Annotated in this window: 56 protein-coding genes and 1 tRNA gene (2 of these 57 running past the window's edge); 43 read left to right on the forward strand and 14 right to left on the reverse strand. The window is 67.4% G+C overall.

Translation table 11 applies throughout. The features are described from left to right. Together ACK8OU_RS02435 and ACK8OU_RS02440 are read right to left on the reverse strand one after the other, a co-directional pair. Window positions 1-946, reverse strand: the 5' portion of a protein-coding gene (locus ACK8OU_RS02435) for a TRAP transporter substrate-binding protein (protein ID WP_410301758.1). Its footprint begins 74 nt before the window's first position; 946 of the gene's 1,020 nt are visible here — the first part of the coding sequence; its start codon is at window positions 944-946; its stop codon lies beyond the left edge, outside the window. Between the two features lie 296 nt (window positions 947-1,242). Then, on the reverse strand, window positions 1,243-1,818 hold the full coding sequence (locus ACK8OU_RS02440; protein WP_410301759.1) for a cupin domain-containing protein: 576 nt from the start codon (window positions 1,816-1,818) through the stop codon (window positions 1,243-1,245). A 123-nt stretch (window positions 1,819-1,941) separates the two neighbouring features. On the opposite strand from ACK8OU_RS02440, the gene gabT reads away from it, so the two are divergent. From gabT to ACK8OU_RS02465, 5 genes are all read left to right on the forward strand, one after another. Further along, window positions 1,942-3,237: a 4-aminobutyrate--2-oxoglutarate transaminase gene (gabT, locus tag ACK8OU_RS02445; protein WP_410301760.1), complete on the forward strand. Its 1,296-nt coding sequence runs from the start codon at window positions 1,942-1,944 to the stop codon at window positions 3,235-3,237. Window positions 3,238-3,310: 73 nt separating this feature from the next. After that, window positions 3,311-4,750: an aldehyde dehydrogenase family protein gene (locus ACK8OU_RS02450; RefSeq protein WP_410301761.1), complete on the forward strand. Its 1,440-nt coding sequence runs from the start codon at window positions 3,311-3,313 to the stop codon at window positions 4,748-4,750. Between the two features lie 3 nt (window positions 4,751-4,753). Beyond that, window positions 4,754-5,857 carry a butyrate kinase gene (buk, locus tag ACK8OU_RS02455; RefSeq protein WP_410301762.1) on the forward strand — a complete coding sequence of 368 codons (1,104 nt, stop codon included), beginning with the start codon at window positions 4,754-4,756 and terminating at the stop codon, window positions 5,855-5,857. Continuing rightward, the gene (locus tag ACK8OU_RS02460) at window positions 5,851-6,771 is read left to right on the forward strand and encodes a phosphate acyltransferase (protein ID WP_410301763.1); all 921 of its coding nucleotides are present in this window, start codon (window positions 5,851-5,853) and stop codon (window positions 6,769-6,771) included. Before buk ends, ACK8OU_RS02460 begins: the two co-directional genes overlap by 7 nt. Before the next feature lie 78 nt (window positions 6,772-6,849). Continuing rightward, window positions 6,850-8,271 carry a Glu/Leu/Phe/Val family dehydrogenase gene (locus ACK8OU_RS02465; protein WP_410301764.1) on the forward strand — a complete coding sequence of 474 codons (1,422 nt, stop codon included), beginning with the start codon at window positions 6,850-6,852 and terminating at the stop codon, window positions 8,269-8,271. 24 nt (window positions 8,272-8,295) lie between these two features. Here the strand turns inward: ACK8OU_RS02465 and ACK8OU_RS02470 are convergent, their stop codons facing one another. After that, window positions 8,296-8,811 (reverse strand): MarR family winged helix-turn-helix transcriptional regulator, encoded by a 516-nt coding sequence (locus ACK8OU_RS02470; RefSeq protein ID WP_410301765.1) that lies wholly within the window; start codon window positions 8,809-8,811, stop codon window positions 8,296-8,298. 206 nt (window positions 8,812-9,017) lie between these two features. On the opposite strand from ACK8OU_RS02470, the gene ACK8OU_RS02475 reads away from it, so the two are divergent. The 6 genes from ACK8OU_RS02475 to ACK8OU_RS02500 all read left to right on the forward strand — a co-directional run bounded on the left by ACK8OU_RS02475 (window position 9,018) and on the right by ACK8OU_RS02500 (window position 13,183). Beyond that, window positions 9,018-9,716, forward strand: a complete 699-nt coding sequence (locus ACK8OU_RS02475) for a fumarylacetoacetate hydrolase family protein (RefSeq protein WP_410301766.1) — start codon at window positions 9,018-9,020, stop codon at window positions 9,714-9,716. A 120-nt stretch (window positions 9,717-9,836) separates the two neighbouring features. Next, on the forward strand, window positions 9,837-10,466 hold the full coding sequence (locus ACK8OU_RS02480) for an ATP-dependent Clp protease proteolytic subunit (RefSeq protein WP_410301767.1): 630 nt from the start codon (window positions 9,837-9,839) through the stop codon (window positions 10,464-10,466). A gap of 120 nt (window positions 10,467-10,586) precedes the next feature. Further along, window positions 10,587-11,852, forward strand: coding sequence for an ATP-dependent Clp protease ATP-binding subunit ClpX (clpX, locus tag ACK8OU_RS02485; RefSeq protein WP_410301768.1), 1,266 nt, complete (start codon window positions 10,587-10,589; stop codon window positions 11,850-11,852). A gap of 101 nt (window positions 11,853-11,953) precedes the next feature. Beyond that, on the forward strand, window positions 11,954-12,328 hold the full coding sequence (locus ACK8OU_RS02490; protein ID WP_410301769.1) for an NADH:ubiquinone oxidoreductase subunit NDUFA12: 375 nt from the start codon (window positions 11,954-11,956) through the stop codon (window positions 12,326-12,328). Between the two features lie 16 nt (window positions 12,329-12,344). Next, window positions 12,345-12,824 (forward strand): outer membrane lipid asymmetry maintenance protein MlaD, encoded by a 480-nt coding sequence (mlaD, locus tag ACK8OU_RS02495; protein ID WP_410301770.1) that lies wholly within the window; start codon window positions 12,345-12,347, stop codon window positions 12,822-12,824. Continuing rightward, entirely contained in the window at window positions 12,821-13,183 is a 363-nt protein-coding gene (locus ACK8OU_RS02500; protein ID WP_410301771.1) for a DUF2155 domain-containing protein, read from the forward strand. The genes mlaD and ACK8OU_RS02500 overlap by 4 nt, the downstream gene beginning before the upstream one ends. Here ACK8OU_RS02500 and aat read toward each other — a convergent pair. Beyond that, window positions 13,147-13,788, reverse strand: coding sequence for a leucyl/phenylalanyl-tRNA--protein transferase (aat, locus tag ACK8OU_RS02505; protein ID WP_410302006.1), 642 nt, complete (start codon window positions 13,786-13,788; stop codon window positions 13,147-13,149). The genes ACK8OU_RS02500 and aat overlap by 37 nt on opposite strands. Window positions 13,789-13,858: 70 nt before the next feature. On the opposite strand from aat, the gene ACK8OU_RS02510 reads away from it, so the two are divergent. Further along, window positions 13,859-14,563 carry a class I SAM-dependent methyltransferase gene (locus ACK8OU_RS02510; protein WP_410301772.1) on the forward strand — a complete coding sequence of 235 codons (705 nt, stop codon included), beginning with the start codon at window positions 13,859-13,861 and terminating at the stop codon, window positions 14,561-14,563. Window positions 14,564-14,596: 33 nt separating this feature from the next. Here the strand turns inward: ACK8OU_RS02510 and accC are convergent, their stop codons facing one another. Then, on the reverse strand, window positions 14,597-15,943 hold the full coding sequence (gene accC, locus ACK8OU_RS02515) for an acetyl-CoA carboxylase biotin carboxylase subunit (protein WP_410301773.1): 1,347 nt from the start codon (window positions 15,941-15,943) through the stop codon (window positions 14,597-14,599). A gap of 10 nt (window positions 15,944-15,953) precedes the next feature. Further along, window positions 15,954-16,445 carry an acetyl-CoA carboxylase biotin carboxyl carrier protein gene (gene accB / locus ACK8OU_RS02520; RefSeq protein WP_410301774.1) on the reverse strand — a complete coding sequence of 164 codons (492 nt, stop codon included), beginning with the start codon at window positions 16,443-16,445 and terminating at the stop codon, window positions 15,954-15,956. 220 nt (window positions 16,446-16,665) lie between these two features. On the opposite strand from accB, the gene ACK8OU_RS02525 reads away from it, so the two are divergent. Next, window positions 16,666-18,009: an NAD(P)-dependent oxidoreductase gene (locus ACK8OU_RS02525; protein ID WP_410301775.1), complete on the forward strand. Its 1,344-nt coding sequence runs from the start codon at window positions 16,666-16,668 to the stop codon at window positions 18,007-18,009. Window position 18,010: 1 nt separating this feature from the next. After that, window positions 18,011-19,312 (forward strand): NAD-dependent dihydropyrimidine dehydrogenase subunit PreA, encoded by a 1,302-nt coding sequence (preA, locus tag ACK8OU_RS02530; protein ID WP_410301776.1) that lies wholly within the window; start codon window positions 18,011-18,013, stop codon window positions 19,310-19,312. Between the two features lie 16 nt (window positions 19,313-19,328). On the opposite strand, the gene ACK8OU_RS02535 is transcribed toward preA, so the two are convergent. Both ACK8OU_RS02535 and ACK8OU_RS02540 read right to left on the reverse strand, forming a co-directional pair. Continuing rightward, window positions 19,329-19,898, reverse strand: coding sequence for a hypothetical protein (locus ACK8OU_RS02535; protein WP_410301778.1), 570 nt, complete (start codon window positions 19,896-19,898; stop codon window positions 19,329-19,331). A gap of 103 nt (window positions 19,899-20,001) precedes the next feature. Further along, window positions 20,002-20,643: a TetR family transcriptional regulator C-terminal domain-containing protein gene (locus ACK8OU_RS02540; protein ID WP_410301779.1), complete on the reverse strand. Its 642-nt coding sequence runs from the start codon at window positions 20,641-20,643 to the stop codon at window positions 20,002-20,004. Window positions 20,644-20,785: 142 nt separating this feature from the next. Between ACK8OU_RS02540 and ACK8OU_RS02545 the strand changes: the two genes are divergently transcribed. The 14 genes from ACK8OU_RS02545 to ACK8OU_RS02610 all read left to right on the forward strand — a co-directional run bounded on the left by ACK8OU_RS02545 (window position 20,786) and on the right by ACK8OU_RS02610 (window position 35,891). Beyond that, on the forward strand, window positions 20,786-22,111 hold the full coding sequence (locus ACK8OU_RS02545; protein WP_410301780.1) for an omega-aminotransferase AptA: 1,326 nt from the start codon (window positions 20,786-20,788) through the stop codon (window positions 22,109-22,111). 252 nt (window positions 22,112-22,363) lie between these two features. Then, the gene (locus ACK8OU_RS02550; RefSeq protein WP_410301781.1) at window positions 22,364-23,614 is read left to right on the forward strand and encodes a Zn-dependent hydrolase; all 1,251 of its coding nucleotides are present in this window, start codon (window positions 22,364-22,366) and stop codon (window positions 23,612-23,614) included. 69 nt (window positions 23,615-23,683) lie between these two features. Beyond that, window positions 23,684-25,135 (forward strand): dihydropyrimidinase, encoded by a 1,452-nt coding sequence (gene hydA / locus ACK8OU_RS02555; protein ID WP_410301782.1) that lies wholly within the window; start codon window positions 23,684-23,686, stop codon window positions 25,133-25,135. Next, window positions 25,135-25,932 carry an ABC transporter ATP-binding protein gene (locus ACK8OU_RS02560; RefSeq protein ID WP_410301784.1) on the forward strand — a complete coding sequence of 266 codons (798 nt, stop codon included), beginning with the start codon at window positions 25,135-25,137 and terminating at the stop codon, window positions 25,930-25,932. The genes hydA and ACK8OU_RS02560 overlap by 1 nt, the downstream gene beginning before the upstream one ends. A gap of 90 nt (window positions 25,933-26,022) precedes the next feature. Further along, window positions 26,023-26,886, forward strand: a complete 864-nt coding sequence (locus tag ACK8OU_RS02565; RefSeq protein WP_410301785.1) for an ABC transporter permease — start codon at window positions 26,023-26,025, stop codon at window positions 26,884-26,886. Then, window positions 26,883-27,731 carry an ABC transporter permease gene (locus ACK8OU_RS02570; RefSeq protein WP_410301786.1) on the forward strand — a complete coding sequence of 283 codons (849 nt, stop codon included), beginning with the start codon at window positions 26,883-26,885 and terminating at the stop codon, window positions 27,729-27,731. Before ACK8OU_RS02565 ends, ACK8OU_RS02570 begins: the two co-directional genes overlap by 4 nt. Before the next feature lie 55 nt (window positions 27,732-27,786). Continuing rightward, a complete protein-coding gene (locus tag ACK8OU_RS02575; protein ID WP_410301787.1) occupies window positions 27,787-28,770 on the forward strand; it encodes an ABC transporter substrate-binding protein in 984 nt (327 codons plus the stop codon). 80 nt (window positions 28,771-28,850) lie between these two features. Further along, a complete protein-coding gene (locus ACK8OU_RS02580) occupies window positions 28,851-29,363 on the forward strand; it encodes a hypothetical protein (protein WP_410301788.1) in 513 nt (170 codons plus the stop codon). Window positions 29,364-29,506: 143 nt separating this feature from the next. Further along, on the forward strand, window positions 29,507-29,680 hold the full coding sequence (locus ACK8OU_RS02585; protein WP_410301789.1) for a hypothetical protein: 174 nt from the start codon (window positions 29,507-29,509) through the stop codon (window positions 29,678-29,680). 95 nt (window positions 29,681-29,775) lie between these two features. Next, the gene (locus tag ACK8OU_RS02590; protein WP_410301790.1) at window positions 29,776-31,113 is read left to right on the forward strand and encodes a short-chain fatty acyl-CoA regulator family protein; all 1,338 of its coding nucleotides are present in this window, start codon (window positions 29,776-29,778) and stop codon (window positions 31,111-31,113) included. 54 nt (window positions 31,114-31,167) lie between these two features. Continuing rightward, complete coding sequence (locus ACK8OU_RS02595) at window positions 31,168-31,548, forward strand: response regulator transcription factor (RefSeq protein ID WP_410301791.1); 381 nt, start codon at window positions 31,168-31,170, stop codon at window positions 31,546-31,548. Window position 31,549: 1 nt separating this feature from the next. Continuing rightward, complete coding sequence (locus ACK8OU_RS02600; RefSeq protein ID WP_410301792.1) at window positions 31,550-31,834, forward strand: hypothetical protein; 285 nt, start codon at window positions 31,550-31,552, stop codon at window positions 31,832-31,834. A gap of 3 nt (window positions 31,835-31,837) precedes the next feature. Next, a complete protein-coding gene (locus ACK8OU_RS02605; RefSeq protein ID WP_410301793.1) occupies window positions 31,838-34,546 on the forward strand; it encodes an ATP-binding protein in 2,709 nt (902 codons plus the stop codon). A gap of 109 nt (window positions 34,547-34,655) precedes the next feature. After that, window positions 34,656-35,891, forward strand: a complete 1,236-nt coding sequence (locus ACK8OU_RS02610) for a FliM/FliN family flagellar motor switch protein (RefSeq protein ID WP_410301794.1) — start codon at window positions 34,656-34,658, stop codon at window positions 35,889-35,891. 86 nt (window positions 35,892-35,977) lie between these two features. Here ACK8OU_RS02610 and ACK8OU_RS02615 read toward each other — a convergent pair whose 3' ends face one another. Together ACK8OU_RS02615 and ACK8OU_RS02620 are read right to left on the reverse strand one after the other, a co-directional pair. After that, complete coding sequence (locus ACK8OU_RS02615; RefSeq protein ID WP_410301795.1) at window positions 35,978-36,427, reverse strand: DUF6691 family protein; 450 nt, start codon at window positions 36,425-36,427, stop codon at window positions 35,978-35,980. Next, window positions 36,427-36,852, reverse strand: coding sequence for a YeeE/YedE family protein (locus ACK8OU_RS02620; protein WP_410301796.1), 426 nt, complete (start codon window positions 36,850-36,852; stop codon window positions 36,427-36,429). The genes ACK8OU_RS02615 and ACK8OU_RS02620 overlap by 1 nt, the downstream gene beginning before the upstream one ends. Before the next feature lie 164 nt (window positions 36,853-37,016). On the opposite strand from ACK8OU_RS02620, the gene ACK8OU_RS02625 reads away from it, so the two are divergent. Then, window positions 37,017-37,340, forward strand: a complete 324-nt coding sequence (locus ACK8OU_RS02625; RefSeq protein WP_410301797.1) for a TraR/DksA family transcriptional regulator — start codon at window positions 37,017-37,019, stop codon at window positions 37,338-37,340. Between the two features lie 203 nt (window positions 37,341-37,543). After that, window positions 37,544-39,556 (forward strand): enoyl-CoA hydratase/isomerase family protein, encoded by a 2,013-nt coding sequence (locus ACK8OU_RS02630; protein ID WP_410301799.1) that lies wholly within the window; start codon window positions 37,544-37,546, stop codon window positions 39,554-39,556. Window positions 39,557-39,627: 71 nt separating this feature from the next. Here ACK8OU_RS02630 and ACK8OU_RS02635 read toward each other — a convergent pair whose 3' ends face one another. Beyond that, window positions 39,628-39,843, reverse strand: coding sequence for a hypothetical protein (locus ACK8OU_RS02635; RefSeq protein WP_410301800.1), 216 nt, complete (start codon window positions 39,841-39,843; stop codon window positions 39,628-39,630). A 139-nt stretch (window positions 39,844-39,982) separates the two neighbouring features. Here ACK8OU_RS02635 and ACK8OU_RS02640 point away from each other — a divergent pair, with 139 nt between their 5' ends. Further along, window positions 39,983-40,234: a DUF2312 domain-containing protein gene (locus ACK8OU_RS02640; protein ID WP_410301801.1), complete on the forward strand. Its 252-nt coding sequence runs from the start codon at window positions 39,983-39,985 to the stop codon at window positions 40,232-40,234. Between the two features lie 50 nt (window positions 40,235-40,284). Here the strand turns inward: ACK8OU_RS02640 and ACK8OU_RS02645 are convergent, their stop codons facing one another. Beyond that, on the reverse strand, window positions 40,285-41,160 hold the full coding sequence (locus ACK8OU_RS02645; RefSeq protein WP_410301802.1) for a hypothetical protein: 876 nt from the start codon (window positions 41,158-41,160) through the stop codon (window positions 40,285-40,287). Between the two features lie 81 nt (window positions 41,161-41,241). Here ACK8OU_RS02645 and ACK8OU_RS02650 point away from each other — a divergent pair, with 81 nt between their 5' ends. The 3 genes from ACK8OU_RS02650 to ACK8OU_RS02660 all read left to right on the forward strand — a co-directional run bounded on the left by ACK8OU_RS02650 (window position 41,242) and on the right by ACK8OU_RS02660 (window position 43,943). Next, the gene (locus ACK8OU_RS02650; RefSeq protein ID WP_410301803.1) at window positions 41,242-42,942 is read left to right on the forward strand and encodes an ABC transporter permease; all 1,701 of its coding nucleotides are present in this window, start codon (window positions 41,242-41,244) and stop codon (window positions 42,940-42,942) included. Window positions 42,943-43,129: 187 nt separating this feature from the next. Continuing rightward, window positions 43,130-43,205: transfer RNA gene (locus ACK8OU_RS02655), tRNA-Thr, on the forward strand. Between the two features lie 354 nt (window positions 43,206-43,559). Continuing rightward, window positions 43,560-43,943 carry a hypothetical protein gene (locus ACK8OU_RS02660; RefSeq protein WP_410301805.1) on the forward strand — a complete coding sequence of 128 codons (384 nt, stop codon included), beginning with the start codon at window positions 43,560-43,562 and terminating at the stop codon, window positions 43,941-43,943. A gap of 143 nt (window positions 43,944-44,086) precedes the next feature. Here the strand turns inward: ACK8OU_RS02660 and ACK8OU_RS02665 are convergent, their stop codons facing one another. Together ACK8OU_RS02665 and ACK8OU_RS02670 are read right to left on the reverse strand one after the other, a co-directional pair. Continuing rightward, window positions 44,087-45,403, reverse strand: a complete 1,317-nt coding sequence (locus tag ACK8OU_RS02665; protein WP_410301806.1) for an acetamidase/formamidase family protein — start codon at window positions 45,401-45,403, stop codon at window positions 44,087-44,089. Between the two features lie 131 nt (window positions 45,404-45,534). Next, window positions 45,535-46,818, reverse strand: a complete 1,284-nt coding sequence (locus ACK8OU_RS02670; protein WP_410301807.1) for an NAD(P)/FAD-dependent oxidoreductase — start codon at window positions 46,816-46,818, stop codon at window positions 45,535-45,537. A gap of 126 nt (window positions 46,819-46,944) precedes the next feature. Here ACK8OU_RS02670 and ACK8OU_RS02675 point away from each other — a divergent pair, with 126 nt between their 5' ends. The 9 genes from ACK8OU_RS02675 to ACK8OU_RS02715 form a co-directional block, all read left to right on the forward strand. Beyond that, the gene (locus tag ACK8OU_RS02675) at window positions 46,945-47,895 is read left to right on the forward strand and encodes a LysR family transcriptional regulator (protein WP_410301808.1); all 951 of its coding nucleotides are present in this window, start codon (window positions 46,945-46,947) and stop codon (window positions 47,893-47,895) included. A 123-nt stretch (window positions 47,896-48,018) separates the two neighbouring features. Further along, complete coding sequence (locus ACK8OU_RS02680) at window positions 48,019-48,840, forward strand: substrate-binding periplasmic protein (protein WP_410301809.1); 822 nt, start codon at window positions 48,019-48,021, stop codon at window positions 48,838-48,840. A gap of 67 nt (window positions 48,841-48,907) precedes the next feature. After that, entirely contained in the window at window positions 48,908-49,678 is a 771-nt protein-coding gene (locus tag ACK8OU_RS02685; protein ID WP_410301811.1) for an amino acid ABC transporter ATP-binding protein, read from the forward strand. A gap of 5 nt (window positions 49,679-49,683) precedes the next feature. Beyond that, window positions 49,684-50,352, forward strand: a complete 669-nt coding sequence (locus tag ACK8OU_RS02690; RefSeq protein WP_410301812.1) for an amino acid ABC transporter permease — start codon at window positions 49,684-49,686, stop codon at window positions 50,350-50,352. Window positions 50,353-50,359: 7 nt separating this feature from the next. After that, a complete protein-coding gene (locus ACK8OU_RS02695; protein ID WP_410301813.1) occupies window positions 50,360-51,025 on the forward strand; it encodes an amino acid ABC transporter permease in 666 nt (221 codons plus the stop codon). Between the two features lie 9 nt (window positions 51,026-51,034). Next, window positions 51,035-51,766, forward strand: a complete 732-nt coding sequence (locus tag ACK8OU_RS02700; RefSeq protein ID WP_410301814.1) for an aspartate/glutamate racemase family protein — start codon at window positions 51,035-51,037, stop codon at window positions 51,764-51,766. 73 nt (window positions 51,767-51,839) lie between these two features. Next, window positions 51,840-53,363 (forward strand): L-piperidine-6-carboxylate dehydrogenase, encoded by a 1,524-nt coding sequence (gene amaB, locus ACK8OU_RS02705; protein ID WP_410301815.1) that lies wholly within the window; start codon window positions 51,840-51,842, stop codon window positions 53,361-53,363. A gap of 9 nt (window positions 53,364-53,372) precedes the next feature. Next, window positions 53,373-53,531: a hypothetical protein gene (locus tag ACK8OU_RS02710; protein WP_410301816.1), complete on the forward strand. Its 159-nt coding sequence runs from the start codon at window positions 53,373-53,375 to the stop codon at window positions 53,529-53,531. A gap of 17 nt (window positions 53,532-53,548) precedes the next feature. Beyond that, window positions 53,549-54,556, forward strand: the 5' portion of a protein-coding gene (locus tag ACK8OU_RS02715; RefSeq protein ID WP_410301817.1) for a thiamine pyrophosphate-dependent enzyme. It continues 660 nt past the right edge of the window; only the first 1,008 of its 1,668 coding nucleotides appear in the window; it begins with the start codon at window positions 53,549-53,551; its stop codon lies beyond the right edge, outside the window.

The raw sequence follows: 54,556 nt of genomic DNA on the forward strand, positions 1-54,556 counted from the left end.
CGGCCTCTTCCTGCCAGACGCCCTGGGCGGCCTCGGTCAGGCGGGCGGAATCTTCGGCGGGCAGGGTGGCGAAGGTGAAGATGCCGCCGTCACCGGCCTCGATGATCTTGTCGTTGCCCTCTTCCAGCCAGGCGTGGATGTCGGCGGCGTATTGATCGATCGCCTCTTTCAGGATCGCGCGGTGGTCGTCTGACAGGCCATCCCAGACGGCGGGGTTGGCGATGATCGTATCGGTCCAGCCGGGGTTGAGCATGTTGAGGAAGGTGTAGTTCTTCGCCACTTCATGCAGCTTGAGCTGTTCGTATTCCACCGGGCCGCCATAGATCGCGCCGTCGATCACGCCGGTCGACAGGCCGATATACAGTTCCTGCGCGGGCAGGTAGACGGTGGGAATGTCAAAGGCCTGCAGCACCTTGGCGACCTGGCCGGTGGCGCGGATCTTCATCGATTTCAGATCGTCCAGGCTGGTCACAGGGGCCTTGGTCAGCAGGTCATAATCCGAGCCATAGCCGCGGCCGATGAATTTGGCGCCCTTTTCGGCATAGGCCTCGTCCAGCATCGCCAGGAAGGTGTCGCTTTCCAGGATCGCGGCGGCTTCGTCCCTGGAGGTCCAGAAGCCCGGCAGGCCCGCCTCGATATTGCCGATGTCGATCATGCCCGGCCAATAGCTGCCCACGCCATAGGCCACATCGATCGACCCCTTGGCGATGGCGTCGACGAACTGGTCCGAGGCGACAAGCTCACCCCCGCGGAAATACTGGATCTTCAGCGCGCCGCCGGATTTCTCCTCGACGGTGTCGCGGAATTTCTTCGCGATATCATCGATTTCGGTGCCGTAGAAGGTGTGGAACCGGATGCGCGTGGTGTCGGCCAGCGCGGCGCTGCCCAAAAGCAGGGCGGCGGCAAGGCCGGTCGCGATGCGGCCGAAGGTCTTGGTGGGGGTCATGGTCTTCCTCTCCCGTCAGGGCATGGCAGGACCGGCGCCCGGCACAGCCGCCGGGCTTGTCTTCCGTGCCATGCGATTATGCAGCCCCCCGGCAGGCCGGTGCAGGCCGCGCAAGATTTCAGGCATCCCCTGGCCGGTCTTCTTGCCGGTGGCAGGGGGCCGAAAATCCCTCAACTCCTCAGAGCCGATTCCTAGGGCTGCGCAGAATTTTGCGCAAGATATTTTCCAGTTTGTGCGTAATATTTTGCGCAAACGCCTGTCAGATCGTCAGAATTTCGTGCCATCTTCGGTCAGAATCACAGGTATGGCGGCGAGCAGGCCGAAACGACGACGCATTCGCGGTCGGAAATGTTGCGGAATCGGTGCGGCTGGGTCGAGTTGAACAGATAGCTGTCGCCCGCCTTCAGAATCGCCGTCTGCTCGCCCACAGAGATTTCCAGCTCACCCGCGATGACGATGCCGCCTTCGCTGGCGACATGTTCCAGCATGGTCTCGCCGGTATCCGCGCCCGGTTCATAGCGTTCATACAGGATCTGCAGGTTGTGCGCCCGCGCGTCGCCCACCTGTTGCAGGGTGATGCGGCCCTGCGCCTCAAAGGTGCTGTACAGCCGCGAGGTCAGGTCGCGCAGCTCGCCCGGCTTGAAGAAGACCGCGCTGCTGGACCCGCTGTCGGGTTCGAAGAATTCCGACATGGTGACGCCCAGCCCGCCAAGGATCTTGCGCAGCGAGGCGACCGAGGGGCTGGATCGGTTGGTTTCGATCATCGAAATCTGCCCATGCGGTACATCCGACAATTCCGCCAGCCGGCGCTGCGACATGCCTGCCGTCACCCGCATTTCCTTTAGTCGCGCGCCTACGTCGAAATCCTGCATGGGGCCTCCTGTCTGTTGTGGCGAAGATAGGGCTGCGCAATCGCTTGTGCAATTGGCAGGAATCCCTTGCTCAAAATCCTGCGCGAATGTAGGGTTGATTCGAAGCATAGCAGGGAGTGTGCCATGACCACGAATGCCGAACTGTCCGCCCGCAAATCCGCCGCTGTCGCGCGCGGTGTTTCCACCCGTGGCATCTATGCCACCCGCGCCGAAAATGCCGAACTGTGGGATGCCGATGGGCGCCGGTTCATCGATTTCGCCGCCGGAATCGCGGTGAACAACACCGGGCACCGCCACCCGCGCCTGATGGCGGCGGTGGCCGAACAGGCCCAGGCCTTCACCCATACCTGTTTCCACGTCGCGCCCTATGAAAGCTATGTCCGGCTGGCCGAACGGCTGAACGCGGCCACGCCCGGCGATTTCGAGAAAAAGACGATGCTGGTCACCACCGGCGCCGAGGCGGTGGAAAACGCCGTCAAGATGGCGCGGGCCTTTACCGGGCGGTCGGGGGTGATCGCATTCTCGGGCGCCTTCCACGGCCGCACGCTGCTGGGCATGGCGCTGACCGGCAAGGTCGCGCCCTACAAGAAAGGTTTTGGCGCGATGCCGCCCGAGGTGGCCCATGCCCCCTTCCCGAACGCGCTGCATGGCGTCAGCGAAGATGAGGCGCTGCGCCATCTGGACCGTCTGTTCGCCTCATCGGTCGATCCTGAACGCGTGGCCGCGATGATCGTCGAGCCGGTGCAGGGCGAGGGCGGTTTCACCATCGCGCCCTTTGGTTTCCTGCGCCGCCTGCGCGAAATCTGTGACCAGCATGGCATCGTGCTGATCCTGGATGAGGTGCAGGCCGGCATGGCGCGCACCGGGCGGATGTTCGGTTGCGAACATGCGGGCGTGGTGCCCGATCTGGTGACCATGGCCAAGGGGCTGGCGGGGGGCTTCCCGCTGTCGGCGGTGACCGGGCGGGCCGAGATCGTCGATGCGCCGAACCCCGGCGGGGTGGGCGGCACCTATGCGGGCAACCCGCTGGCGGTGGCCGCGGCCCATGCCGTTCTGGATGTGATCGACGAGGAAAAGCTGTGCGAGCGCGCCGATCAGATCGGTGAAAAGATCCGCGCCCGGCTGACCCAGATCGCATCGCGTCAGGGTATGGACTGCATCGGCGAGGTGCGGGGTCTGGGCGCGATGAATGCGTTTGAACTGGTGACCGACCGCGCCAGCAACGCCCCCGACGCGGCGCTGACCAGCGCGATCGTGGCCGAGGCCGAGGCGCGCGGCCTGATCCTTCTGTCCTGCGGCACGCGCTATAACGTGATCCGCCTGCTGCCGCCGCTGACCATTCCGATGGATCAGCTGGATGAGGCGCTGGACATCATCGAGGCCTCGATCGAGGCGGCGATGATGAAACAGGCCGCCTGAACCACCCGACCCGAACCCTGTAAAGGCCCGTGCCGGAGCGATCCGGCGCGTGCCCCTGTCGCCCGGAGGCCCCATGACCCAGCCGCATCTGAACCTTATTGCCGGGGCCTGGTGCCCGGGTGAAACCGCCACGATGAACCGCAACCCCTCGGATCTGTCCGATGAAATCGGGCTTTACGCCGCGGGCAATGCCGAGGATGTGGCCCGCGCCGCCGAGGCCGCGGCCCAGGCGCAGGCTGCCTGGTTTGACGCGGGCCCCCAGCCGCGCGCCGACCTGCTGGATCGCATCGCCACCCTGATCGAGGCGCGTGCCACCGAAATCGGCACGATGCTGGCGCGCGAAGAGGGCAAGATCCTGCCCGAGGCGGTGGCCGAAACCCGCCGCGCGGCGCAGATCTTCCGGTTTTTCGCGGGCGAGGCGCTGCGCATCCCCGGCCAGGCGCTGGCCTCGGTCCGGGCGGGCGTGGATGTCGAGATCACGCGCGAACCGCTGGGCGTTGTCGGGCTGATCACGCCCTGGAACTTTCCCATCGCGATCCCGGCCTGGAAAATCGCGCCGGCGCTGGCTTATGGCAATGCGGTGGTGCTGAAGCCCGCCGATCTGACGCCGGGGACCGCGCATCTGCTGGCGCGGATCATCCATGAGGCGGGTTGCCCCGCGGGCGTGTTCAATCTGGTCATGGGGCCGGGCAGCACGGTCGGTGCGGCGATGCTGGATCATCCGCTGATCGGCGGGATTTCGTTCACCGGATCGGTGCCCACCGGGCGCATGATCGCGCGCCGCGCGGCCGAGCAGATGAAGAAGGTGCAGCTGGAAATGGGCGGCAAGAACCCGATGGTGGTTCTGGACGATGCCGATCTGGCCACCGCCGTGTCCGTCTGCCTGAACGGCGCGTTCTTTTCCACCGGCCAGCGTTGCACCGCCTCGTCGCGGCTGATCGTGCAGGCGGGCATCCATGACGCCTTTGTCGCGGAACTGGCCCGTCAGGCCGCCGCGCTGCGCGTGGGCCCCGCGCTGGACAGTGCCAGCCAGATCGGCCCCGTCGCCAGCCTGTCGCAGCTGGAGGGCAACCTGTCCTATGTCGGCCTGGCCGGCGACGAGGGCTGCGAGGTGTTGGGCGGCGAGCGGCTGAATGGCCCGACCGAGGGATTCTTCCAGCGCCCCGCGCTGTTCGTGGGGGCAAGCAACACCATGCGGGTCGCGCGTGAGGAAATCTTTGGCCCCTGCGCCACCGTCATCAAGGTCGCCGATTTCGACGAGGCGCTGGCCGTGGCCAATGACAGCGACTTTGGCCTGTCCGCCGGGATCTGCACCAGTTCGCTGCGCCATGCGCGCGCGTTCAGGCGTCATGCACAGGCGGGCATGGTGATGGTGAACCTGCCCACCGCGGGGGTGGATTACCACGTCCCCTTCGGCGGGCGGAAGGGGTCCAGCCTGGGCCCGCGCGAACAGGGCAGCCATGCGGCCGAATTCTATACCACAGTGAAAACCGCCTACAGCTTTGCGGGCTGAGCCATGGATCTGATCCTGACGATCAACCCCGGCACCACCACGACCCGGGTGGGCCTGTTCGCGCCCGACGGCGCCGGGGTGCGCCCGGTGCATGAGGCGACGATCGAACATGATGAAACGGTGATGGCGGGCTTTGCCGCCATCGCCGATCAGCTGGGCTATCGCGCGGCCTGCCTGCGCGATTTTCTGGACGCGCATCTGAACGGCGCGCGGTTGGTGGCGGTCGCCGGGCGCGGCGGGATGCTGTCGCCGGTGCCGGCGGGGGTGATCGGGGTCTGCCCCGATCTGGTGGCGTTCGCGCTGCACACGCCGCGCCATCACCATGCCTCGAACCTGGGCGCGCCGCTGGCCCATGCCATCGCGGCGCAGGCGGGATGCCCGGCCTATGTCGTCGATCCGGTCAGCGTGGATGAACTGCCCGCAGTGGCGCGCGTCTCGGGCTGCCCCGACATCGCGCGCTTTTCCTTCGTGCATGCGCTGAACATCCGCGCCTGCGGGCGGCGGCTGGCGGCGGAACTGGGCAAGCCTTTCGCGCAGACGAATGCCGTGGTGGCGCATATGGGCGCGGGCTTTTCCATCGCCGCGCTGCGTGGCGGGCGCATCGTGGACAGCACGAACCGGATGGAAAATTCCCCCTTCACGCCTGAACGCGCCGGGGGGCTGCCGCCGATTCCCTTGATTGAGCTGTGTTTTTCCGGTCGCTATGACAAGGGTACGCTGATGAAGCGGCTGTACGGTCAGGGCGGGGTCTTTGCCTATCTGGGCACCAAGGACATCCGCAAGGCCGAAGCCATGGCCGCGGCTGGCGATGCGCGCGCCGATCTGGTGCTGGAGGCGATGGTCTATCAGACCGCCAAGGCGATCGGCGCGATGGCCGCGGTGCTGGATTTCCGCGCCGATGCGCTGGTGCTGACCGGGGGCGTTGCCCATTCCGCGCGGATCACGCAGGCCCTGGCCGACCGCTGCGGTGCGCTGGCGCCGATCCGTCTCTATCCGGGGTCGGATGAATCGCGCGCCCTGGCCGAAGGCGCCGCCCGTGTCCTGTCGGGGGCCGAGGCGGCGATGCGCTGGCCCGTCACCCTGACGGCCGGGGCGTTGCCATGGTGATCCGCAGCTTTGCCGCCCTGCGCGCGGCCATGGCCGCCCGCCCGCCGCTGGATCTGGCCGTGGCGGGGGGCGATGATGCCAATGTTCTGGCTGGTGTGATCGCGGGGTTTGAGGCGGGGTTGGTCGCCACCGCCGCGATTTCGGGGGATGCGGGCCGGATCGCGGCGGCGCTGCCTGCGGCCTTGCGCGACCGCATCCGCCTGTTGCCCGCCGAAACCCCCGCCGCCTGCGCCGCCGCCGCCGTGGCGGAATTGCGCGCGGGGCGGGCGCGGGTGCTGATGAAGGGTCATGTGGACAGCGCGGCCTATTTGCGCGCGGTGGTCGACCGCGACGCGGGCATCCGTGGCAGCGGTATCCTGTCGAACCTGACGCTGGCCGAAATGCCCTCGGTTCCGCGGCTGATCGGGGCGACCGACAATGGCATCATCCCCGCGCCGACGCTGGATCAGAAACGCGCGATCGTGCTGAACGCGCTGCCGCTGTTTCGCGGGCTGGGGCTGGATCAGGTCCGGGTGGCAGCGATCGCGGCATCGGAAAAGGTCAGCGACCGCCAGCCTGCCACCGGGGATGCCGCCGCGCTGGCCGCGATGGCGCAGGCGGGCGATCTGCCGGGGCTGATCATCGACGGGCCCTTCGGCTATGACGTGGCGATCAGCCGCGCCGCGGCCGAGGCCAAGGGCCTGGGTGGTTCGGATGTGGCGGGGCAGGCGGATCTGATCCTGTTTCCCAATATCGAGGCCGCCAATGCCACGGCCAAGGCCTGGAAGCTGCATGGCCAGGCGCAGACCGGCAGTCTGGTGCTGGGCGCGGCGGCGCCGGTGCTTTTGAATTCGCGCGCCGATGGGCCGGACCGGCGGGTGATCGGACTGATCATGGCGCATTGCGTTCTGGCAGGGCAGGCCGCGCCGGCCTGACATGCAGCCACATGCCACGCGCGGGGGCCCCATCCGGCCCCCGGCTGACCCCAGTTTCCAAACCCCAACAGGTGATCCATGCCGAACCTTTCCTTCCGCGATTCTGTCGATGTCATGTTCCGCCGGGCGGCGGCGCTGCTGGACCTGTCGCCGGGTCTTGAAGAAAAGATCCGGGTCTGCAATTCGACCTACACCGTGCGCTTCGGGGTGCGGCTGCGCGGGCAGATCCACACCTTCACCGGCTATCGATCGGTGCATTCGGAACATATGGAGCCGGTCAAGGGCGGCATCCGTTATGCGATGGGCGTGAACCAGGATGAGGTCGAGGCGCTGGCCGCGCTGATGACCTATAAATGCGCGCTGGTGGAAACCCCCTTCGGCGGATCGAAGGGTGGCCTGTGCATCGATCCGCGCGACTGGGAACCGCATGAACTGGAACAGATCACACGCCGCTTTACCTATGAACTGGCCAAGCGCGGCCTGATCAGCCCCAGCCAGAACGTGCCCGCCCCCGACATGGGCACGGGCGAGCGCGAAATGGCCTGGATGGCGGACCAGTATGCGCGCATGTTCACCACCGACATCAACGCCCATGCCTGCGTCACCGGCAAGCCCTTGAACGCGGGCGGCATCGTTGGCCGGGTCGAGGCGACGGGGCGGGGCGTGCAATATGCCTTGCGCGAATTCTTCCGCCACCCGGCGGATGTGGCGCGCGCGGGTCTTTCGGGCGATCTGGACGGCAAGCGCATCGTGGTGCAGGGGCTGGGCAATGTGGGCAGCCATGCCGCGCGGTTCCTGGCGCAGGAAGACGGGGCCCGGATCATCTGCGTGGTGGAACGCGACGGCGCGGTCAGGAATGACGCGGGGCTGGATATTCCCGCGCTGATCGAGCATCTGCGCGCCACCGGGGGCGTCAAGGGCTTTGCCGGCGGCGGCTTTACCCCCGACGGCGCGGCCGCGCTGGAAACGCCCTGCGACATCCTGATCCCGGCGGCGATGGAGGCTGCGATCCACGAAGGCAACGCCGCGCGGATCGGCGCGCAGCTGATCCTTGAGGCAGCCAACGGCCCCGTCACCGCCGCAGCCGACCAGATCCTGCGCGATCGCGGCGTGGTGATCATCCCCGATCTTTACGCCAATGCCGGCGGGGTGACGGTGTCCTATTTCGAATGGGTCAAGAATCTGTCGCACATTCCCTTTGGCCGGATGCAGCGCCGCCATGAAGAGGCGCGCAACCAGATGCTGGTGAACGAGCTGGAACGGCTGAGCGCGGACAAGGGCCTGGGCTGGACCCTGTCGCCGGGTTTCAAGCGCGACTTCCTGAACGGGGCATCGGAACTGGAACTGGTGCGATCGGGGCTGGATGACACGATGCGCGCGGCCTATCAGGCGATGCGGGCGCTGTGGCATGATGACCCGCGTGTGGGCGATCTGCGCACCGCGGCCTATTGCATCGCGATCCGCCGTGTGGCCGAGGCCTATCGGTCCAAGGGGCTGTAAGGTCCCGCGCCGGGGGCGGCGGGCTTAGCCGTCCCCGTCCGCCGCGCCGGATGGGGCGTCCGATGCCGGGTCTGCCGGGATTTCGGGCAGGTGCAGCGGCGCGCGGCTGCGGGTGTTACCGGCGGCGACGGCCTTGTGCAGCAGCCGCAGGAAGGTGGCGCGTTCCTTGTCGGTCAGCCCGTCCAGCAATTCCGCCTGCATCACCCGGACCCCGGGCTCGATCCGGTCCAGCAAGGCCCGCCCCCCGGGGCTGAGCGTCAGGACGCGGGCGCGGCGGTCGCGGCGGCTGATCTTGCGCTGCACGAAGCCCTTGGCGACCAGCCGGTCCACCGCGCCGCCGATCGTCACCCGGTCATGCGCCACCAGCCCCGACAGGCTGGCCTGATCCAGACCCGGATAATCCACCAGCGCCACCAGGCAGGCATATTGCACCGGGGTGATGTCCTCGCCCAGCCGGGCCATGCGATCGGCAAAGATCGAGGTGGATATCTGGTGCAGGCGCCGGGCCAGATGGCCCGGTGAATCGTGCAGCGCAAGCATGCTGCCTCCTTGTCGGTTGGCACGGGCCGCCACAGCCCGGCATCATGATTTCTCGCCGATTTGTCATGCGATGCGCAAGGGGGCGTTCCGGGCGGCGTTCCGGGCGGCGTTCCGGGGGCGGATTTGCTGCCCGCCGGGGCTTGGCATCGGGCGTGCGCTGGCGCAGGATGCCCGCGTCCGCCAGACCAGCACGACAGGAACGCCCGATGCAAGATCTGCTGTTTGCCCCCCCCGCGCCGCGCACCGTTCCGGTGCGGGGCACAGGCGCGTTGTTTCCCGTTCACCGGATCTTTTGCGTGGGGCGCAACTATGCCGATCACGCCCGCGAGATGGGCGCCGAGGTGGACCGCGAGGCGCCGTTCTATTTCCTGAAGGCGCCGCATGCGGTGGAATTGTCGGGTGCGGTGCAGCCCTATCCGCCGGGCACGGCCGATTATCAGCACGAAATGGAACTGGTCGTGGCGATCGGCGCGCCCGCGTTTCGCGCGACCCCGGCCCAGGCGCGCGCGGCGGTCTTTGGTTATGCGGCGGGGCTGGACATGACGCGCCGCGATCTGCAGGCGGCGGCCAAGGACAAGCGCCGCCCCTGGGACACGGGCAAGGATTTCGAGGGCGCCGCCGTGATCGCCCCGATCACCCGGGCCGAGGATTTCGGCGCCCCGGGCGCGCGGGCGATCACGCTGCGGGTCAATGGCGCGCTGCGCCAGGCGGGGCATCTGTCGGACATGGTCCGGGGGGTGGACGATCTGATCTGCCATCTGTCCACGCTGTATCATCTGGGGCCCGGCGATCTTCTCTATACCGGTACGCCGGCGGGCGTGGGCGCGGTGCAGCCCGGCGATGTGATCGACGGCGTGATCGAGGGGCTGGACCCGGTGCGCCTGACGGTTGGTCCGGCAGAGTGAGGCGCGCGATATCGGCCCCCATCGCATCGCGCGCCCTTGCAGGCCCCGGATCGCGACACTAAGACTCCGGTAAAGTTCTGGGGCTATGGATTTCACGAGACAGCGGAAGAGGCAGGCGCGATGAGAGACCCGATTGATCTGTACATGAACACGCTCGTGCCGATGGTGGTCGAGCAGACCAGCCGCGGCGAACGCGCCTATGACATCTATTCGCGGCTGCTGAAGGAACGCATCATCTTTCTGGCCGGCCCCGTGCATGACGGCATGTCGACGCTGATCTGCGCGCAGCTTCTGTTCCTTGAGGCGGAAAATCCGTCCAAGGAAATCGCCATGTATATCAACAGCCCCGGCGGGGTCGTGACCAGCGGCCTGTCGATCTATGACACGATGCAATACATCCGGCCCAAGGTTTCGACGCTGGTGATCGGGCAGGCGGCATCCATGGGCAGCCTGCTGCTGACGGCGGGGGAAAAGGGAATGCGCTTTTCGCTGCCCAACAGCCGCGTGATGGTGCACCAGCCCTCGGGCGGGTATCAGGGGCAGGCGACGGACATCATGATCCACGCCCAGGAAACCCAGAAGCTGAAGAATCGCCTGAACGAGATCTATGTGCGCCATACCGGCCAGGATCTGGCCACGGTCGAGGCGGCGCTGGAACGCGACAATTTCATGTCGGCCGAACAGGCCAGGGACTGGGGCCTGATCGACGAGATCCTGGAAAGCCGGGGCAAGGCCGAAGCGGAAAAGTGATCGCCGGGGCGATGCCCGTGGCGTCATTTTGACATTGTGATGAAGGTAGGGCTGTCCTAGACTTTCACGGACAGCCCAAGACAGGCCCCGGCTCGCGCCGGGCCAGCCCAGAGGAAGACGATGGCGAACAATTCCGGCTCGGACAGCAAGAACACGCTCTACTGCTCGTTCTGCGGCAAGAGCCAGCACGAGGTGCGCAAGCTGATCGCGGGCCCCACCGTGTTCATCTGTGACGAATGTGTCGAACTTTGCATGGATATCATCCGCGAAGAGACGAAATCGACGGGGCTGAAGGCCGCCGACGGGGTGCCCACCCCGCGCGACATCTGCAAGGTTCTGGATGATTATGTGATCGGCCAGGAACATGCCAAGCGCGTGCTGTCGGTCGCGGTGCACAACCACTACAAGCGGCTGAACCACGGGTCCAAGGCCGATATCGAACTGGCGAAATCGAACATCCTGCTGATCGGCCCCACCGGCTGCGGCAAGACGCTGCTGGCGCAGACGCTGGCGCGGATTCTGGATGTGCCCTTCACCATGGCCGATGCAACCACGCTGACCGAGGCGGGCTATGTCGGTGAGGATGTGGAAAACATCATCCTGAAACTGCTGCAGGCCAGCGAATACAACGTCGAACGTGCGCAGCGCGGCATCGTCTATATCGACGAGGTCGACAAGATCACGCGCAAGTCCGACAACCCCAGCATCACCCGCGACGTGTCGGGCGAGGGGGTGCAGCAGGCGCTTCTGAAGATCATGGAAGGCACCGTGGCCTCCGTGCCGCCGCAGGGCGGGCGCAAGCATCCGCAGCAGGAATTCCTGCAGGTGGACACGACCAACATCCTGTTCATCTGCGGCGGCGCCTTTGCGGGTCTTGACCGGATCATCGCGCAGCGCAACAAGGGGTCGGCCATGGGCTTTGGCGCCGAAGTCAAGGACCCCGATGCCCGCAGCGTGGGCGAATTGTTCAAGGAGCTTGAGCCCGAGGATCTGTTGAAATTCGGCCTGATCCCGGAATTCGTCGGCCGTCTGCCGGTGATCGCGACCCTGACCGATCTGGACGAAGCCGCGCTGGTCACCATCCTGACGGAACCCAAGAACGCGCTGGTCAAGCAATATCAGCGTCTGTTCGAGATCGAGGACGTGAAGCTGACCTTTACCGAAGACGCGCTGAGCGCGATCGCGCGCCGCGCGATCAAGCGCAAGACCGGCGCGCGGGGGCTGCGCTCGATCATGGAAGACATCCTGCTGGATACGATGTTCGAACTGCCGGGCATGACCGGCGTTCAGGAAGTCGTGGTGAACGACGAGGCGGTGGACAGCCCCGGCGCGAAACCGCTTCTGATCTATGCCGATCAGAAGAAAGAACCGAAATCGGCGGGTTGATGCAGGCGGGCTTCGGCCCGCCTTCGCTTTGGCATCCCAAGGCACTGGACCTTGTGGGCGCCTGCGGTATAAGGGGCGGGACTCGCCCGCGGAGGTTTATGATGAAATTCCTGCTTCGCCTTCTGACCTGGTGGAATGACCAGACGCTCGGGACCCAGATATTTACTGCCCGCAAGGGGGTGAAGGTTGGTGAGGATGATCAGGGCAACGCCTATTACCAGACCCGCGACGGCAAGCGCCGCTGGGTGATCTATAATGGCGAATGCGAAGCCAGCCGGATTTCCCCTGAATGGCACGGCTGGATCCATTTCACCTGGGATCAGCCACCGACCACAGCGCCGCTGACCCACAAGCCCTGGGAATTGCCGCACAAGGAAAACCTGACCGGCACGCCCGGCGCCTATGCGCCCGCCGGGTCGCTGCGCCGTACCGCCCCGGCCCAGCGGCGCGACTATGAGGCCTGGCAGCCCGAATAACCCCGGAGGAGCGGCGATGAGCGAGAACCGCACCGAAGTGCTGGCGGGGGCGGCTGTTCTGGTCGTCGCACTGGGCTTTCTGGCCTGGGCATCGCAGGGGCGGGGGCTTGGCCCCACGTCCGGCACCTATGACCTGCATGCCTCGTTCCGCTCGGTCGAGGGGGTGACGGTGGGCAGCGATGTGCGGCTGGCCGGGGTCAAGGTGGGCACGGTGACCAGGCTGGACCTGAACCCGCAGACCTTCTTTGCCGATGCCACGGTCGCGCTGCGCAAGGATGTGATTTTGCCGACGGATTCCGCGATTCTGGTGTCGTCCGAGGGGCTTCTGGGCGGCGCCTTCATCGAACTGATGCCCGGCGGCAGCCTGGAAAACCTGGGCCCCGGCGATGAAATCGAAGATACGCAGGGCGCGGTGTCGATGATTTCGCTGATGATGAAATTCGTCGATGGCGGCGGCGATGACGCGCCCGACGATGCGGTGGGGCATGCGCCATGATCCGCATGATGATTGCCGCGGCGCTGCTGGCGGCGCTTTCCACCCCCCTTGCCGCACAAGAGGTCGCCCAGGCGCCCGGCGCCGTGCTGCGCGCGCTGGACAAGGTCGCGGGATCGACCACCGATCTGGACCTGACGGTGGGCGAAAGCGTGACCTATGGCCTGATCACGGTGACCTTGCGCGAATGCCGCTATCCGGCCGAGGATCCTTCGTCCAACGCCTTCGCCCATGTCACCATCACCGATCGCGGCGCCAGCGCGCCCGCGTTTTCGGGCTGGATGATCGCGGACAGCCCGGCGCTGTCGGCGCTGGATCACCGCCGCTATGACGTCTGGATCATCCGCTGCAAGATTGACTGAGTGTCGGGCGCGGGGGGCGGGGCGGTGAAATCCGCGTCCTGCCGCAGGGCGCGGGCCAGCTGGCGGCGATATTCGGCGCGCGGAATTTCCACGCCCCCCAGGCTTGCCAGATGCGGTGTCAGGAATTGCGTGTCCAGCAGGCTAAAGCCCGCCTGGCGCAGCCGGTCCACAAGACAGGTCAGCGCGATCTTGGAGGCATCGCGGCGCAGCGAAAACATGCTTTCGCCGAAGAACGCGCCCCCCAGCGCGATGCCGAACACCCCACCGATCAGCTGATCACCGGCCCAGACCTCCAGGCTGTGGGCCACGCCCTTGGCGTGAAGATCGTTATAAAGCGCGCGCAGCGGCGCGTTGATCCAGGTTTCCGCGCGCGCGGCACAGCCATCCACCACGGCGGCAAAGGCGGCATCGGTGCTGATCCGAAAGCTGCTGCGCCGGATCGTGCGGGCCAGCGACCGCGACAGGTGAAACCCGTCCAGCGGGATCACGCCGCGCTGGCGCGGGTCGACCCAATACAGCGTCGGATCATCGCGGCTTTCGGCCATCGGAAAGATGCCCCGCGCATAGCCCGCCAGCAGCATTTTCCCCGTCAACCCATGGCCCATCGCCTTGCCCGCCCCCTGACGCCTGTCTAATCTGGCGGCAGGATGGACGAGTTTCTTGCCGGGGGCAAACATGGGTTTTTTCGACTTTCTGCCCCAGGTCGCGGCCTATGCCGAAGATTCCGGCGCTGTCGCGCGGCTGAACGAACGCCACCGCAGGATCGTGGCGCCGCTGGTGCCACAGATCGCGGGGGCACGGGTGCTGGATCTGGCCGCGCATGACGGGCGCTGGTCCCTGGCCTTTGCCGGCGCGGGTGCGGCGCGGGTGGTGGGGATCGAGGGGCGGCAGGACCTGATCGACCGCTTCGCGCAATTCCCGCAAAGCGATTTTGCCGCGCGGGTCGAACTGCGCTGCGGCGATATTTTCGAGGGGATGGAAAAGGCCATTACCGCGGGCGAACGGTTTGATGTGGTTGCCGTTCTGGGTATCCTGTACCACGTCATGGATCATTTCCGCCTGTTCCGGCTGGTGCGCGCGCTGGGGCCGCGGCTGGTGATCGTGGACAGCGAATTTGCGCTGCGTCCGGGGCCGGTGATCGTGCTGGGGCGCGAACGCACCGACAAGGTGCTGAATTCCATCCCCCAGATCGCGGGGCAGGACCGCGCGCTGATCGGCATCCCGTCCTTTCCGGCGATGGAGGCGATTGCCGATGCGCTGGATTACAACTGCGACTGGCTGGACTGGTCCGATCTGCCCAAGGGACGCCGCGGCCCGGTGGCCGATTATTTCCGCCCCGAGGTCAAGCGCCGCGCAACCTGCCTGTTGCGCCCGAAATGACAACGCCCCCGGTTCCGGCGGGGGCGTTGTCGGTCAGCTGTAGGTCCGGGCCAGCCACTTTTCCAGCCAGTGGATGGAATAGTCGCCAGTCTGTATGTCGGGGTCTTCCAGAAGCTGGCGGAACAGCGGGATCGTGGTGTCGACACCGTCCACGATCAGCTCGCCCAAGGCGCGCGACAGGCGCGACAGTGCCTCGGGGCGGTTGCGGCCATGCACGATCAGCTTGCCGATCAGGCTGTCGTAATAGGGCGGGATCGAATAGCCGTCATAAAGCGCGCTGTCCATCCGCACGCCAAGGCCACCCGGCGCGTGATACTGGGTGATCTTGCCGGGGCAGGGGCTGAAATTGGGCAGCTTTTCCGCGTTGATCCGCACCTCGATCGCATGGCCGTTGATCGTCAGATCGTCCTGCGTGAAGGACAGCGGATAGCCTTCGGCCACGCGGATCTGTTCGCGCACAAGGTCCACGCCAAAGATCGCCTCGGTCACCGGATGTTCGACCTGCAGGCGGGTGTTCATTTCGATAAAGTAGAATTCGCCATCCTCGAACAGGAATTCGATGGTGCCCGCGCCGGAATAGCCCAGCCTGGCCATGGCATCGGCGCAGATCCTGCCGATGCGGGCGCGCTGTTCGGGGGTGATGCAGGGGCCGGGGGCCTCTTCGAACACTTTCTGGTGGCGGCGCTGCAGCGAACAGTCACGTTCGCCCAGATGCACCGCATTGCCCTTGCCGTCGCCGAATACCTGGATTTCGATGTGGCGCGGCCGCTGGAGGTATTTCTCCATATAGACTTCGTCATTGCCGAAGGCGGCCTTGGCCTCGGACCGGGCGGTGCGGAAGGCTACTTCCAGTTCACCCTCATTGCGGGCCACCTTCATGCCGCGCCCGCCGCCGCCAGCGGTGGCCTTGATGATGACCGGATAGCCGATCTGGGCCGCGACCGTCCTGGCGGTGGCAAAATCCGCCACGCCGCCATCCGATCCCGGCACCACCGGAATCCCCAGGCCCCTGGCGGTTTCCTTGGCGGTGATCTTGTCGCCCATCAGCCGGATATGTTCCGCCGAAGGCCCGATAAAGGTGATACGGTGGTCTTCCAGCACCTGCACGAAGGTCGCGTTTTCCGACAGGAAGCCATAGCCCGGGTGAATCGCCTGCGCGCCGGTGATTTCACAGGCCGCCACGATCGCGGGGATCGACAGATAGCTGTCTGCCGATGGATTGGGCCCGATACAGACGCTTTCATCGGCCATGCGCACATGCATGGCGTCCGCATCGGCGGTGGAATGGACGGCGACCGAGGCGATCCCCATTTCGCGGCAGGCCCGGATGACGCGCAGCGCGATCTCGCCGCGGTTGGCGATCAGGATCTTGTCGAACATCGCGCGCCCCTCACTCGACGATCATCAGCGGCGTGCCGTATTCGACCGGCGTCGCATCATCGACCAGAATGCGCTTGACCGTGCCCGATTTCGGCGCGGGGATGTGGTTCATGGTCTTCATCGCCTCGACGATCAGCAGGGTCTGGCCCTCTTTTACCGCATCGCCGACCTTGACGAAGGGATCGGCGCCCGGTTCGGCGGCCAGATAGACCGTGCCCACCATGGGCGAGGTGACCGCGCCCGGATGGCTGGCCGGATCGCTGCCCGGCTCGGCGGGTGCGGCCACGGGGGCCGCGGCGGGGGCTGCGGCGGGGGCGGGGGCATAGTGAACGGGGGCCGCCGCGGCGGTGACAACGGTCGCCTGCTTGACCACGCGCACCTCCAGGCTGTCATCCTCGCCATATTCGCGCACCACCGACAGTTCGGTCAGCTCGTTCTTGTTCAGAAGCTCTGCCAGCGCCTGGATGAAGGCCACGTCGTTTTCATGGGAATGTTTGGTCATGCCGTCCTCAAAGGGTCCGTTGTCGGGTCTTGCCCCGCCCGTCCGGCGCGGGCGTCGCCATTTCTGGGGGGCGTTATACGCGACCCATGCGGGGGAGGAAAGCGGGAAGCGTTTACCCAGGGCGCGGAGCATTGGCCTGTGGGCCGCATTTTACCACTTGATAAAATTTCAGCCTGTGGCAGCGTAGGACAAAACAACACCAATCACAGGGAGGTCCACCGTGACCAACAGCCAGCTGACCCCCGGCGTGGTGCCCGGGCGGCTTACAGCCGAATCCTATTGCGCGAATTTCGCCGATGTCGCCCCGCCGCTGGACGGGCACGAAGCCCGGGTCGCGGCGGACCGATGCTATTTCTGCCATGACGCGCCCTGCGTGACGGCCTGCCCGACCGCGATCGACATCCCGCTGTTTATCCGCCAGATCGCGACCGGCACGCCCGAGGCCGCGGCAAAGACGATCCTTTCGCAAAATATCCTGGGCGGGATGTGTGCCCGGGTCTGCCCGACGGAAAACCTGTGCGAGGGGTCTTGCGTGCGCGAAACCGCCGAGGGCAAGCCGGTTCAGATCGGCGCGCTGCAGCGATTTGCCACCGATACGCTGATGGTGGCCAATGCCCACCCTTTCGTGCGCGCCACGCCCACGGGCAAGTCGGTCGCGGTGGTGGGGGCGGGGCCTGCGGGCCTGTCTTGTGCGCATCGTCTGGCGACGCGGGGCCATGATGTCACCGTCTATGAGGCGCGTCCCAAGCCGGGCGGCCTGAACGAATATGGCATCGCATCCTACAAGGCGCCGGGCGGCTTTGCCCGGGCCGAGGTCGACTGGCTGATGCAGATCGGCGGCATCACCGTGGTCGAAAACTGGCAACTGGGCCGGGCGGGCGATGGTACGCTGGACGATCTTCTGGCGCGCCATGCGGCGGTTTTCCTGGGGATGGGGCTGGCCGGGGTGAATGCGCTGCGTATCCCGGGCGAGGACAGGGACCATGTCACCCCGGCCACCGATTTCATCGCCGAGCTGCGCCAGACCGCCGATCTGGCGGCGCTGCCGGTGGGGCGCGATGTGGTGGTGATCGGCGGCGGCATGACGGCGGTGGATGCTGCGGTGCAGGCGAAACTGCTGGGCGCCGAAAGCGTCACCATCGTCTATCGCCGGTCACGCGCGGACATGCCCGCCAGCCGCCACGAACAGGACCATGCCACCGCCGCGGGGGTCCGGATCGTCGCCAATGCGATGCCCGTCGCGATCCATGGCAATGGCGCGGTGCGCGAGGTGGAATTCGCCTATACCCGTTCCGGCCCCGATGGGATCGAACGCCTGTCCGAAACCTTCCGGCTGAAGGCGGACCAATGCTTCAAGGCGATTGGCCAGGCGCTGGAGGGCGCGCCCGAGGCGATCCGGGTCGCGGGTGGCAAGATCTGGATCGAACATTCCGGGCGCACCAGCCTGTCGCGGGTCTGGGCGGGGGGCGATTGCGCCCTGGGCGGCGATGACCTGACCGTGACCGCCGTGGCCCAGGGTCGCGATGCGGCCGAAGACATCCACAATTTCCTGATGGGGGCCTGACATGGCGAACCTGACCAGCAATTTCATCGGTATCACGTCGCCCAATCCGTTCTGGCTGGCCTCGGCCCCGCCCACCGACAAGGAATACAACGTCCGCCGCGCCTATGAGGCGGGCTGGGGCGGGGTCGTGTGGAAGACGCTGGGCGCCGAAGGCCCGCCCGTCGTCAACGTCAACGGCCCGCGCTATGGGGTGATCCACGGCGCCGACCGGCGCGTGCTGGGCATCAACAACATCGAGCTGATCACCGACCGCCCGCTGGAGGTGAACCTGCGCGAGATCAAGTCGGTCAAGCGCGACTATCCCGACCGCGCGCTGGTCGTGTCGCTGATGGTGCCTTGCGACGAGGACAGCTGGAAGGCGATCCTGGCCCGCGTCGAGGATACCGGCGCCGACGGGGTGGAACTGAACTTCGGCTGCCCGCATGGCATGGCCGAACGCGGCATGGGGTCCGCCGTGGGGCAGGTGCCCGAATATATCGAGATGGTCACCCGCTGGGTGAAACAGCACAGCCGCATGCCCTGTATCGTGAAGCTGACCCCCAACATCACCGACATCCGCAAGCCGGCCGAGGCGGCGAAACGCGGCGGGGCCGACGCGGTCAGCCTGATCAACACGATCAACTCGATCACCGCGGTCGATCTGGATGATTTCGCGCCCGAGCCCACGATCGACGGCAAGGGCACGCATGGCGGCTATTGCGGCCCGGCGGTCAAGCCGATCGCGCTGAACATGGTGGCGGAAATCGCCCGCAGCCCGGCCACCGCCGGCCTGCCGATTTCCGGCATCGGCGGGGTGACGACCTGGCGCGACGCGGCCGAGTTCATGGCGCTGGGCGCGGGCAATGTGCAGGTTTGCACCGCGGCGATGACCTATGGCTTCAAGGTCGTGCAGGAAATGATCTCGGGTCTGTCGGATTATATGGACCGCAAGGGGTTCACCGGCACCGCCGATCTGGTGGGGCGCGCGGTGCCCAATGTGACCGACTGGCAGTATCTGAACCTGAACTATGTCACCAAGGCGGTGATCAATCAGGACGATTGCATCAAATGCGGCCGCTGCTATGCCGCCTGCGAAGATACCAGCCATCAGGCCATCGCCATGTCCCCCGACCGCGTCTTCACCGTGAAGGAAGAGGAATGCGTGGCCTGCAACCTGTGCGTCGATGTCTGCCCGGTGGAAGATTGCATCACCATGAAGGAACTGCCCAAGGGTGCGGTGGATCCGCGCACCGGGCAGGTGGTGGGCGATTACGCCAACTGGACCACGCATCCCAATAACCCCAGCGCCCGGGCCGCCGAATAACGGCGGCCCGGCCGGATCAGCGCGTCACATCCAGCCGTGGCGCGGGATCGGGGGCCAGAACAGGCCAGCCCTCGGCCTTGGCCGGGCGGGGGACGGCCTCGTCCCGGGGCGGGGTGGGATCGCCCCGGGACCCTGACAGGGCGGCAGGTCCACTGCCCGGTTGCCCCCGGTCCGGTTGCCCCCGGTCCGGTTGCCCCCGGTCTGGTTGCCAAGCGTCCGGTTGCCCGGGATCCTTCCCTTCGGCAACGCGCGGGGCCGGATCGGGCAGGCCCGCGCGGCGGCGTGCGGCCTGCGCCTCCAGCCAGGTCATCTCAAAGGCGGGGGGCGGGCCGGTGGGCGCATCGGGGTCGGGCGGCGGCCCGGCCCGGGGCAGCCCGGGGTCGGTATCGCCCTGGTTGTCGCCGCGCGCGCCGGCAAGGCCGCGCGGCTGGCCGGTCTGCCCGCCGACATCCGTCCCCAGCCTGGCCCGCGCCCCGCCGGCGCCCCCGGCGGCCTCGACCGTTGTCGAGGGTGCTTTCTTCGGGGCCGCCACCGCCAGCAGTGGCGACCAGCCGATCTGGGGCATCAGCCCCGAAATCCGGTCCATCCCCGGCCTCCTTCGTAAAAATCCCACGCAAGCGATTCTGCGCCCGAGGAGTGAACGAAGGGTAAAGGCTGGCCTGTCCGGGGGCGGCTTTCGCGGCCCAGGGTTAATCGGTCGCCAGAAGCCGCGAAAACATCATGTCCAGAAAGACGCCCGCCTCGGCAAAGGGGTCGCGATCGGGCCCCAGAACGGCGCGCACCTGCATTTCGAAATCCGCATAATGCTGCGTCAGCGCCCAGATCGAAAAGATCAGGTGGTAGGGATCGACCGGCGCGATCCGCCCCTGATCGGCCCAGCGGCGAATCACGGCGGCCTTTTCATCGACCAGCGTCTTCAGATCATCCTCGATCAGCCCCTTCAGGCGCGGCGCGCCCTGCAGGATTTCATTGGCGAACAGCCGGCTTTCGCGCGGCATCTGGCGGCTCATGTCCAGCTTGCGGCGCATGTAGCCCATGATTTCGCCGCGCGGGTCGCCTTCGGGGGCCAGCGCGCGCAAGGGCGCCAGCCACACATCCAGCAGCCCGCCCAGCAATGCCAGGTGGATCGCCTCTTTCGAAGGGAAGTAATACAGCAGATTGGGCTTGGACAGGCCCGCCTCGGCCGCGATCTGATCCAGCGTCGCGCCGCGGAACCCCCGGGCGGAAAATACCTCCAGCGCGGCATCCAGGATGGCGCGGGTGTTGCGTGCCTGGATACGGGTCTGGGGGCGGGGTGCCGGGCCCCCGGGGGCAGACAAGGGATTGTTCATGTGACATTCTCCGGCGCGGTGACCCGGCAGCAGGCTGGGGCGTTCTTGACTGGGCTTTGCCCTGTGGTAGCGTGACCCTGACCGCATGGTCAAAGAAAATCAGCCCCGGACCGTCCCGCGGGCACTTCGGGGAGATATCGCAATGGCGCTGGACCGCAAGACGCCCAATGATCTGAATGCCTTCTGGATGCCCTTCACGGCGAACCGGCAGTTCAAGAAAAATCCGCGCATGTTCGTGGCCGCCAGGGACATGCATTACACCACCGCCGATGGCCGCCAGGTGCTGGATGGCACGGCGGGGCTGTGGTGCTGCAACGCGGGCCATTGCCGCCCGAAGATCACCGAGGCGATCCAGCGCCAGGCCGCCGAGCTGGACTATGCCCCGGCCTTCCAGATGGGCCATCCGATCGCGTTTGAACTGGCCAACCGCCTGATCGACATCGCGCCGCGGGGGATGGAGCATGTGTTCTACACCAACTCAGGGTCCGAAAGCGTTGAGACCGCGCTGAAAATCGCCATTGCCTATCACCGGGCGCGGGGCGAGGGCGCGCGCACCCGGCTGATCGGGCGCGAACGGGGCTATCACGGCGTGAACTTTGGCGGGATTTCGGTCGGCGGCATCGTGAACAACCGCAAGGTCTTTGGCACGATGCTGGGCGGGGTGGATCATCTGCCGCATACGCACCTGCCGGCGCAGAACGCCTTTACCAGGGGCCAGCCCGAACATGGCGCGCATCTGGCCGATGATCTGGAACGCATCGTGGCGTTGCACGGCGCGGAAACCATCGCCGCCGTGATCGTGGAACCGATGGCGGGTTCGACCGGCGTCCTGTTGCCGCCCAAGGGCTATCTGCAGCGCCTGCGCGAGATCACGGCCAAGCACGGCATCCTGCTGATCTTTGATGAGGTGATCACCGGCTTTGGCCGCCTGGGCAGCGCCTTTGCCGCACAGCACTATGGCGTGCTGCCCGACATGATGACCACCGCCAAGGGCCTGACCAACGGTGTGATCCCGATGGGCGCGGTGCTGACGACGGGTGCGGTGCATGACGCCTTCATGGCGGGCCCCGAACATATGATCGAGCTGTTCCACGGCTACACCTATTCCGGCAACCCGATCGCCAGCGCCGCCGGCATCGCCACGCTGGACACCTACCGCGAGGAAGGCCTGTTCGACCGCGCGGCCGGGCTGGCCCCCTATTGGCAGGACGCGCTGCATTCCCTGCGCGGCACCCGCCATGTGATCGACATCCGCAACGTGGGGCTGATCGGCGCGGTGGAACTGGACCCGATCCCGGGCGAGCCGACCAAGCGCGCCTTTGCCGCCTTCCTCAAGGCCTATGAAAAGGGCATCCTGATCCGCACCACCGGCGACATCATCGCCATGTCGCCGCCGCTGATCATCGAGAAATCCCATATCGACCAGCTGATCGGCACCCTGAAAGAGGTGCTGGAAACGCTGGACTGAACCGCGCGGGCCCCGGGAAACCGGGGCCTTTTTCCTGGGCCGGGGCACGGTGGTGCCCGTCCGCGGGCGGTCGGGCCGGGGTTCTGTCTGTTTTTCGGGCAGGGGCGAATTGCAGGACGGCTGCGCCGCGGGATCCGAGAATTTTGTTGACCGTTTGGTCAGAACGTGGTCGCCTGACCGGGACCCCAGGGTCGATCACGGAATCGTCGCAAGAGGCCGGAAATGGCCCGCCGCCGACAGGGAGATACACCGATGCCAGCAGCCGGAGAGAACCTCCGTATCAATTCCGCGCGCCTGTGGGACAGCCTGATGCAGATGGCCCGGGTGGGGCCGGGCGTCGCGGGCGGCAACAACCGCCAGACCCTGACCGATGCCGATGCCGAGGGCCGCGCGCTGTTTCGGCGCTGGTGCGAGGACGCGGGCATGACCATGGGCGTGGACACGATGGGCAACATGTTCGCCACCCGCGCGGGCGAGGACCCAGAGGCGCTGCCCGTCTATATGGGCAGCCACCTGGACACCCAGCCCACGGGCGGCAAATATGACGGCGTGCTGGGCGTTCTGGGCGCGCTGGAGGTGGTGCGCACGATGAACGATCTGGGGCTGCGCACGCGCCATCCGATCGTGGTGACCAATTGGACGAATGAGGAAGGCACGCGGTTCGCGCCGGCGATGCTGGCCTCGGGCGTCTTCGCGGGAATGCATGGGCAGGACTGGGCCTATGACCGCACCGATGCCGAGGGCAAGCGGTTCGGGGATGAGCTGGCCCGCATCGGCTGGGTCGGCGACGAACCCGTGGGCGCGCGCAAGATGCATGCGATGTTCGAGCTGCATATCGAGCAGGGCCCGATCCTTGAGGCCCAGGGCCGCGACATCGGCGTGGTCACCCACGGCCAGGGCCTGTGGTGGCTGGAGGTGACGCTGACCGGCAAGGACGCCCATACCGGCTCGACGCCGATGGACATGCGGGTGAATGCGGGCCTTGGCATGGCGCGGATCATCGAACTGGTGCACCGCATCGCGATGGACAACCAGCCCGGCGCGGTGGGCGCGGTGGGGCAGGCGAATGTCTACCCGAATTCGCGCAACGTGATCCCGGGCAAGGCGGTCTTCACGGTGGATTTCCGCAGCCCCGATCAGGCCAAGCTGGATGGCATGCGCGCGCGACTTGAGGCCGAGGCGCCCGTGATCGCGGCCGAGCTGGGCCTGGGGGTCGGGATTGCGCCGGTGGGCCATTTCGACCCGGTGACCTTTGACCCCGGTCTGGTGCAGGTGGTGCGCGGCGCGGCCGGGCGGCTGGGCCTGAGCCACATGGACATCATTTCGGGCGCGGGCCACGACGCCTGCTGGATCAACCGGGTCGCGCCCACGGTGATGGTGATGTGCCCCTGCGTGGACGGGCTGAGCCATAATGAGGCCGAGGAGATCAGCCCCGAATGGGCCGCGGCGGGAACGGATGTGTTGCTGCATGCGGTGCTGGACGTGGCGCAGGTGGTGACGTGAGGCCGGGGGCGCTGCCCCCGGACCCCCGGAGTATTTGAGCCAGGAAGAAACAAGGCGGGAGGATGACGGATGAGCACGGTGATCAGGAACGGCACGATCGTGACCGCCGATCTGACCTGCAAGGCGGATGTGTTGATCGAGGGCGGGCAGATCATCGCGATCGGGCCGGGGCTGACGGGTGATACGGTTCTGGATGCCACGGGCTGCTATGTGATGCCGGGCGGGATTGATCCGCATACCCATCTGGAGATGCCCTTCATGGGTACCTATTCCAGCGATGATTTCGAAAGCGGGACGCGGGCGGCGCTGGCGGGCGGGACCACGATGGTGGTGGATTTCGCGCTGCCAAGCCCGGGGCAGGGGCTGCTGGATGCGCTGAAGATGTGGGACAACAAGGCGGGCCGGGCGCATTGCGATTACAGCTTCCACATGGCGGTGACCTGGTGGGGCGAGCAGGTGTTCAATGAAATGAAGGAGGTGGTGGATCGCGGCATCAACACCTTCAAGCATTTCATGGCCTACAAGGGCGCGCTGATGGTCAATGACGATGAGCTGTTCGCGTCCTTCCGGCGCTGTGCGGAGCTGGGTGCGGTGCCGATGGTCCATGCCGAAAACGGCGATGTGGTGGCGGAGCTTTCGGCGCGGCTGCTGGCCGGGGGGAATACCGGCCCCGAGGCCCATGCCTATTCCCGCCCGCCGCAGGTCGAGGGCGAGGCGACGAACCGCGCGATCATGATTGCCGATATGGCGGGCGTGCCGCTGTATGTGGTGCATACCAGCTGCGAGGAGGCGCATGAGGCGATCCGGCGCGCGCGCCAGCAGGGCAAGCGGGTCTGGGGGGAGCCCCTGATCCAGCATCTGACGCTGGATGAAAGCGAATATTTCAACGCCGACTGGGACCATGCCGCGCGTCGCGTGATGAGCCCGCCGTTCCGCGACAAGCGCCATCAGGACAGCCTGTGGGCCGGGCTGTCGGGCGGCACGCTGTCGGTCGTGGCGACGGATCACTGTGCCTTCACCACCGATCAGAAGCGCCATGGGGTGGGCGATTTCACCAGGATCCCGAACGGGACGGGGGGGCTTGAGGACCGGATGCCGATGTTGTGGACGCATGGTGTGAACACCGGGCGGATCACGATGAACGAATTCGTCGCCGTCACCTCGACCAATATCGCCAAGATCATGAACATCTACCCGAAGAAAGGCGCGGTGCTGGTGGGGGCGGATGCGGATCTGGTGGTCTGGGATCCGAAGGCCAGCAAGACGATTTCTGCATCCCACCAGCAATCGGCCATTGATTACAACGTCTTCGAGGGTAAGGTCGTGACGGGCCTGCCGCGCTTTACCTTGACGCGCGGGCGGGTGGCGGTGACCGGGGGCGTGGTGGCGCCGGCCGAGGGGTACGGGCAGTTCGTGGCCCGCCCGGCCGGGGCGGCGGTGAACCGGGCGCTGTCCACCTGGAAGGAACTGACCGCGCCGCGGCCCGTGCAGCGGTCTGGGATACCGGCGTCGGGGGTGTGATGAAGGATGTGACGGGCGCCGCGGCGCCGGTGATCGAGGCGAAGGGGCTGGGGCTGACGTTCCAGACCAATGACGGGCCGGTGCATGCGCTGAAAGGTGTGGATCTGCAGATCGGACGGGGGGATTTCGTGTCCTTCATCGGTCCCTCGGGCTGTGGCAAGACCACCTTCCTGCGTTGCATCGCGGCGCTGGAACATCCGACCGAGGGTGTGTTGCGCGTGAACGGCATGAGTGCCGAGGCCGCGCGGCAGGCGCGGTCCTATGGCTATGTGTTTCAGGCGGCGGGGCTGTATCCCTGGCGCACGATCGCGGGCAACATCCGCCTGCCGCTGGAGATCATGGGCTATGCCCGTGCCGAGCAGGACGAACGGGTGGCGCGGGTGTTGTCGCTGGTCGATCTGGACGGGTTTGGCAAGAAATTCCCCTGGCAGCTGTCGGGGGGCATGCAGCAGCGCGCCAGCATCGCCCGCGCGCTGGCCTTCGATGCCGACATCCTGTTGATGGATGAACCCTTCGGCGCGCTGGATGAGATCGTGCGGGATCGTCTGAATGAAGAGCTTTTGAAGCTATGGGCGCGGACCGGCAAGACGATTGGTTTTGTCACTCATTCGATCCCCGAGGCGGTCTATCTGTCGACCAGGATCGTGGTGATGTCGCCGCGGCCCGGGCGGATCACCGATGTGATCGACAGTCCCCTGCCGCGCGATCGCCCGCTGGAGATCCGTGATTCGAAGGAATTTCTGGAGATCGCCCATCGCGTGCGCGAAGGGCTGCGGGCGGGGCATGCCTATGACTAGCGCGGGGCAGGGATGGCGGGTGGAGTGCGGGGGGCTGTCTGCCCCCCGCGCCCCCCGAGAGTATTCGGGCCAAGAAGAAGGGGCGCGGCGATGAGGTCGGTCCTGCCGGTTCTGGTGGTGGTGCTGGCGATCCTGGTCGTCTGGTATGGTGCGGCGGTCTGGCTGAACAGCGCCTGGACCTATGATCAGGCCGCGCGGGCGGGTACGCATCCGACCCTGGTGGATGTGGTCAACGACACGATGGCCCAGGAACGCCCCGTTCTGCCCGCGCCGCATCAGGTGGCCCGTGGCCTGTGGGACGGTGTTGCGGGGCAGAAGATCACCTCAAAGCGCAGCCTGGTCTGGCATGGCTGGGTGACGCTGTCGGCGACGCTGCTGGGTTTTGGCATCGGCACGGGGCTGGGCATCGTGCTGGCGGTGGGGATCGTGCACAGCCGGGCGATGGATCTGTCGGTGATGCCCTGGGCGATTGCCAGCCAGACCATTCCGATCCTGGCGATCGCGCCGATGGTGATCGTGGTGCTGGCCTCGGTCGGGGTGACGGGGATTTTGCCCAAGGCGGTGATTTCGGCCTATCTGTCGTTTTTCCCGGTGCTGGTGGGCATGGTCAAGGGCCTGCGCGCGCCCGACGGGATGCAGCTGGATCTGCTGCGCACCTATAACGCCGGCCGGGGCCAGACGCTGTGGAAGCTGCGGTTGCCCGCGTCCTTGCCCTATCTGTTCGCGAGTCTCAAGGTGGGGATCGCGGCCAGCCTGGTGGGCGCGATCGTGGGGGAACTGCCGGCAGGCGCCACGGCAGGCCTTGGCGCGCGGCTGTTGTCGGGATCCTATTACGGGCAGACGATCCAGATCTGGGCGGCGCTGTTTGCGGCGGCGGCGCTGGCGGCGGGGCTTGTGGTGATCGTGGGCGCGATTGAACGGGCCACGTTGAAACGCATGGGGATGGCGCGATGATCTGGGCGGGGGCGGCGGTTCTGTTCTGGCTTTCGGCCTGGGCCTTCAACAGCTGGCTGGCCGCGCGTCATGGCGCGGACCGGCGGGTGCGGCTGTTCATCCCGCTGCTGTTCGGTGCGACGCTGCTGATCCTGTGGGAGGGGCTGGTGCGCGGCCTTGGGGTCAGCCCCGTGATCCTGCCCGCGCCTTCGGCCATTGCCAGCCGCTTTGCCGGGGCGGTGCCGATCCTTTGGGCCGATTTCCTGCAGACCATCGTCAAGGGTGCGTTGTCGGGCTATGTCATTGGCTGCGGCGCGGCGGTGGCGGTGGCGGTGATGATCGACCGATCCCCGTTCCTGCAGCGCGGCCTGTTGCCGGTGGGCAATTTCGTGGCTGCCCTGCCCATTGTCGGCATCGCGCCGATTCTGGTGATGTGGTTCGGCTTCGACTGGCAGTCGAAGGCGGCGGTGGTCGTGGTGATGGTGTTCTTCCCGGTGCTGGTGAACATGGTCGCGGGGCTGCAGGCGTCAGATGCGCTGCAGCGTGATCTGATGGCGACCTATTCGGCCAGCTATTGGCAGACGCTGGTCAAGCTGCGCCTGCCCGCGGCGATGCCGTTTCTGTTCAACGGGCTGAAAATTGCGACCACGCTGGCGCTGATCGGGGCGATCGTTGCCGAATTTTTCGGCAGCCCGACGCGGGGCATGGGGTTTCGCATCTCGACCGCGGTGGGGCAGCTTGATCTGCCGCTGGTCTGGGCGGAAATTTGTGTGGCGGCGGTGGCGGGGTCGGCCTTCTATGGCGTGATGGCGCTGATCGAAAAGGGGGTGACCTTCTGGCATCCATCCCAGCGCCGCCGCCGATAGGTTTCAATAAACACCCGGCATCGGAAGCGCCGGGGGTCAACAGTGGAGAGCGAGAATGAAGAAGCTGATGACGGGTGTGGCGCTGATGGCGCTGACGGGTTCGGCCGCCTGGGCCGCGGATGAGGTGAAGCTGCAGCTGAAATGGGTCACGCAGGCCCAGTTCGGCGGCTATTTCGTGGCGCTGGACAAGGGGTTTTATGAGGAAGAGGGCCTTGATGTCACGATCCTGCCCGGCGGCCCCGATATCGCGCCGCCGCAGGTGATGGCGGGGGGCGGGGCCGATGTGATGGTGGACTGGCTGCCATCCGCGCTGGCGGCGCGCGAAAAGGGCCTGCCGATCGTGAACATCGCCCAGCCCTTCAAATCGTCGGGCATGATGCTGACCTGTCTGAAGGAATCGGGTGTGCAGTCGCCCGGGGACTTCAAGGGTAAGACGCTGGGTGTCTGGTTTGGCGGCAACGAATATCCCTTTCTGTCGTGGATGAGCACGCTGGGCCTGCCCACCAATGGCGGCGCGGATGGGGTCGAGGTGCTGAAACAGGGCTTCAACGTCGATCCGCTGCTGCAAAAGCAGGCGGCGTGCATTTCGACCATGACCTACAACGAATACTGGCAGGTGATCGATGCGGGCATCGCGCCGGACGAACTGATCACCTTCAAGTATGAGGATCAGGGCGTGGCGACGCTGGAAGACGGGCTGTATGTGCTTGAGGACAACCTGAAAGATCCGGCGTTTGAGGACAAGATGGTCCGCTTTGTCCGCGCGTCCATGAAGGGCTGGAAATATGCCGAGGAAAACCCCGATGAGGCGGCGATGATCGTGCTGGACAATGATGAGACCGGCGCCCAGACGGAAACCCATCAGAAACGCATGATGGCCGAGATCGCCAAGCTGACCGCCGGATCGAACGGCGCGCTGGACCCGGCCGATTTCGACCGGACGGTGGCCACGCTGATGGGGGGCGGATCGGATCCGGTGATTTCGAAAATGCCCGAGGGCGCCTGGACGCATCAGATCACCGACAAGGCGCTGCAGTAAGGCGCAGACAGCGGCGCTTGCGCCGACCCTGGCGCGCATCCCCGGGGATGCGCGCTTTTTCTTTACCTTTGGCTGTTTTGATGGCGGCGACTCAGGCGCGACCTGAGGGTTCGATTTCGGGGGCGATCATGGTGGCGCAGGCAGGGCCGGCGCATTCAGGGCGGGTGCCGGACGGGCAGGGCAGGTGGCGCTGGATCGCCGCGACCGGGATGGTGCTGGCGGTTGTGGCGGGGCTGTTCTACGGGATCTGGCGGCTGGCCCCGGTCCCGGCGCCGGGCTATCTGTTCGGCACACCGGATATGACGGCCGAGGCGGGGTATTGCCTGGCGGTGGCGCGTGCCTCGCAGGGGATGACGCGGGGCAAGGTGGACGCGCAGATGACCGGGTTCATCGGCGAACAGGCCGTCTTCTGGCTGCGCCGGCTGCGTGATCGGGGCGGTGGCCTTGCCGCCAACATCGCCGCGGGCGAGGCGGCCCTGGGCCGCGATCTGGCGCGCGGCGTGGTGACCGACAGCCAGCATCTGGCCACCGCCACCAAGCAATGCGGCTATCGCGCGGTGGAACTGGGTCATCGGTTCCGCGCCTTCCAATAGCGCGGCGGAACCGGGTGCGGCATGACGCAAGGTCATGGGCGCGGGGCTTGATTGCAACCGCTTTCGCGGTCAGGATTTCGGTCACAATGGCAAGGACCGTGATGCCAGGAAGGATTGGGTCCCGGTTCGGCAAGGAGGATGGGATGAAGATTGTGATGAATGGCCGCGCGGTGGGGGGCTGGCGCGCGGCGCTGGCAACGCTGGGCATGGCGGTGCTGGTTGCGGCCTGCGCCCCGGTGCAGGACGATGTCGGCCAGTGTGAACCCGGCGTCGAGACGATCAGCGAAATGGCGACCGTCACCCCGCCGGGCTGTTGAGCTTTGGGGCCGGGGCGCCGGGCCGGGCTGCCGTGGTCTTGTAAAAACCTTTTGGCCCCGGCGGTTTCCGTGTAAATTCCCGGGCGGAGGTTTCGATGGCCCGTTCCGCCCTGACCGGCACCCGCATTCGCGAACGTCGCACCGCGCTGCGCATGAAGCAGGCCGATCTGGCCCGCGCGGTGGGCGTGTCGCCCGCTTATCTGAACCTGATCGAACACAACCGCCGCCGGGTCAGCGACAGCCTGCTGGATCAGCTGGCCGGCGCGCTGTCGGTCGATCCTCTGGCGCTGTCCGAGGGGGCCGAAGGCGCGTTGTTTGACGGTCTGCGCGAGGCGGCGGCGGGGGCGGGGCTGGGCGATCCGCTGTCGGCGGCGCCCGAACTGGACCGGATTGAGGAATTCGTGGGCCGCTTTCCCGGCTGGGCGGCGGTCCTGGCGGGGGGGCAGGCGCGGGTCGCGCAGCTGGAACGCGTCGTCGAAGGCTATGCAGAACGCATGGCGCAGGACCCGTTCCTGCTGGCCTCATTGCATGAGGTGCTGTCGGCGGTGACCTCGCTTCGGTCCACGGCGGCGATTCTGGTCGAGGCCGAGGATATCGAACCGCGGTGGCGCGCGCGCTTTTTGCGCACCATTCAGGAAGAAAGCCTGCGCCTGTCGGACACGGCCGAGGCGCTGGTTGGCTATCTCGATACGCTTGATGAGGCCGAGACGGGCCTGTCCTCGCCGCAGGAGGAACTGGAGGCCTGGCTGGCCGCGCGCGGCTGGCATCTGGAAGAGGTCGAACGCCCCGGCCGGTTCGACCCCGAGACGGTCATCGCGGGGGTGCCGGAACTGGCCAGCGGGGCGGGGCGCACGCTGGCGCGGATGTATCTGGACCGCGCCGCCGCCGATGCGCGCGCGCTGCCCATGGCCCGTCTGCGCGCCGCCCTTGCCGCCGAGGGCCCTGAACCCGGGCGCATCGCCGCGCGCGTCGGGGTGCCGCTGCCGGTGGTGTTCCGCCGCCTGGCCAGCCTGCCCGCGGGAACCGATGGCCTGCCCGCGCCGGGCCTTGTGGTCTGCGACGGGTCCGGCACGCTGACCTTTCGCCGCCCCCTGCCGGGCTTTGCGCTGCCACGGTTCGGCGCGGCCTGTCCGCTTTGGCCGCTGTATGAGGCGCTGGCCCGGCCGATGCAGCCGATCCGCGCCGTGGTCGATATGGCCGGGCGCCTGCCGCAGCGTTTCCTGACCTATGCCTTCTGCGAACCGCGCGCGCCCGCGGGTTTTGACGGTCCGGTTCTGGCCGAGGCCTTCATGCTGATCCTGCCCGCCCCCCCCGAACGTGCCGCATCCGAACGTGCGGTCGGCTCTTCGTGCCGGATCTGCCCGCGCGCCGCCTGCCCGGGCCGGCGCGAGCCTTCGATCCTGACCGAGGGCCAGGCCCCGCGCGGTGTTTGACACGCGCCCCGCGCCCCGCAATAGTCGGCACCGGGGAAGAGGAGATGGCGCAGAATGTCGGGCAGACATGTGCTTCTGATCGAGGATGAGCCGCATATCGCCGAGGCGATCCGGTTCATCCTGTCGCGCGCGGGCTGGCAGGTGTCGCTGCAGCACGATGGGATGGCGGCGATGGCGGCGATTGCCGCGGCGCGACCGGATGTGGTGATCCTGGATCTGATGCTGCCGGGCCGGTCGGGGCTGGAAATCCTGTCCGATCTGCGCGCCGATGCGCGTTTTACGGGGCTGCCGGTGCTGATGCTGACCGCGCGCGGTCAGCAGCGTGACCGCGAGGCCGCGGCGCGCGCCGGGGCCAGTGCGTTCCTGTCCAAGCCCTTTGCCAATGCCGATGTGCTGGCCGCCGTGCGCGCGCTGGCCGACGGCGGGCCGGTCTGAGATGTCGGCCGCCGGCCAGCCGCTGTTCCTGGCCCGCCGGTCCTACCGGCGGCGCCGGATGATGGATGCGGTGCGGCTGTTGCCGCTTCTGGGGGCGGTGCTGGTGATGCTGCCCACGCTGTGGCAGCCCGCCCATACGCCCGAGCCCGATACCGCGCGCGGCACCATCTATCTGTTCGCGGTCTGGGTCTTTCTGATCCTGGCCGCCTTTGGGTTGTCGCGCGCGCTGGGCCCCGCGCCCGAGGATGAAGAGGTCGCCGAAGGCAGCAACGGACCGGGGGACTAGGCGATGCCCTTCAACGTTCTGGTCGCGGTTTGTCTGGTCTATGTGATCATCCTGTTCGCGGTGGCCTTTGAGGTCGAGCGGCGCGAGATGCGCGGCCGGCGCGTGCGGTTTTTGCGCAGTCCCATCGTCTATACGCTGTCGCTGTCGATCTATTGCACCGCCTGGACCTTTTACGGCGCGGTGGGCTATGCGGCGCGTTCCGGGCTGGAATTCGTGACGATCTATCTGGGCCCGACGCTGGTGTTCGTGGGCTGGTGGTGGATATTGCGCAAGCTGGTGCGGATCGGCCGGGCGCAGCGGGTGACCTCGATCGCCGATCTGATCTCAAGCCGCTATGGCAAGTCGAACACCCTGGGTGTGATCGTCACGCTGATGGCGGTGGCGTCCTACACGCCCTATATCGCGCTGCAGCTGCAATCGGTCACGCTGAGCTTCGGGGTCTTTGCCGCCGATGCGCCGCTGGGCTGGGCGCTGCCGGATCAGGGGGCGACGGCGCTGTGGCTGGCGGGGGGGCTGGCGCTGTTCACCATCCTGTTCGGCACGCGCAACCTGGATGCCAACGAACGCCATCACGGTGTGGTCATGGCCATTGCGCTGGAAGCGGTGATGAAGCTGGTGGCGCTGCTGGCGGTGGGGATATTCGTGGTCTGGGGGCTGGCGGGGGGCGTGGCGGATGTGCTGGCGCGCATCGACGCCTCGGCGATTTCGGACTGGCGCTTGCAGCCGGGCCGCTGGGCGGGGCTGACCTTCGTGTCCGCCGCCGCCATCCTGACCCTGCCGCGGATGTTTCAGGTGATGGTGGTGGAAAACACCGATGAACGCCATCTGGCCACCGCCAGCTGGGCCTTTCCCGCCTATCTGATGCTGATGAGCCTGTTTGTCGTGCCGATCGCGGTGATCGGTCTGGAACGGATGCCGCCGGGCACCAACCCGGATCTGTTCGTGCTGACCCTGCCGTTGGCCGCGGGTGAGGGGGGGCTGGCGCTGCTGGCCTTTCTGGGCGGGTTTTCCTCGGCGACCTCGATGGTGATCGTGGCGGCGATCGCGCTGGCGACGATGGTGTCGAACCATATCGTCACGCCGCTGTGGCTGGCGTTGCGGGCGGGATCGGCGCGCGCGCCGGGCGATGTGCGCGGGCTGGTGCTGATGTCGCGGCGGCTGTCGATCGCGGTGGTGCTGGCGATGGGCTATGGCTATTTCCGCCTTTCGGGCGGGTCGGCGGCGCTGGCGGCGATCGGGCTGATCGCCTTTGTGGGCACCGCGCAGGTGCTGCCCGCGATGATCGGGGGCATCTTCTGGCGCGGGGGGACGCGGTCGGGCGCGATCGCGGGGCTAACCCTGGGCTTTGCGATCTGGCTTTACACGCTGTTCCTGCCGTCCTTTGGCGAGGATGGCCTGATTTCCGCCGCCGTCCTGGCCGAGGGGCCCTTTGGCATCGGCTGGCTGCGCCCGCGTGCGCTGTTCGGGATCGAGGGGCTGGACCCCTTGCTGCATGCGCTGTTCTGGTCGCTTTTGCTGAACACGGCGGCCTTCCTGGGGGTGTCGCTGTTTTCCTTCCCCGGCCCGATGGAGCGGCTTCAGGGCGTGGCCTTCGTCAACATTTTCGATCAGGCGCCCGGCACGCGCAGCTGGTCGCGGGGCCAGGCCGAGGCCGAGGACCTGCTGTCGATGTCCCAGCGCATCCTGGGCGTGGATGAGGCGCAGCGATTCTTTCAGGCCGAGGCGGCGGCGCAGGGCAAGGCGGGCTTTTTGCCCGACACCACCCCCGATTTCATCGCCCGGCTGGAACGCCAGCTGGCGGGATCGGTGGGGGCGGCGACGGCCCATGCGATGATCGCGCAGCTGTCGGGCGGGGCCAGTGTTTCGGTGCAGGATCTGATCGCGGTGGCGGGCGAGGCGGCCGAGATCAAGGAATATTCCGCCCAGCTGGAAGCCAAGTCCGAGGAACTGGTCCGCACCGCGCGCGCGCTGCGCGAGGCCAATGACAAGCTGACCGAACTGTCGGTGCAGAAGGATGCCTTCCTGGGCCAGATCAGCCATGAATTGCGCACGCCGATGACCTCGATCCGGGCGTTTTCCGAAATCCTGATGGAACCCGACCTGCCCGAGCCGATGCGCGCCCAATATGCCGAAATCATCCACGAAGAGGCCCGCCGGCTGACCCGGCTGCTGGATGATCTGCTGGACCTCAGCGTGCTGGAAAACCGCAAGGCGCAGCTGAACATCACAGTGGCCAACCTGCATGATCTGATCAGCCGCGCGGTCACGGCGGCCTCATCCTCGCGCGCGGAACGCCCGTTCCGTATTGAACGCGATCCGGCCGCCGAACACATGCCGGTCTTTACCGATGCCGACCGGCTGGTGCAGGTGTTCATCAACCTGATCGCGAACGCGCGCAAATATTGCGATGCCGACCGCCCCGTGCTGCGCATCGAGGTCAAGCAACGCGCAGGCCGCGTGCAGGTGGATTTCATCGACAACGGTTCGGGCATCCCGAAAAAGGCGCAAGGCCTGATCTTTGAGAAATTCTCGCGCCTGACGGATACGTCGAAGGCGGGGGGCGCGGGACTGGGGCTGGCGATCTGCCGCGAGATCATGGTGAATCTGGGCGGCACGATCGATTATGTGCCCGGACAGGGGGGCGCGGCCTTTCGCGTGACACTGCCCCTGCGCCGGCGGGATGCGGCAGCGGGGGCCGATCCGGGCGCGTAGGCCGGAACGGAAAAGGAACGGCTGGCAACGATTTCTAAACCTTGATCTGCGATGCCTTCGGACAAGGCCCCTGCCGGGGGCTTGCGGGGGCGAAGACGGGACCAGGCGGATGACCAGCGACAGGCTTCATACGGTGTTGCGCAAAAAGGCCGAGGCGGGCAAGCCGCCGCCGCCCCTGGCGCCGATGACACCGGACCGGGCGATTTCGCAGGCGCTGGTGCGGGCGACGCAGGACCGGCTTAACCTGCCGTTGCAGGTGGTCGAGCTGAAGGAAACGCGCATGACGCTGGCGGATCTGCCCGAGGCGCTGGAAGATCTGTCGCTGCTGGCGATGATCGAAGGTCCGGGTGAGGGGCTGGGCCTGGTGGCGTTGCCGCCGCCGATGATGTCGGCCCTGATCGAGGCGCAGACGATGGGCCGCCTGTCCGCCCATGCCCCGCCCGCCCGCCGCCCGACGCGGACCGATGCGACGATGTCGGCCGATTTCATCGACACGGTGCTGGCCGCGGTGGAAGAGGCCCTGGCCGCGGATGAGGCGATCACCTGGGCGGGCGGGTTCCGTTATGCCTCATTCCTGGATGATCCGCGCCCGCTGGGGCTTTTGCTGGAAGATGTGTCCTATCGCGTCTGGCGGGTGCAGCTGCGCCTGGGTACGGGGGGCGCGCGTGAGGCGGGGTTTCTTTGGGCGGTTCCCGCACAGGGCCGTGGCCCGGGGCCGGATCGGATCGCGGTGGCCCGGCGCGGGGCGGCGGATCCGGCGGTGGGGGGCGATGCCCCCGATGTCCCCGATACGCAGGCGCAGTGGCAGACGCAGATGCAACGGTCGGTCCTTGCCGCGCCGGTGACGCTGAACGCGGTGCTGCATCGCATGACCGTGCCGCTGTCGGCGGTGCTGTCGCTGCGGGTGGGCATGGACATCCCCTTGCCGGCCGATGCGCTGGAAACCCTGCGTCTGGAAGGCAGCGGCGGGCGGCATGTCGCGGGCGGGCGGCTGGGCCAGGCGCGCGGGATGCGGGCGTTGCGCGTGGTGCCGCGCAGTGAGACGGATGAGGACGAACCGGGGGACGGCAGCAGCCCCGAGGCGGCGGGCGCGACGCTGGCGCCGATGCCCCGGCCCTCGGCCCGGATGGCGACCTTGCCGCCCGGTTTCCTGTCCGACAATGCCCGCAATGAGGCGCGCGCCTTCGATCTGGACCTGCCCGCGCCCGGCCCTGCGCCCGACGGTTCCGGGGCTGGCGCGCCCGGCCTTGCCGCAGGCCTGGACCCGCCGGGCGCGGGGCTTGATCCGGCGCCGTCGGATGACGGGGCGGGGCTGGTGCCGCTGCGCATGGGCTCGGCCTTCTAGGGCGCGCCGCGCCACCCGGGGCGGGGGCGGGGCCCATGGAAAGGGCCATGCAAGGGGCGGTGCGTGACCTCCGCCTGTCACCCGGATCAGGCGTCCTGTTGCGGCATGGGGCGGTCGATCCGGTCCAGCAGGCCGCGCAGCGCAGGCGCAACCGCCATGCCGGCCACCATGGCGGCCACGAACAGCGCGCCCTGCCAGCCACCAAAGCTCAGCTGCGCCAGTGCGGGTCCCGGGCACAGCCCCGCGATGCCCCAGCCCGCCCCGAACAGCAGCGACCCCACCACAAGGTTGCGATCCACCACCGGGGGCTGCGGGCGCGGGATCGGATCGCCCAGCACCGCGCGCCCGCGCCGGTCCGCCAGACGCCAGACAAGGACCATGGGCACCACCGCACCCCCCATGACGAAGGCAAGCGTCGGGTCCCAGGCGCCGAACACGTCCAGCCAGCCCTGCACCTTGGTCGTATCCACCATGCCCGAGACCAGAAGCCCCGCGCCGAACAGCCCACCGGCGATAAAGGCGAACAGGTTGCGCATCAGATCACCCCCAGAACATGGCGCCCCAGCACCAGCGCCAGCCCGCCGCCCAGCAGGTAGAACACCGTGGCCACGAAGCCGCGCAGCGAAAAGCGCGACATGCCGCAGACCCCGTGCCCCGAGGTGCAGCCATTGGCGATCCGCGTGCCCACGCCCACCAGCAGGCCTGCCAGCACGATCACCGCCACATTTGACGTGATATGCGTGTCCACGACCGTATAAAGCGGCACCAGAACCGGCGGCACCGCGATGACACCGGCCAGAAAGGCCAGTCGTTCGGCCCCCTCGCGCCGCCCGGTGCCGTCCACCAGCCCGCCCAGAATGCCGCTTGCGCCCATGATGCGGCCATTCACCAGCAGATACAGGCCCGCCGCCGCCCCAATCATCAGCCCGCCGACAAGGCCCCAGATCCAGTCTTGTTCCATCCCGTCTCCCAATTCGCGCGCAACCGGCGGGGACGCCGGCGCTCCCTTGCGCGGGGGCAGGATACAGGCGGGGGGCACACAAGCTCAAGCCGGGGCGCTTTGACCTGTATCAAGGCTGCGTGGGGGTGCTATGCCTAAATGGACAGGATCGACAGGAGAGTGCGATGAAATCCGTAGAAACCCGCAAGGCCGAACTGGAAACCCGCCGCGCCCAGCTGACCCAGCGCATGCAAAGCATCGATTCCGAGCTGGACCAGCATCAGGAAAAGGACTGGGAAGAGCTGGCCACCGAACGCGAACAGGATGAGGTTCTGGAAGATCTGGGCCATGCGGCGCAGGCCGAGATCCGCATGATCGACGCGGCGCTTCAGCGGATCGCCGGGGGGGAATACGGGTTTTGCGTCACCTGTGGCGCGCGCATCGCCGAGGAACGGCTGGACGTGCTGCCCGGCACCCCCTTTTGCCGCGATCACGCCGCCGCGCATTGACCGCCCGACCTTGACCGCCCGACCTTGACCGTGGCGCCTTGAGGACCGCCGGTCCTTGCCGCTGACCGTGGGGTCGCGGCCTGTGGATGACCGGCCCAAAACGGCCGCCGGGGCGTTGCCTTGCGCCGATTTGGCCGTAAACTCGGGCCCCGGCAAGTGGCAAGTATAGTATATGGGCGCGCAAGGGGCGAATGGATATGACCGTGCAAGACGGGTTTCGGATGACCGAAGGGGTCGCGGTGATCGACCTGTCGGCGTTGGCGGGCCATTCTGACGCGGGGTTTGGCGGGCGGCTGCGCGCGGCCCTTGGCGGCGCCCTTGCAGCCGCGTTTGCCGCGCCGGGGGGGCGGGCGGTTGTGCTATGCGCAAGCGCGGGCTGGCCGGTGGCGGCGGATGTGGCCGGGGATTATGACGACGTGCCCGGCGTGCCGGGCCTGCGGGCGCTGGCCGGGGTGCTTGCGGGCGCGCAGGTGCCGGTGATCGCGCTGTTGTCGGGGCAGGTGGCGGGCGGCGCGCTGGCGCTGTCGCAGGCGGTGCGGTTGCGCGTGGCGCTGACCGGGACCGCCTTCCTTGCGCCCGAGACCGGCCTGGGCCTGTTGCCGGCTGCGGGCGGGCTGGTGCGGCTGGCGCGCCGGGCGGGGCCGGGGGCGGCGCTGGCGCTGTGCGATCACGCCGAGGGGCCGGTCGGGGCGCGGCACGCGCTGGGCCTTGGCCTGTGCGATGCGGTTCTGTCGGCCGAGGCCGCCGATCCCGTGGTTCTGGCGTGTGGACTTCTGGGCGATGGCCTGTCGCTGGGCCGCAGCCCCGAGGCGGGGCTTGCCGATCCCGCGGCGGGGCTGGCCGCGGTGGCGCAGGCGCGCGCGCGCATCGCGCCGGGGCCGTTGGCCGAAGCCGCGCACCGCCGCGCCGATTGCGCCGAGGCCGCGCTGTTGCTGCCGCTGGATGAGGCGCTGGATTACGAAGAGGTCGCCTTTGCCGATCTGGCCGGTGGGGCGGTAGCGCAGGGCTTGCGCCATGCCGCCGCGGCACGCCGCCGGGCAGCCCAGGTGCCGGGGGCGGTGGCGCCTGGGCCCGATCTGCAGCCGCCGCTGCGCGTGGCGCTGTGGGATCAGTCTGACGCGCTGGCGCTGGCGCTGATCGGCGCGGGCCATGAGGTGGTTCTGGGCGCCTCGGCCCCGGACCGCTTGCAGCAGGCCTTTGCGCGAATCGCCATGGCACAGGAAACCGCGGTGCAATCGGGCCGGCTTGATCCCGCCCGGCGCGAGGCCGATTGGGGCCGGCTGGGCGCTGCGACCGAACCGGCAGGCCTGCGCGCGGCGGGGGGCGATGCGCCCGCGCTGATCGTGGCGGGCCTGACCGGCCCGGCCCGGGCGCGGGCCGAGACGGTGGCGGGCCTGCGCGCGCTGTGCGGCCCGGCGACGGTTCTGGTGCTGGAAGGCGCGCAGGCGGCGGGCCCCGTTCTGGGGCTGCGCCGTGGCGGGGCGTTGTGCGAACTGGCCGCCAGCGATCAGGCCGCGCCCGGTGCGGTGAGGCTGGCCCACGGGCTTCTGGCGCTGGCCCCGGGCGCGGTGGTGCTGGGCGCGGCGGCGGGCGTTGGCATCCTGGCGCGGCTTGAGGCGGCGCTGCTGGCTGCGGCGGAACGCGCGGTGATCGCGGGGGCGGCGCCGCAGCAGGCGGATCAGGCGTTGATCGCGCTGGGCCTGGCACAGGGGCCGCTGGCGCGGGCCGACCGCATCGGTCCGGGGCGTCTGGCCGCCGCGATCCGGCGTGGCGGGCGTGACCCGGGGCTTCTGGCGCTGGCGCTGCAGGGGGCGGGGGCGGCGCTGTATCTGCATCCCGAAGGCGCCCCGCCCGTGCCCGCCCCGCGGCTGGACGCGCTGCTGGAGGCTGTCCGGCGCGAAGCCGGGGTGGTCGCGCGCCGCCTGCCGCCTGCCACATTGCGGGCCCGGCTGTGGGCCGAGATGGCCGCCGAGGGCGCGGCGCTGTTGCAGGAAGGGGCCGCCCATCGCGCCAGCGACATCGACCTGGCGGCGGCGCTGGGGTTGGGCTTTCCCGATCATCTGGGCGGGCCGTTGTTTCAGGCCGACCAGGCGGGCCTGCTGGCGACGCGCAAATTGTTGCGCGCGCTGGCCGGGGAAGGCGCGCCCGCGCCGGTCACGCTGTGGGATGTGCTGATCCGCAACGGCAAGCGGTTTTGCGACCTCAGCGCGCCCTGAGGTCCGGCCGGGCGGGGTCCAGCCACGGGGGTGCAGCCACGGGGGCCCAGCCACGGGGGGCAGTGGCGGGGCTAGCGCAGCACCACGCCGATCACCACCATCATCAGTCCCACGACCGACACGAACAGCGCCGCCAGGTTGATCGCCACCACCCGCTGCAGGCGCGCGCGCAGCGCGGCATCGTCCAGTCCCGCACGCCTGGCCCGGGTGACGGCAAGGATGCACCAGACAATCCCCGCCAAGCCCGCGACCGAAACTGCCGCGCCCGTCCAGATCAGCCCGTCCATGCCCCGTCCTCACCCATTTTTGCCGATCCTTGCCGCCTAGCGCGAAGCCCCGCGCATGGCAAGGGCGGCATCTTCTTGAAGACCGGCGGATGAGCGTCTAGTCAGGGGCAAAGCGATGCGCCCGTGAAAGAGGACCGACATGCCCAGCGATGCCACCTATAATGTCGCCGCCGACGAACTGCGCCAGTTCATCGAGCAATATGAACATCTTGAGGCCGAGAAAAAGGACATCACCGAACAGCAGAAGGACGTGATGTCCGAAGCCAAGGCCCGCGGCTATGACACCAAGGTGATGAAAAAGATCATCGGGATGCGCAAGCGCGACAAGAACGATCTGGCCGAGGAAGAGGCGATTCTGGATATCTACAAGGCCGCGCTGGGCATGGCCTGATCCGGTTGCGCCGGGCCTTGGGGCCCGGTGCTGCCCGCCGTGGACGCGTCTCAGGGGGCGATGAACTCGACCCCGGGCAGGGCGGCGATTTCGGCGCAATCGGCCTCATAGGTGGCGGTGATCTCATCGACCAGTGCCGCGTCCCAGCCCGGGAAGGGCAGGTCCAGCTCGATCTGGTCGGGCAGGGCGAACTTGTCCAGGAAGGCGCTGATGATCCGCTGCCGCCGGGCGATGGTTTTCGGCGGATGGCTGGCCAGATAGGCGCGCAGGCGCTTCATCCCGGCCTGGGACATGATCGTCGACAGGATGGTGAAATCGCCCCGAAGCGGCGCCCCGGCGGGCAGGCCGGTCACGGATCGCATCACCTCGGGCCAGATCAGCGGCGTATCTTCGTGGCACCAGATCACAAAGCGCCGGCCCGCCGCCGCCTCGACCATGCGCCGCACCACCGGCCCCCAGCGCAGGGCGCGCGGGTCATGCCCCGCCATCAGGGTTGCATAGCTTGCCCCCTCGATCCGTTCCAGCAGCGCGGGGATCAGCGTGGCGGGGTTGATCAGCGCCAGGTGAAATTCGGTCTGGGCCTCGGGGAACAGGTTGGCCAGCGGCGCGATCTTGCCCGGCGCCATGCTGTAAAACCCCTGCGGCAGGATGACGCGCTGGGGAACGCACAGGAAGAAGTCGTGGCTGAACACGATCCGGCGCGGCGGGTCACGATCGACCGCGCCGGTCAGCAGGCGGGTTTGCACCTCGGCCGGGGCGGGATCGCCCTTCAGCGCGACCAGCGCATCGCGCAGCGCCAGGCGATAGCGCGAGGGCGCGGGCACCACGATGTCATCGATATTGAGCGTATCGGCATTGCGCAGCAGCGCGCGGACCAGCCGGTCCTCATCCGTTGCATGCGCGCCAAGGTGAAATACAACCTGCATGACATATACCCTACTGTTCGGCAAAGTCTTACAGGGGGCTTTCTGGACAGGCAAATGGCTTTGCTGTAACCCGCTTGCATGATGACCAAGAAAAACAGTCAATCACTGGCGCGCGGGGGCGCCGCCACACAGGGGTTGCGCCAGTCCGGCAGCGGGCTTTGGTCGGCGGGCGCGCTGGTGATTGCGGCGCTGATCGTGGCGCCGATCCTGGCGGTGCTGTGGGTCGCGGCGAATCCGTCGGAAAACATCTGGCCGCATCTGATCGCGACCGCGCTGCCGCGCTATCTGGTCAACACGGCGATTCTGGCGGGGGGCGTGGGTCTTTTGTCGGCGATGGTGGGGGCGGGGGCGGCCTGGCTGATCACGATGTACCGTTTTCCGCTGTCGGGGGTGCTGGAATGGCTGCTGCTGCTGCCGCTGGCGATCCCGGCCTATGTGGGCGCCTATGCGCTGGTGGATTTCCTGGATTATTCCGGCCCGGTGCAGATCGCGCTGCGCGAGACCTTTGGCTGGGTCTCGGTGCGCGATTACTGGTTTCCGCCGGTGCGTTCGCGCGCGGCGGCGGTGATCGTGCTGGCGGCGGCGCTGTATCCTTATGTCTATCTGCTGGCGCGCGCGGCCTTTCGCGAACAATCGGGCGGCAGCTATGAGGTGGCGCGGGCCCTGGGCGCGGGGCCGCTGGGCCTGTTCTGGCGGGTGGGCCTGCCGCTGGCGCGCCCGGCGATCGCGGCGGGGGCAGCCATCGCGATGATGGAGACGGTGGCGGATTATGGCGTGATGGATTATTTTGGCGTGCAGACGCTGACCACGGGGATCTTCACCACCTGGCTGGAGGCGGGCAATGCCGGGGGCGCGGCGCAGATCGCGGGGGTGATTCTGGGCGTGGTCTTTGCGCTGCTGGCGCTGGAAAAGATCAGCCGCAAGAATTCGCGCTATTACCAGTCGGCCCGCCAGCCGCGCCCTGTCGCGCGCCAGTCCCTGCGCGGTCTTGCGGGATGGGCCGCGATGCTGGCCTGCGCGCTGCCCTTTGCCTTGGGTTTCGTGCTGCCGGTTGCGGTGATGGGGGCGCATGCGCTGGCCAATCCGGAAGCCTGGGTCGGCCCGGGGCTGAGCCGCGCGCTGTGGCATACGGTGGCGGTGGGCGGCACGGCGGCGGTTCTGACGGTGCTGGCGGCGCTGTTCATGGTCTATGGCGTGCGGATGACCGGGCGGCAGCTGCCACGGGTGCTGTTGCCTTTTACCACGCTGGGCTATGCGGCGCCGGGGGCGGTGCTGGCGGTGGGCATCCTGCTGCCGCTGGCGGCGCTGGATCACCGGCTGGCCGATCTGCTGGCTGCGCTGACCGGGCATGACCCGGGGCTGTTGCTGACCGGGTCGGCGGCGGCGATCGTTCTGGCCTATGTGGTGCGGTTCTTTGCCATTGCGCAGGGGGCCGCCGATACCGCCTTTGGCCGGGTGTCGCCGTCGTTGCCGATGGCCGCCCGGTCGCTGGGCCGCACCGCGGGCGGGGCCCTGCGCGAGGTCTATCTGCCGCTGATGAAGGGGTCGGTCGGATCGGCGCTGCTGCTGGTCTTTGTCGATTGTGTCAAGGAATTGCCGGCGACAATGCTGTTGCGGCCGTTCAACTATGAGACCCTGGCGACGCGGGTGCATGAGAAGGCGAGCCTGGAAAACCTGGGCGATGCCTCGCCGGCGGCGCTTTTGGTGATGGTGGTGGGTCTGGCGGCTGTGGCGATTCTGGCGCGGGCCAATCTGGGCGCGCGGGCGCGTGCACGGGCGTGATCACGGGGGTGATGGGGCCACGCGTCTGGTCCCCCGGGGCGCGCGTGGTGCCGCCGCCGGGGGTTTTCCACCCCCGGACCCCCGGAGGATATTTCCGCAAAGCCGAAGGCAGGCATGATCGGGGGGGGCGGGGCCGTGCAGGGGCTTGCACGCGCGCGGCGGGCGATCTATCTGAACCTTGTGGTTGGCCGGTGTAGCTCAGTTGGTAGAGCGGCGATCTTGTAAGTCGAGGGTCGGGGGTTCGAGTCCCTTCTCCGGCACCACTTTTCCCTTTGGAGACGGAAGAACCATAGGGAAATCATTTGGTTTTTCTGTTCGTTGATTTGTGCAGGGCAGGCTTTGCCCGCGCAGACAGTCCGGCAGGCCGCTTTTGGATCGTATCGATTCGGTGATCGCGCTGGCCGGCAGGATGGCGTGGCGCCAGTCAGCCGATGCGGCGAAAAAGCACAGGCCCGGCAAGGCAATCGTAACAAAACCCGTGATATATGAAAGCCAACGCCCCCGCCGGGGTTGAAACCCGCAGGGCGGGCCGTGCGAAACGTGCCAAAGGCATTTTTCTGATTGTGGTGATCCGTGTCAGGCCGCGGATCCTGACGCAGGAAGGCGAAGGGGATGCGATGAAGCCGAAGGTTGCGGCGCTGCTGGCCAATATCACGGGGGTTTCCATGCCCGGCATGGGCGTGGGCATGGGCATGGGTGGGATCGGGGGGCTGATCCTGCTGGCGCTGGCTGTGCGGGTGGTGGCCAATCCGCACATCCTGATCGGCTTTGCCATTGCGGCCTTTGTCATCGTGCATGTCTGTCTGCTGGCTGCGGGCGGGGCGTTCCGCGACCATGCCGCACCGATGATCACCGGCTTCGACAAGGGCGATCTGCCCCCGAGGAAGAGGCCTGTCTGTTGCGCGACGAACCGGCGCGGATCCGGAAAGGCCAGCCTTTCCTTTTCGGCGTCCGCAGTCCGCACCCGGACCAGGACCAGGATTCCGCCGTTCCTGACCTGACGGGCATGGTAATCCGTGCGGTGCGTGCCGACCCGGCGTGCCAGAACGCTGCCGATTGCGGCGGCTAGCCCGTCGATGATCATGCCCCCTTCGGCCCGGGCCGCGGGTGCCTGTGTCCCGCGGCCCGGTTCTGCTGAGCGTGGTCAGAGGTTGTATTGCTCGCGCGCATAGTCGCCCAGCCCAACGGCGTCGAGGCGCGACAGGGGGGCCAGGAATGTCACCTGGATGACGCCCGGCGCGCGGCCGATCTCGATCGCGCCGTTGACGGTGGCGCGGTTGCGCACCTCGGCCACGGTCATTCCCAGAAGTTTCGCCGCCCGCGCCAGCCCGTTGTCGATCGCCGCGTTCAGGTTGGCCGCCGTGCCGATGACCGAGACCGGTGCCAGCGGCTCGATATCCGCCACCCCCCATTGCCCGGCAAGCCGCTGACCCTTTGCCCGTTCGGCCGCGGTAAAGGGGCGGGCCAGCGGGGGCAGATCCTCTTCCAGCGGGAACAGCACCGGACCATCCAGCGGATAGTTCCTCACGACCTCGACCTGCAGCGTCACGCTGCCGGCCACATCCATCGTATGGCCCGCGATTTCGCCATCGCCCTGGCCTGCGTGCATGTCGCCCATGTAGATGCCCGCGCCCTTGACCTTGACCGGCGCGATCAGGATCGCGCCGGCGCGCACGGCGTCGATGTCCATGTGGCCATCGGTCTTGTGTTCGGCCAGTTGTTCGGCGGTGATCGCATAGGCATGCGGCGCGCCCACCAGGAAGGCGCCGAAATCGCCTGCGTTATGGCTGTCGGGCATGGCCATGGACGGGCAGGTGCCAAGCTGGCCCAGGAAGGGCCGCATCCGCACCAGCGTTCCGGGCATGTCGGACGGCGCATAGGTCAGGATCGAATGCTGACGGCTGCCGTCGGGCAGGGCGGCGTAATGGTTCGCGTCCCGCGCAATGGTCTCGGCGGCGGCTCTGGGCAGGGTCAGGCCGACGCTGCGGGTGTCATCGAAGGTGACGGTATAGCCGTGCACGATTTCGAAGGGTTTGACCGCATTGCCACAGGTGTCGCATTTCACCGCGTCCTGGCCGATGCCTTCCACATGGGTTTCCGGCCAGACCGTATCGCAGACCGGGCAGCGCGCGGCGATATAGGGGTCGCCCAGGCAGAACCCCTCGGGCGAGCTGTCATGGCCGGATGCGGTGGCGATCGAGGTCACGGTGATGTCGCGGATGCGGATGGCGATGCCGTCGCCGGGTTCGGCCCCGTTGACGAAGACGGGGGTGGTGACTTCGTGCCCGCCGCGCAGGCGCGGGGTGATCATCGGCCCCCAGCACCCCGGCGCGGTGTTGGCGATGATCGTGCCGCCGTTTTCCACGGGTCCCAGCATCGGCGCGGCGGGGTCCAGGACGCTGTTGGTGAATTCCGACACGACGACGCTGCGGCGCGCTGCGGTGGTGGTTCCATCTGGCATGATATCCTCCCGTTGGGTTCAGGGTATTGGATCAAGAGTAGACCGGAGGGGCGGAACTGCAAGCGCGCTGCATTGTGTCGGTTCGCGCGGGCACGGCAGGACAGGCCATGCACGGGCGCCGGTCACCCGGCCTAGCGCCGGCCTTCGGTCAGATGGACCAGTTGCGCGCCGATTTCATAGCCAAGGGATTGTACGGCGCGCGTGGTGCGGGCGGCGGGTGTGGTGACGGGCAGGGGCAGGGCATCGGTGTTGCGGTTGCCGGTCAGGAAATCGGCCATCACCCGGCCAAAGACCGTGCCCGGCGCAATGCCGCGACCGTTGTAGCCGCAGAAGGTATAGACGCCCTCGGCCAGCACATGGAAGCGGGGCAGGTTGTCGGTGGTCATGCCGATCTGGCCATACCATTCATGTTCGAACCCGGTCCGGCCGATCCGGGGAAACAGCCGGGCGATCATCCGCTGTGCCCAGGCGCGATGCACGGCGATCCCGGTGCCGCGCAGCGCGCCGACCGATCCGAACACCAGCCGGTTTGCCGCATCCATGCGGAAGGACAACAGCACCTCTTTCGTGTCCCAGGCGCCATGGCGGCCGGGCAGGATGGTGCGGGCCACATCCTCGGGCAGGGGGGGGGTGGCGAAATTGAAATAGGGCAGAAAGACCTGCTGGTCGCGGATCTGCGGCATCAGATGCGCGGTATAGGCATCGGTGCCAAAGACCACCTGGCCGGCCTGCACCGTGCCGCCGGGCGTTTCCACCTGCCAGCCGGTGCCGGCGGGGGCCAGCCGCAGCGCGGGGCTTTGGGTATAGATCCGCGCGCCTTTGTCCTGCGCCGCGCGCGCCAGCCCGCGCGCATAGGCCAGCGGCTGGATCGTGCCGGTCCGGTGATCCAGCAACGCGCCCGCGAAATGGGTCGTGCCCAGCAGCGCGGCGGCGGCGGCGCGGTCCAGCAGCTCGACCCGTGCGCCGCGGGCCTGCCACTGGCGGGCGCGTTCGGCGATCTCGGCCAGGCCCTTGCGGCCGACGGCGGCATGCAGGGTGCCATGGGGCGTGGCCTCGCAGGCGATGTCATGGCGGCGCACGATGTCCCAGACCTCGGCCGGGCCCTCGGCCAGGGTTGACAAAAGCCGGTCGCCATAGACAGGGCCCAGCGTCCGGACCAGCACCTCGGGCATGACCCACATGCCGGCGTTCACCAGCCCGACATTGCGCCCCGCGCCGCCAAAGCCGATCTGGCTGGCCTCGACCAGCACCACATCGACACCGCGTTCGGCCAGATGCAGCGCGCTGGACAGCCCCGTATAGCCGCCGCCGATCACCACCACATCGGCCCGTTCGGGCCCCTCCAGCGCGGCGGTCTGCGGCGCGGGCGGGGCGCTTTGGGCCCAAAGACCGTGGGTGCGCGGATTGTTCTGCATGCTGGGTCTCCTGATCCCCGGGGGGCGGAATTGCCAGGGCCCCGGATGCGCGTCCCCTTTCTTTAACCGCGCCCGCGCATTAAGGTAGCGACGCTTTTGCAACAGGTCATGCCGGTTCGGAATATCATGCGCGCGCCACGTCGGTTTCTGCCCTCACTTCCGCTTCTGGCCGCGTTCGAGGCGGCGGCGCGCACCGGGTCGATCACCCAGGCCGCGCATGAACTGTCGCTGACCCAAAGCGCGGTGTCGCGCCAGATCAAGACGCTGGAAGGCCAGCTGGGCGTGATGCTGTTCATCCGCGAAAAGCAGTCGATCCGCCTGACCTATGGCGGCGAGATCTATGCCCGCGAGGTGCGCGACGCGCTGCAAAAGATATCGAACGCCTCGCTGAAACTGCGGGCCAGCCCCTCGGGCGGTACGCTGACACTGGGGATTCTGCCGACCTTCGGCAGCCGCTGGCTGGCGCCGCGCCTGCCCGATTTCATGGCCCGCCACCCCGAGGTGACGGTGAACATGTTCAGCCGCGCCAGCCGCTTCGATTTCGGCCAGGATGTGGTGGATGCCGCCATCCATTTTGGCCCGCCCGAATGGCCCGGCGCCGAACTGGCGCTGTTGCGGGGGGAAACCGTCCTGCCGATGTGCGCGCCCGCGCTTGCGGCGAAATATGCCTTCAGGGACCCCGCCGATCTGCGCCGCGCGCCGCTGCTGCATCTGAACACCCGTCCCGATGCCTGGGAAGGCTGGCTGCGGAAATACGGCGTCGATGACAGCGCGGTCTATGGCATGCTGTTTGACCAGTTCGCCACCCTGTCGCGCGCGGCGATGGCCGGGATGGGCATCGCGCTGATGCCCGAATTCCTGTTTGAGGATGAAATCCGTTCGGGCGCGCTGGTGCCTGCGCTGAACCTGCCGCTGCGCAGCCCGGGGGCCTATTACCTGGCCTGGCCGCAGGATCGGTCCGATTACATGCCGCTGCAGCTGTTCCGCGACTGGCTGTTGGACCAGACCGCCGCCGACCGTCAGGCCCCGCCGCCCGGGTTCATTCCGAACCCGCATGAAATCAGTCTCATTCCTTGATTTTCAGCGCCCCGTCCGCAGCGCATTGATGGGCCATCCCCAAGGGTCTGTGCCCCGGGGGCAATCATCAAGCAAGCCGGTCGCCCGTTTCGGGAAAGGCCGGCCCGTCAGGGAGTTCACCGTATGTCCAATTTCCGCGCCATCGTGTCCGGGCTGTCGCTTGCCGCAACCTTGGGCCTTGCCGCCACCGCCGCCAGCGCACAAGAGGCCAGCTGGGCCAGGGTCCAGGAAGCCGGCACGCTGCGCTGTGGCGCCGCCGTCTATCCGCCCTTCGTCAGCTATGATCCGCTGACCAAGGAATACGGCGGCCTGTTCGCCGAATTGTGCAAACGCTACGCGACCGAGGTTCTGGGCGTGAAGCATGAATTCGTCGATACCACCTGGGACAACATCGTCGCGGGCCTGCAGGCGGGCAAATGGGACATGTCGCTGGCGCTGAACCACACGCCGCAGCGCGCGCTGGCGGTGGGCTTTTCGGATGCCGCGATCCCCGATCAGGTGTCGCTGGCCTACAAGAAGGACAATGCGAAGATCCCTGCGGATGCGAAATCCTTTGCCGATTTCGACAAGGCGGATGTCACCGTCATCGTGACCTCGGGCACCTATATGGACAAGGCGGTGACGGCGCTGGCGAAAAACGCCAGGATCCTGCGCCTGCCGTCGGGGGATGAGGCGCGGCTGGCGCTGATGTCGGGGCGGGGCGATGTGCTGGCGGATCCGTCCGATTCCAACATGGTCTATATCGCGGCCAACAGCGATTGGGCGACGCATCTGATCCCGGAACCGGCCGTGTCGCGTCAGGGCATGGGGCTGGGCGTGCATCGGTCGATGTCGCATCAGGACCTGCAATCGCTGAACTTCTTTTTGGAAGAACTGCGTGCCACCGGCCAGATGGATGTGATGCTGCAGGCCGCGATCGAACAGATCCTGGCCGAGGCGAACTGATCGCCATCCCTTGCCCGCCCCTGCCGGCCCGACCCCGGGCCGGCCTTTCCCGCGCCCGGAGATCACGATGTATGACGCCATGACCCAGCCCCTTGCCAGCCTGCGCAACATCCACAAGGCCTATGGCAGCCTCAAGGTGCTGTCGGGGATCAACCTCGACATGTCGCCGGGCGAACGGGTGGTGGTGATCGGTCCTTCGGGCGGGGGCAAGTCCACGCTGCTGCGCATCATGATGGGGCTGGAAGACATCACCGGGGGCAGCATCGAATTCGAAGGCCAGCCCTATATCACCGCCCGCAACGGCAAGACCCGGATCGATGCCGATGTGCGCAAGAAGGTGGGGATGGTGTTTCAGCACTATACCCTGTTTCCGCATCTTTCGATCCTGAACAACCTGATGCTGGCGGCGGTCAAGACGCGCGGCATGCCCCGGGCCGAGGCGCGCGACAAGGCGATGCAGCTGCTGGCGCGGCTGGGGCTGGAAACCAAGGCGGGCGCCTATCCCAGCCATCTGTCGGGCGGGCAAAAGCAGCGCGTGGCGATTGCCCGCGCGCTGATGCTGGACCCGCGCCTGATGCTGTTTGACGAGGTGACATCCGCGCTGGACCCCGAACTGGTGGCCGAGGTCGAACAGGTGATGCTGGAACTGGCCGAACAGCGCCTGCCGATGATGATCGTCACGCATGACATGTGGTTCGCGCGCAATATCGCCAGCCGCGTGATCTTTTGCGCGGGCGGCGTCGTGGTCGAGGATGGCCCCCCCGAACAGGTGCTGGGCGATCCGGTGAACCCGCGCACGCGCGAATTCATCCAGCGTGTTTTCCATATCCACGGGTAGGCGCGATGGATTACGATGTTCAATTCCACTACGTCAGACAGGCCTGGCCCTATCTGATGGAAGGGCTGTGGGTCACGCTGCAGCTGACCTTTGCGGCCAATGTGATCGCGCTGACGCTGGGCTTTGGCATAGCGATTCTGGTGATGTCGCGGCATTGGTTCGTGCGCGCGCCCTTTGCCCTGCTGATCGAGTTCTTTCGCTGCACCCCGGTGCTGGTGCAGGTGATCTGGTTCTTCTACTGCGTGCCGATCCTGTTCGGGGTTTATCTGGACCCGATGCCGATGGGCATTCTGGCGCTGGGCCTGAACCTGGCCTGTTTCAACGCCGAGGCCTACCGCGCCGCGATCCAGGCGGTGCCGCGCGAACAGATGGATGCGGGCGTGGCGCTGGGCTTTTCGCCGCTGCAGCGCGTGGCCTATATCATTTTTCCCCACGCGCTGCGCGCGGCGCTGCCGGTGCTGATCACAAATGGCATCACCCTGTTTCAGCAATCGGCGCTGGTCGCGCTCGTGGCGATCGGGGACCTGATGTACATGGGCAAGCAGGTCGCGACGGAATCCTACCGCCCGATCGAAACCTTCACGGCCGTGGCGCTGATCTATTTCGCCGTGTCCTTCCCGGTGGCGCGCCTGGCCGCGCTGGTGGAACGCCGGCTGGATGTGGCACGGGCATGAGGGCAGCATGAAGATCGATTTCTCTTTCCTGTCGAAATACCATGAGGCCCTGTTGATGGGCCTGGGTACGACGCTGCAGCTGACGGTGATCTGCTTTGGCCTTGCGCTGGTGCTGGGCTTCGTGCTGGCGCTGTTGCGCGGGTCACGGATCAAGCCGGTGGCCTGGGCGGCGACGCTGTATGTCGAGTTCTTTCGCGGCACGCCGGTTCTGGTGCAACTGTTCTGGATCTTTTACTGCCTGCCGATCTTTCTGGGGACGGAACTGTCCAATTTCACCTCGGCGGTGGTCTGCCTGTCGCTTTATGGCGGTGCGGTCATGTCGGAAAGCTTTCGGTCGGGGCTGAAGTCGATCGGGCGCGAACAATATGATGCGGCCCATGCGCTGGGGCTGACCCCCTGGGTGCGCACGGTGCATGTGCTGCTGCCGCAGGCGGTTCTGCGCGCGGTGCCGGTGCTGCTGTCCAACGGGGTGGGGCTGTTCAAGGAAAGCGCGCTGATTTCGGCGGTGGGCATGGCCGAACTGATGTTCATCGGGTCGACCATCTCGAACCGCACCGCGCGCCCGGTCGAGGTGTTCACCGCCATCGCGCTGATCTACTTCCTTGTCGCCTTTCCGCTGACGCGGCTGGTGGCGGTTCTGGAACGGCGCATCCTGCGGCGTCTGGCGATCTGAAGGATAATCATGGTCTATGCAATCACCCGCAAAAGCCAATCCTGGTATGGCGAAAGCATCGGTATCCTGATCCTGGACGCCGCCTATCCTTGCGTGCCCGGCAATGTCGGAAACGCCACCAGCTACCCCTTTCCCGTGCGCTATCATGAGGTCGAGGGCGCCTCGATCGACCGGCTGCTGAACCAGTGCGATCCGACGCTGGCCGGCCCCTTCATCGCCGGGGCGCTGGAATTGCAGGCCCGGGGTGTCAAGGCGGTGACGGGGGCCTGTGGCTTCATGGCGATCTTTCAGCCGCAGGTCGCCGCCGCGCTGGATATTCCCGTGTTCCTGTCGCCCTTGCTGCAGATCCCCTTCATCGCGCAGATCACCGGGCGGCCCGTGGGCATCATCACCGCCAATGCCGCGCGCCTGACGCCCGCGCATTTCGCGGCCTGCGGCGTGGACGCGGGCATCCCGCTGCGCATCGCCGGGATGGAGGGATGCGCCGAATTCCGCAGCGCCATCCTTGAGGAAAAAGGCACGCTGAACAGCGGCGCGATCGAGGCCGAGGTCTGCGCGGTCGCCCGCCGTCTGGTGGCCGATCACCCCCAGGTCGGCGCGATCCTGCTGGAATGTTCCGACCTGCCGCCCTATGCGCAGGCCGTGCAGCAGGCCACCGGCCGCCCCGTCTTTGATTTCAACACCATGATCACCCAGGTCGAACGCGCCGTCGTTGCGCGCCGCTATCAGGGCGCGATGTAGCCTGCGTGATCTTTGAACCGCCGCCTTCGCGCCGGCACCCCGCTTACCTGAAAGGAACCCACCCATGCATCCGATGAACCAGCTGCCCCGGGAAACGATGGCCCTTTTGTCCGGTCTGGGCGTCGCCCCGGCGCGGCTGCGCGACGGGCAGCTTGTCGCGCGCACCCCGATCACCGGCGAAACCCTTTGCACCCTGCGCGAGGACACCCCGGCCGAGGCCGCCGCCGCGATCGGGGCCGCCCACCGCGCCTTTCTGGATTGGCGGCTGGTGCCCGCGCCTCAGCGCGGTGAACTGGTGCGCCTGCTGGGCGAGGAACTGCGCGCCGCCAAGGCCGATCTGGGCCGGCTGGTGTCGGTCGAGGCGGGCAAGGTCACTTCGGAAGGCCTGGGCGAGGTGCAGGAGATGATCGACATCTGCGACTTTGCCGTGGGCCTGTCGCGCCAGCTGTATGGCTTGACCATCGCCACCGAACGCCCCGCGCACCGGATGATGGAAACCTGGCATCCGGCGGGCGTGGTCGGCGTGATCTCGGCGTTCAACTTCCCTGTCGCGGTCTGGTCCTGGAACGCGGCGCTGGCGCTGGTCTGCGGTGACGCGGTGGTGTGGAAGCCGTCGGAAAAGACCCCGCTGACGGCGCTGGCCTGCGAGGCGATCCTGGCGCGCGCCATCGACCGTTTCCGTGCAGCGGGCCACAGCTGCCCCGAAGGTGTCAGCGCGGTGCTGGTCGGCGGGCGCGATCTGGGCGAATTGCTGGTGGATCATCCGAAGGTTCCGGTGATCTCGGCGACCGGGTCGACGCGGATGGGGCGTGCGGTGGGCCCCCGGGTCGCGGCGCGGTTCGGCCGGTCGATCCTGGAACTGGGCGGCAACAACGCCGCGATCGTGGCCCCCAGCGCGGATCTGGAACTGACGCTGCGTGGCGTGGCCTTTGCGGCGATGGGCACGGCGGGGCAGCGATGCACCACGCTGCGCCGCCTGTTCGTGCATGACAGCATTTATGACCAGCTGGTCGGGCGGCTGAAGGCGGCCTATGCCTCGGTTCCGGTCGGATCGCCGCTGGCCACCGGCACGCTGGTCGGTCCGCTGATCGACAAGGCGGCGTTTGACGCGATGCAGGCCGCCCTGGCCGCCGCGCGTGCGGCGGGCGGCGCGGTGACGGGGGGCGACCGGCAGGATGGTGCCGGGCCGGATGCCTTCTACGTCCGCCCCGCGCTGGTCGAAATGCCCGCCCAGACCGGCCCGGTTCTGGAGGAAACCTTTGCCCCGATCCTGTATGTGATGCGCTACACCGACTTTGCCGAGGCGCTGGCCGCGCAGAACGACGTGCCGCAGGGCCTGTCGTCGTCCTGCTTCACCAATGACCTGCGCGAGGCCGAGCTGTTCGTTTCCGCCGCGGGGTCGGATTGCGGCATCGCCAATGTCAACATCGGGCCTTCGGGTGCGGAAATCGGCGGCGCCTTTGGCGGCGAAAAGGAAACCGGCGGCGGGCGCGAAAGCGGCTCGGACGCGTGGAAGGGCTATATGCGCCGCGCCACCAACACGATCAACTTCGGTCGCACCCTGCCGCTGGCGCAGGGCGTCAAGTTCGACATCTGAGGGCGGGCCATGACCGGCACCACCCCTTTCCGGCCCGCCGCGCGGGTTGCGGATCTTGGCGTATCCGAGATTCTCGGGGTCTCGGCCCGGGCGGCGGCGCTGGCCAAGGCGCTGGCCCGCATCGCCCGCGCCGTCGCAAGCCTGCGCCCCGCGGCCCTGGCCGTCTGACCCGAAAGGAACATATCATGCGAAACGGTGGAACGCTGCTTGTGGAATGTCTGGTCGCGCTGGGCGTGCGCAAGGCATTCGGGGTTCCGGGGGAAAGCTATCTGGCGGTGCTGGATGCGCTGCATGACACCGCCGGAACGCTGGATTTCGTGATGTGCCGGAATGAGGGCGGCGCGGGCTTCATGGCGGCGGCCTGGGGCAAGCTGACGGGTCAGCCGGGCATCTGCATGGTCACGCGCGGGCCCGGCGCCACCAATGCCGCGATCGGGGTGCATACGGCGATGCAGGACAGCGCGCCGATGCTGATGTTCGTGGGTCAGGTCGGCACCGACATGAAGGGACGCGAGGCGTTTCAGGAACTGGATTACAGGGCCGTCTTCGGCACGATGGCGAAATGGGCGGTGGAAATCGACCAGGTCGGGCGCATCCCCGAGATCGTCTCGCGCGCCTGGACGATGGCGACCAGCGGCCGCCCCGGCCCGGTGGTGATCGCGCTGCCCGAAGACATGCTGACCACGCTGACCGACACCCCCGCGCTGACCGGCCCGGTCGAGATGACCGAACCCGTCCCCGCGCCAGATACGATGACGCGGCTGCGCGACCTGCTGGCCGGGGCCGAGCGTCCGTTGATCCTGTATGGCGGTTGCAACTGGAAGGCCGGGGCGATGGCGCAGGTGCAGGCCTTTGCCGAAGCCAGCGACATTCCCGTTGTGTCGGTCTTTCGTTATCAGGACATGTATGACAACACCTCGGCCAGCTTTTGCGGCGAGGCGGGCGTGGGCATGGTGGCCTCGGTCAAGGCGCTGCTGCGCGACGCCGATGTGATCCTGGCGATCAACAACCGCTTTGGCGAGAATTCGACCGACGGCTACACCCTGTTCGACGTGCCGCAGCCACGGCAGAAAATCATCCATGTGCATGGGTCCGATCTGGAGATCGGCAAGATCTATCGCCCCGCCCTTGGCATCCACGCGGGCCCCAATGCCTTTGCCGCAGCCCTGGCCGGGCTGGCGCCGGTGCGCGGT

Origin of the sequence: Pontitalea aquivivens, from assembly GCF_046507575.1 — a bacterium.
GTDB classification, from domain to species: domain Bacteria; phylum Pseudomonadota; class Alphaproteobacteria; order Rhodobacterales; family Rhodobacteraceae; genus Pontitalea; species Pontitalea aquivivens.

Excerpts from the sequence above, each read along its gene's own strand:
- ACK8OU_RS02660 (WP_410301805.1), top strand. The coding sequence starts at position 43,560 with ATGAAGCCGAAGGTTGCGGCGCTGCTGGCCAATATCACGGGGGTTTCC.
- ACK8OU_RS02620 (WP_410301796.1), bottom strand. The coding sequence starts at position 36,852 with ATGGAACAAGACTGGATCTGGGGCCTTGTCGGCGGGCTGATGATTGGG.
- buk (WP_410301762.1), top strand. The coding sequence starts at position 4,754 with ATGGATCTGATCCTGACGATCAACCCCGGCACCACCACGACCCGGGTG.
- ACK8OU_RS02645 (WP_410301802.1), bottom strand. The coding sequence starts at position 41,160 with ATGCAGGTTGTATTTCACCTTGGCGCGCATGCAACGGATGAGGACCGG.
- ACK8OU_RS02605 (WP_410301793.1), top strand. The coding sequence starts at position 31,838 with ATGCCCTTCAACGTTCTGGTCGCGGTTTGTCTGGTCTATGTGATCATC.
- ACK8OU_RS02690 (WP_410301812.1), top strand. The coding sequence starts at position 49,684 with ATGGATTACGATGTTCAATTCCACTACGTCAGACAGGCCTGGCCCTAT.
- clpX (WP_410301768.1), top strand. The coding sequence starts at position 10,587 with ATGGCGAACAATTCCGGCTCGGACAGCAAGAACACGCTCTACTGCTCG.
- ACK8OU_RS02595 (WP_410301791.1), top strand. The coding sequence starts at position 31,168 with ATGTCGGGCAGACATGTGCTTCTGATCGAGGATGAGCCGCATATCGCC.
- ACK8OU_RS02450 (WP_410301761.1), top strand. The coding sequence starts at position 3,311 with ATGACCCAGCCGCATCTGAACCTTATTGCCGGGGCCTGGTGCCCGGGT.
- ACK8OU_RS02680 (WP_410301809.1), top strand. The coding sequence starts at position 48,019 with ATGTCCAATTTCCGCGCCATCGTGTCCGGGCTGTCGCTTGCCGCAACC.
- ACK8OU_RS02575 (WP_410301787.1), top strand. The coding sequence starts at position 27,787 with ATGAAGAAGCTGATGACGGGTGTGGCGCTGATGGCGCTGACGGGTTCG.
- ACK8OU_RS02625 (WP_410301797.1), top strand. The coding sequence starts at position 37,017 with ATGAAATCCGTAGAAACCCGCAAGGCCGAACTGGAAACCCGCCGCGCC.
- ACK8OU_RS02580 (WP_410301788.1), top strand. The coding sequence starts at position 28,851 with ATGGCGGCGACTCAGGCGCGACCTGAGGGTTCGATTTCGGGGGCGATC.
- ACK8OU_RS02470 (WP_410301765.1), bottom strand. The coding sequence starts at position 8,811 with ATGCTTGCGCTGCACGATTCACCGGGCCATCTGGCCCGGCGCCTGCAC.
- ACK8OU_RS02710 (WP_410301816.1), top strand. The coding sequence starts at position 53,373 with ATGACCGGCACCACCCCTTTCCGGCCCGCCGCGCGGGTTGCGGATCTT.
- ACK8OU_RS02500 (WP_410301771.1), top strand. The coding sequence starts at position 12,821 with ATGATCCGCATGATGATTGCCGCGGCGCTGCTGGCGGCGCTTTCCACC.
- ACK8OU_RS02610 (WP_410301794.1), top strand. The coding sequence starts at position 34,656 with ATGACCAGCGACAGGCTTCATACGGTGTTGCGCAAAAAGGCCGAGGCG.
- amaB (WP_410301815.1), top strand. The coding sequence starts at position 51,840 with ATGAACCAGCTGCCCCGGGAAACGATGGCCCTTTTGTCCGGTCTGGGC.
- ACK8OU_RS02540 (WP_410301779.1), bottom strand. The coding sequence starts at position 20,643 with ATGAACAATCCCTTGTCTGCCCCCGGGGGCCCGGCACCCCGCCCCCAG.
- preA (WP_410301776.1), top strand. The coding sequence starts at position 18,011 with ATGGCGAACCTGACCAGCAATTTCATCGGTATCACGTCGCCCAATCCG.
- ACK8OU_RS02565 (WP_410301785.1), top strand. The coding sequence starts at position 26,023 with ATGAGGTCGGTCCTGCCGGTTCTGGTGGTGGTGCTGGCGATCCTGGTC.
- ACK8OU_RS02560 (WP_410301784.1), top strand. The coding sequence starts at position 25,135 with ATGAAGGATGTGACGGGCGCCGCGGCGCCGGTGATCGAGGCGAAGGGG.
- ACK8OU_RS02535 (WP_410301778.1), bottom strand. The coding sequence starts at position 19,898 with ATGGACCGGATTTCGGGGCTGATGCCCCAGATCGGCTGGTCGCCACTG.
- ACK8OU_RS02700 (WP_410301814.1), top strand. The coding sequence starts at position 51,035 with ATGGTCTATGCAATCACCCGCAAAAGCCAATCCTGGTATGGCGAAAGC.
- ACK8OU_RS02585 (WP_410301789.1), top strand. The coding sequence starts at position 29,507 with ATGAAGATTGTGATGAATGGCCGCGCGGTGGGGGGCTGGCGCGCGGCG.
- accC (WP_410301773.1), bottom strand. The coding sequence starts at position 15,943 with ATGTTCGACAAGATCCTGATCGCCAACCGCGGCGAGATCGCGCTGCGC.
- ACK8OU_RS02440 (WP_410301759.1), bottom strand. The coding sequence starts at position 1,818 with ATGCAGGATTTCGACGTAGGCGCGCGACTAAAGGAAATGCGGGTGACG.
- ACK8OU_RS02510 (WP_410301772.1), top strand. The coding sequence starts at position 13,859 with ATGGGTTTTTTCGACTTTCTGCCCCAGGTCGCGGCCTATGCCGAAGAT.
- ACK8OU_RS02665 (WP_410301806.1), bottom strand. The coding sequence starts at position 45,403 with ATGCCAGATGGAACCACCACCGCAGCGCGCCGCAGCGTCGTCGTGTCG.
- gabT (WP_410301760.1), top strand. The coding sequence starts at position 1,942 with ATGACCACGAATGCCGAACTGTCCGCCCGCAAATCCGCCGCTGTCGCG.
- ACK8OU_RS02550 (WP_410301781.1), top strand. The coding sequence starts at position 22,364 with ATGCCAGCAGCCGGAGAGAACCTCCGTATCAATTCCGCGCGCCTGTGG.
- hydA (WP_410301782.1), top strand. The coding sequence starts at position 23,684 with ATGAGCACGGTGATCAGGAACGGCACGATCGTGACCGCCGATCTGACC.
- ACK8OU_RS02460 (WP_410301763.1), top strand. The coding sequence starts at position 5,851 with ATGGTGATCCGCAGCTTTGCCGCCCTGCGCGCGGCCATGGCCGCCCGC.
- mlaD (WP_410301770.1), top strand. The coding sequence starts at position 12,345 with ATGAGCGAGAACCGCACCGAAGTGCTGGCGGGGGCGGCTGTTCTGGTC.
- ACK8OU_RS02600 (WP_410301792.1), top strand. The coding sequence starts at position 31,550 with ATGTCGGCCGCCGGCCAGCCGCTGTTCCTGGCCCGCCGGTCCTACCGG.
- ACK8OU_RS02465 (WP_410301764.1), top strand. The coding sequence starts at position 6,850 with ATGCCGAACCTTTCCTTCCGCGATTCTGTCGATGTCATGTTCCGCCGG.
- ACK8OU_RS02490 (WP_410301769.1), top strand. The coding sequence starts at position 11,954 with ATGAAATTCCTGCTTCGCCTTCTGACCTGGTGGAATGACCAGACGCTC.
- ACK8OU_RS02695 (WP_410301813.1), top strand. The coding sequence starts at position 50,360 with ATGAAGATCGATTTCTCTTTCCTGTCGAAATACCATGAGGCCCTGTTG.
- ACK8OU_RS02615 (WP_410301795.1), bottom strand. The coding sequence starts at position 36,427 with ATGCGCAACCTGTTCGCCTTTATCGCCGGTGGGCTGTTCGGCGCGGGG.
- accB (WP_410301774.1), bottom strand. The coding sequence starts at position 16,445 with ATGACCAAACATTCCCATGAAAACGACGTGGCCTTCATCCAGGCGCTG.
- ACK8OU_RS02640 (WP_410301801.1), top strand. The coding sequence starts at position 39,983 with ATGCCCAGCGATGCCACCTATAATGTCGCCGCCGACGAACTGCGCCAG.
- ACK8OU_RS02545 (WP_410301780.1), top strand. The coding sequence starts at position 20,786 with ATGGCGCTGGACCGCAAGACGCCCAATGATCTGAATGCCTTCTGGATG.
- ACK8OU_RS02480 (WP_410301767.1), top strand. The coding sequence starts at position 9,837 with ATGAGAGACCCGATTGATCTGTACATGAACACGCTCGTGCCGATGGTG.
- ACK8OU_RS02675 (WP_410301808.1), top strand. The coding sequence starts at position 46,945 with ATGCGCGCGCCACGTCGGTTTCTGCCCTCACTTCCGCTTCTGGCCGCG.
- ACK8OU_RS02570 (WP_410301786.1), top strand. The coding sequence starts at position 26,883 with ATGATCTGGGCGGGGGCGGCGGTTCTGTTCTGGCTTTCGGCCTGGGCC.
- ACK8OU_RS02590 (WP_410301790.1), top strand. The coding sequence starts at position 29,776 with ATGGCCCGTTCCGCCCTGACCGGCACCCGCATTCGCGAACGTCGCACC.
- ACK8OU_RS02685 (WP_410301811.1), top strand. The coding sequence starts at position 48,908 with ATGTATGACGCCATGACCCAGCCCCTTGCCAGCCTGCGCAACATCCAC.
- ACK8OU_RS02635 (WP_410301800.1), bottom strand. The coding sequence starts at position 39,843 with ATGGACGGGCTGATCTGGACGGGCGCGGCAGTTTCGGTCGCGGGCTTG.
- ACK8OU_RS02650 (WP_410301803.1), top strand. The coding sequence starts at position 41,242 with ATGACCAAGAAAAACAGTCAATCACTGGCGCGCGGGGGCGCCGCCACA.
- ACK8OU_RS02475 (WP_410301766.1), top strand. The coding sequence starts at position 9,018 with ATGCAAGATCTGCTGTTTGCCCCCCCCGCGCCGCGCACCGTTCCGGTG.
- aat (WP_410302006.1), bottom strand. The coding sequence starts at position 13,788 with ATGGGCCATGGGTTGACGGGGAAAATGCTGCTGGCGGGCTATGCGCGG.
- ACK8OU_RS02670 (WP_410301807.1), bottom strand. The coding sequence starts at position 46,818 with ATGCAGAACAATCCGCGCACCCACGGTCTTTGGGCCCAAAGCGCCCCG.